55 protein-coding genes (2 of these 55 cut by a window edge) are annotated in these 56591 nt (G+C 59.3%); 38 read left to right on the forward strand and 17 right to left on the reverse strand.

Going from position 1 to position 56591, the window contains the following annotated elements; all coding sequences use genetic code 11:
• The 3 genes from ACFFT4_RS29370 to ACFFT4_RS29380 form a co-directional block, all read left to right on the forward strand.
• Positions 1-28: the final stretch of an extracellular solute-binding protein gene (locus tag ACFFT4_RS29370; protein ID WP_378052687.1), read on the forward strand. Its footprint begins 1610 nt before the window's first position; only the last 28 of its 1638 coding nucleotides appear in the window; its start codon lies off the left edge, out of view; it ends in the stop codon at positions 26-28.
• Between the two features lie 82 nt (positions 29-110).
• Positions 111-2390, forward strand: coding sequence for a helix-turn-helix domain-containing protein (locus ACFFT4_RS29375; protein ID WP_378052688.1), 2280 nt, complete (start codon positions 111-113; stop codon positions 2388-2390).
• Entirely contained in the window at positions 2387-4576 is a 2190-nt protein-coding gene (locus tag ACFFT4_RS29380; RefSeq protein ID WP_378052689.1) for a family 78 glycoside hydrolase catalytic domain, read from the forward strand. Before ACFFT4_RS29375 ends, ACFFT4_RS29380 begins: the two co-directional genes overlap by 4 nt.
• A gap of 136 nt (positions 4577-4712) precedes the next feature.
• On the opposite strand, the gene ACFFT4_RS29385 is transcribed toward ACFFT4_RS29380, so the two are convergent.
• Positions 4713-5162, reverse strand: a complete 450-nt coding sequence (locus ACFFT4_RS29385) for a hypothetical protein (RefSeq protein ID WP_378052690.1) — start codon at positions 5160-5162, stop codon at positions 4713-4715.
• Between the two features lie 71 nt (positions 5163-5233).
• Here ACFFT4_RS29385 and ACFFT4_RS29390 point away from each other — a divergent pair, with 71 nt between their 5' ends.
• The 5 genes from ACFFT4_RS29390 (at position 5234) to nrdF (ending at position 11178) form a co-directional block, all read left to right on the forward strand.
• Positions 5234-5611 carry a DUF423 domain-containing protein gene (locus ACFFT4_RS29390; RefSeq protein WP_378052691.1) on the forward strand — a complete coding sequence of 126 codons (378 nt, stop codon included), beginning with the start codon at positions 5234-5236 and terminating at the stop codon, positions 5609-5611.
• Between the two features lie 90 nt (positions 5612-5701).
• Positions 5702-7519: a putative bifunctional diguanylate cyclase/phosphodiesterase gene (locus ACFFT4_RS29395; RefSeq protein ID WP_378052692.1), complete on the forward strand. Its 1818-nt coding sequence runs from the start codon at positions 5702-5704 to the stop codon at positions 7517-7519.
• A 205-nt stretch (positions 7520-7724) separates the two neighbouring features.
• Positions 7725-8084 carry a class Ib ribonucleoside-diphosphate reductase assembly flavoprotein NrdI gene (gene nrdI / locus ACFFT4_RS29400; protein WP_378052693.1) on the forward strand — a complete coding sequence of 120 codons (360 nt, stop codon included), beginning with the start codon at positions 7725-7727 and terminating at the stop codon, positions 8082-8084.
• Entirely contained in the window at positions 8071-10155 is a 2085-nt protein-coding gene (nrdE, locus tag ACFFT4_RS29405) for a class 1b ribonucleoside-diphosphate reductase subunit alpha (RefSeq protein ID WP_378052694.1), read from the forward strand. Before nrdI ends, nrdE begins: the two co-directional genes overlap by 14 nt.
• A gap of 48 nt (positions 10156-10203) precedes the next feature.
• Positions 10204-11178, forward strand: a complete 975-nt coding sequence (gene nrdF / locus ACFFT4_RS29410) for a class 1b ribonucleoside-diphosphate reductase subunit beta (protein WP_378052695.1) — start codon at positions 10204-10206, stop codon at positions 11176-11178.
• A 129-nt stretch (positions 11179-11307) separates the two neighbouring features.
• Here the strand turns inward: nrdF and ACFFT4_RS29415 are convergent, their stop codons facing one another.
• A complete protein-coding gene (locus ACFFT4_RS29415; RefSeq protein WP_378052696.1) occupies positions 11308-11748 on the reverse strand; it encodes a hypothetical protein in 441 nt (146 codons plus the stop codon).
• 169 nt (positions 11749-11917) lie between these two features.
• On the opposite strand from ACFFT4_RS29415, the gene ACFFT4_RS29420 reads away from it, so the two are divergent.
• Complete coding sequence (locus tag ACFFT4_RS29420; RefSeq protein ID WP_378052697.1) at positions 11918-12232, forward strand: YunC family protein; 315 nt, start codon at positions 11918-11920, stop codon at positions 12230-12232.
• 2 nt (positions 12233-12234) lie between these two features.
• Here the strand turns inward: ACFFT4_RS29420 and mtnA are convergent, their stop codons facing one another.
• The 3 genes from mtnA to ACFFT4_RS29435 all read right to left on the reverse strand — a co-directional run bounded on the left by mtnA (position 12235) and on the right by ACFFT4_RS29435 (position 15706).
• Positions 12235-13305, reverse strand: coding sequence for an S-methyl-5-thioribose-1-phosphate isomerase (gene mtnA, locus ACFFT4_RS29425; RefSeq protein ID WP_378052698.1), 1071 nt, complete (start codon positions 13303-13305; stop codon positions 12235-12237).
• A 50-nt stretch (positions 13306-13355) separates the two neighbouring features.
• Positions 13356-14564 (reverse strand): S-methyl-5-thioribose kinase, encoded by a 1209-nt coding sequence (gene mtnK, locus ACFFT4_RS29430; RefSeq protein WP_378052699.1) that lies wholly within the window; start codon positions 14562-14564, stop codon positions 13356-13358.
• Positions 14565-14680: 116 nt separating this feature from the next.
• Positions 14681-15706: a LacI family DNA-binding transcriptional regulator gene (locus tag ACFFT4_RS29435; RefSeq protein ID WP_378052700.1), complete on the reverse strand. Its 1026-nt coding sequence runs from the start codon at positions 15704-15706 to the stop codon at positions 14681-14683.
• A 282-nt stretch (positions 15707-15988) separates the two neighbouring features.
• Between ACFFT4_RS29435 and ACFFT4_RS29440 the strand changes: the two genes are divergently transcribed.
• From ACFFT4_RS29440 to sufB, 7 genes are all read left to right on the forward strand, one after another.
• The gene (locus ACFFT4_RS29440) at positions 15989-17383 is read left to right on the forward strand and encodes a hypothetical protein (RefSeq protein WP_378052701.1); all 1395 of its coding nucleotides are present in this window, start codon (positions 15989-15991) and stop codon (positions 17381-17383) included.
• A gap of 117 nt (positions 17384-17500) precedes the next feature.
• A complete protein-coding gene (locus ACFFT4_RS29445; RefSeq protein WP_378052702.1) occupies positions 17501-18067 on the forward strand; it encodes a DUF1802 family protein in 567 nt (188 codons plus the stop codon).
• A 170-nt stretch (positions 18068-18237) separates the two neighbouring features.
• Positions 18238-19017, forward strand: coding sequence for a Fe-S cluster assembly ATPase SufC (gene sufC / locus ACFFT4_RS29450; RefSeq protein ID WP_378052703.1), 780 nt, complete (start codon positions 18238-18240; stop codon positions 19015-19017).
• Positions 19018-19030: 13 nt separating this feature from the next.
• Positions 19031-20335, forward strand: coding sequence for a Fe-S cluster assembly protein SufD (sufD, locus tag ACFFT4_RS29455; protein WP_378052704.1), 1305 nt, complete (start codon positions 19031-19033; stop codon positions 20333-20335).
• A 2-nt stretch (positions 20336-20337) separates the two neighbouring features.
• Positions 20338-21570, forward strand: coding sequence for a cysteine desulfurase (locus ACFFT4_RS29460; RefSeq protein WP_378052831.1), 1233 nt, complete (start codon positions 20338-20340; stop codon positions 21568-21570).
• Positions 21554-22003 (forward strand): Fe-S cluster assembly sulfur transfer protein SufU, encoded by a 450-nt coding sequence (gene sufU / locus ACFFT4_RS29465; RefSeq protein WP_094047804.1) that lies wholly within the window; start codon positions 21554-21556, stop codon positions 22001-22003. Before ACFFT4_RS29460 ends, sufU begins: the two co-directional genes overlap by 17 nt.
• 19 nt (positions 22004-22022) lie before the next feature.
• The gene (gene sufB / locus ACFFT4_RS29470) at positions 22023-23420 is read left to right on the forward strand and encodes a Fe-S cluster assembly protein SufB (RefSeq protein WP_378052705.1); all 1398 of its coding nucleotides are present in this window, start codon (positions 22023-22025) and stop codon (positions 23418-23420) included.
• 229 nt (positions 23421-23649) lie between these two features.
• On the opposite strand, the gene ACFFT4_RS29475 is transcribed toward sufB, so the two are convergent.
• The 3 genes from ACFFT4_RS29475 to ACFFT4_RS29485 form a co-directional block, all read right to left on the reverse strand.
• On the reverse strand, positions 23650-24039 hold the full coding sequence (locus tag ACFFT4_RS29475) for a type II toxin-antitoxin system HicB family antitoxin (RefSeq protein ID WP_378052706.1): 390 nt from the start codon (positions 24037-24039) through the stop codon (positions 23650-23652).
• Between the two features lie 111 nt (positions 24040-24150).
• Entirely contained in the window at positions 24151-24345 is a 195-nt protein-coding gene (locus ACFFT4_RS29480) for a type II toxin-antitoxin system HicA family toxin (RefSeq protein ID WP_378052707.1), read from the reverse strand.
• A 371-nt stretch (positions 24346-24716) separates the two neighbouring features.
• Positions 24717-25571 (reverse strand): ATP-dependent DNA ligase, encoded by an 855-nt coding sequence (locus ACFFT4_RS29485; RefSeq protein WP_378052708.1) that lies wholly within the window; start codon positions 25569-25571, stop codon positions 24717-24719.
• Positions 25572-25825: 254 nt separating this feature from the next.
• On the opposite strand from ACFFT4_RS29485, the gene ACFFT4_RS29490 reads away from it, so the two are divergent.
• Positions 25826-26056, forward strand: coding sequence for an alpha/beta-type small acid-soluble spore protein (locus tag ACFFT4_RS29490; RefSeq protein WP_378052709.1), 231 nt, complete (start codon positions 25826-25828; stop codon positions 26054-26056).
• A gap of 160 nt (positions 26057-26216) precedes the next feature.
• Positions 26217-27158, forward strand: coding sequence for a C40 family peptidase (locus tag ACFFT4_RS29495; RefSeq protein WP_378052710.1), 942 nt, complete (start codon positions 26217-26219; stop codon positions 27156-27158).
• A gap of 178 nt (positions 27159-27336) precedes the next feature.
• On the opposite strand, the gene ACFFT4_RS29500 is transcribed toward ACFFT4_RS29495, so the two are convergent.
• Positions 27337-28350: an HD-GYP domain-containing protein gene (locus ACFFT4_RS29500; RefSeq protein ID WP_378052711.1), complete on the reverse strand. Its 1014-nt coding sequence runs from the start codon at positions 28348-28350 to the stop codon at positions 27337-27339.
• 253 nt (positions 28351-28603) lie between these two features.
• Between ACFFT4_RS29500 and ACFFT4_RS29505 the strand changes: the two genes are divergently transcribed.
• From ACFFT4_RS29505 to ACFFT4_RS29525, 5 genes are read left to right on the forward strand one after another with little or no spacing between them, the layout of a single operon-like run.
• Positions 28604-29653: an SIS domain-containing protein gene (locus tag ACFFT4_RS29505; RefSeq protein ID WP_378052712.1), complete on the forward strand. Its 1050-nt coding sequence runs from the start codon at positions 28604-28606 to the stop codon at positions 29651-29653.
• A gap of 20 nt (positions 29654-29673) precedes the next feature.
• Positions 29674-30474 (forward strand): DeoR/GlpR family DNA-binding transcription regulator, encoded by an 801-nt coding sequence (locus tag ACFFT4_RS29510; RefSeq protein ID WP_378052713.1) that lies wholly within the window; start codon positions 29674-29676, stop codon positions 30472-30474.
• Between the two features lie 6 nt (positions 30475-30480).
• Positions 30481-31449, forward strand: coding sequence for an ROK family protein (locus ACFFT4_RS29515; protein WP_378052714.1), 969 nt, complete (start codon positions 30481-30483; stop codon positions 31447-31449).
• A 29-nt stretch (positions 31450-31478) separates the two neighbouring features.
• Complete coding sequence (gene fba / locus ACFFT4_RS29520; RefSeq protein ID WP_378052715.1) at positions 31479-32333, forward strand: class II fructose-1,6-bisphosphate aldolase; 855 nt, start codon at positions 31479-31481, stop codon at positions 32331-32333.
• A 19-nt stretch (positions 32334-32352) separates the two neighbouring features.
• Positions 32353-33327, forward strand: a complete 975-nt coding sequence (locus tag ACFFT4_RS29525) for a 1-phosphofructokinase family hexose kinase (protein WP_378052716.1) — start codon at positions 32353-32355, stop codon at positions 33325-33327.
• Between the two features lie 38 nt (positions 33328-33365).
• Here the strand turns inward: ACFFT4_RS29525 and ACFFT4_RS29530 are convergent, their stop codons facing one another.
• Both ACFFT4_RS29530 and ACFFT4_RS29535 read right to left on the reverse strand, forming a co-directional pair.
• Positions 33366-34412, reverse strand: coding sequence for a ThiF family adenylyltransferase (locus ACFFT4_RS29530; protein ID WP_378052717.1), 1047 nt, complete (start codon positions 34410-34412; stop codon positions 33366-33368).
• Complete coding sequence (locus ACFFT4_RS29535) at positions 34409-35176, reverse strand: molybdenum cofactor biosynthesis protein (RefSeq protein WP_378052718.1); 768 nt, start codon at positions 35174-35176, stop codon at positions 34409-34411. The genes ACFFT4_RS29530 and ACFFT4_RS29535 overlap by 4 nt, the downstream gene beginning before the upstream one ends.
• Positions 35177-35280: 104 nt before the next feature.
• On the opposite strand from ACFFT4_RS29535, the gene ACFFT4_RS29540 reads away from it, so the two are divergent.
• From ACFFT4_RS29540 to ACFFT4_RS29605, 14 genes are all read left to right on the forward strand, one after another.
• The gene (locus ACFFT4_RS29540; protein WP_378052719.1) at positions 35281-35535 is read left to right on the forward strand and encodes a hypothetical protein; all 255 of its coding nucleotides are present in this window, start codon (positions 35281-35283) and stop codon (positions 35533-35535) included.
• Between the two features lie 10 nt (positions 35536-35545).
• Positions 35546-36982 carry a bifunctional metallophosphatase/5'-nucleotidase gene (locus ACFFT4_RS29545; RefSeq protein WP_378052720.1) on the forward strand — a complete coding sequence of 479 codons (1437 nt, stop codon included), beginning with the start codon at positions 35546-35548 and terminating at the stop codon, positions 36980-36982.
• 51 nt (positions 36983-37033) lie between these two features.
• The gene (locus tag ACFFT4_RS29550; protein ID WP_378052721.1) at positions 37034-37885 is read left to right on the forward strand and encodes an undecaprenyl-diphosphate phosphatase; all 852 of its coding nucleotides are present in this window, start codon (positions 37034-37036) and stop codon (positions 37883-37885) included.
• A 213-nt stretch (positions 37886-38098) separates the two neighbouring features.
• A complete protein-coding gene (locus ACFFT4_RS29555; RefSeq protein WP_378052722.1) occupies positions 38099-39214 on the forward strand; it encodes an HD-GYP domain-containing protein in 1116 nt (371 codons plus the stop codon).
• A gap of 127 nt (positions 39215-39341) precedes the next feature.
• Positions 39342-40505: a radical SAM/CxCxxxxC motif protein YfkAB gene (gene yfkAB, locus ACFFT4_RS29560; protein WP_378052723.1), complete on the forward strand. Its 1164-nt coding sequence runs from the start codon at positions 39342-39344 to the stop codon at positions 40503-40505.
• A gap of 45 nt (positions 40506-40550) precedes the next feature.
• Positions 40551-41909, forward strand: a complete 1359-nt coding sequence (locus ACFFT4_RS29565; protein WP_378052724.1) for a hemolysin family protein — start codon at positions 40551-40553, stop codon at positions 41907-41909.
• Positions 41910-41940: 31 nt separating this feature from the next.
• Positions 41941-42975: a sporulation integral membrane protein YtvI gene (gene ytvI, locus ACFFT4_RS29570; RefSeq protein WP_378052725.1), complete on the forward strand. Its 1035-nt coding sequence runs from the start codon at positions 41941-41943 to the stop codon at positions 42973-42975.
• A gap of 247 nt (positions 42976-43222) precedes the next feature.
• Positions 43223-43456: a spore coat associated protein CotJA gene (locus tag ACFFT4_RS29575; RefSeq protein ID WP_378052726.1), complete on the forward strand. Its 234-nt coding sequence runs from the start codon at positions 43223-43225 to the stop codon at positions 43454-43456.
• Between the two features lie 145 nt (positions 43457-43601).
• On the forward strand, positions 43602-43829 hold the full coding sequence (locus tag ACFFT4_RS29580; protein ID WP_378052832.1) for a spore coat protein CotJB: 228 nt from the start codon (positions 43602-43604) through the stop codon (positions 43827-43829).
• 15 nt (positions 43830-43844) lie between these two features.
• Entirely contained in the window at positions 43845-44414 is a 570-nt protein-coding gene (locus tag ACFFT4_RS29585; RefSeq protein ID WP_378052727.1) for a manganese catalase family protein, read from the forward strand.
• Positions 44415-44786: 372 nt separating this feature from the next.
• Positions 44787-45287, forward strand: a complete 501-nt coding sequence (locus ACFFT4_RS29590) for an NfeD family membrane protein (RefSeq protein ID WP_378052728.1) — start codon at positions 44787-44789, stop codon at positions 45285-45287.
• Positions 45288-45329: 42 nt separating this feature from the next.
• Positions 45330-46757, forward strand: a complete 1428-nt coding sequence (locus tag ACFFT4_RS29595; RefSeq protein WP_378052729.1) for a flotillin family protein — start codon at positions 45330-45332, stop codon at positions 46755-46757.
• Between the two features lie 424 nt (positions 46758-47181).
• On the forward strand, positions 47182-48777 hold the full coding sequence (locus ACFFT4_RS29600) for a sensor domain-containing diguanylate cyclase (RefSeq protein ID WP_378052730.1): 1596 nt from the start codon (positions 47182-47184) through the stop codon (positions 48775-48777).
• A 91-nt stretch (positions 48778-48868) separates the two neighbouring features.
• Positions 48869-49612, forward strand: a complete 744-nt coding sequence (locus tag ACFFT4_RS29605; RefSeq protein WP_378052731.1) for a YheC/YheD family protein — start codon at positions 48869-48871, stop codon at positions 49610-49612.
• A 57-nt stretch (positions 49613-49669) separates the two neighbouring features.
• Here the strand turns inward: ACFFT4_RS29605 and ACFFT4_RS29610 are convergent, their stop codons facing one another.
• Positions 49670-50773 carry a glycosyltransferase family 4 protein gene (locus tag ACFFT4_RS29610; protein WP_378052732.1) on the reverse strand — a complete coding sequence of 368 codons (1104 nt, stop codon included), beginning with the start codon at positions 50771-50773 and terminating at the stop codon, positions 49670-49672.
• A gap of 113 nt (positions 50774-50886) precedes the next feature.
• Between ACFFT4_RS29610 and ACFFT4_RS29615 the strand changes: the two genes are divergently transcribed.
• Positions 50887-51045: a hypothetical protein gene (locus ACFFT4_RS29615; RefSeq protein WP_378052733.1), complete on the forward strand. Its 159-nt coding sequence runs from the start codon at positions 50887-50889 to the stop codon at positions 51043-51045.
• On the opposite strand, the gene ACFFT4_RS29620 is transcribed toward ACFFT4_RS29615, so the two are convergent.
• The 5 genes from ACFFT4_RS29620 to ACFFT4_RS29640 all read right to left on the reverse strand — a co-directional run.
• Entirely contained in the window at positions 51012-52208 is a 1197-nt protein-coding gene (locus tag ACFFT4_RS29620; RefSeq protein WP_378052734.1) for a YheC/YheD family endospore coat-associated protein, read from the reverse strand. The two genes, ACFFT4_RS29615 and ACFFT4_RS29620, sit on opposite strands and share 34 nt — an antisense overlap.
• An 81-nt stretch (positions 52209-52289) precedes the next feature.
• Complete coding sequence (locus tag ACFFT4_RS29625) at positions 52290-53462, reverse strand: YheC/YheD family endospore coat-associated protein (RefSeq protein WP_378052735.1); 1173 nt, start codon at positions 53460-53462, stop codon at positions 52290-52292.
• On the reverse strand, positions 53459-54835 hold the full coding sequence (locus tag ACFFT4_RS29630; protein WP_378052736.1) for a YheC/YheD family endospore coat-associated protein: 1377 nt from the start codon (positions 54833-54835) through the stop codon (positions 53459-53461). The genes ACFFT4_RS29625 and ACFFT4_RS29630 overlap by 4 nt, the downstream gene beginning before the upstream one ends.
• Positions 54816-55985, reverse strand: a complete 1170-nt coding sequence (locus ACFFT4_RS29635) for a YheC/YheD family endospore coat-associated protein (RefSeq protein ID WP_378052737.1) — start codon at positions 55983-55985, stop codon at positions 54816-54818. The genes ACFFT4_RS29630 and ACFFT4_RS29635 overlap by 20 nt, the downstream gene beginning before the upstream one ends.
• Positions 55960-56591, reverse strand: partial view of a YheC/YheD family endospore coat-associated protein gene (locus ACFFT4_RS29640; protein ID WP_378052738.1) — the 3' portion only. Its footprint extends 736 nt past the window's final position; only the last 632 of its 1368 coding nucleotides appear in the window; its start codon lies beyond the right edge, outside the window; the stop codon is at positions 55960-55962. Before ACFFT4_RS29640 ends, ACFFT4_RS29635 begins: the two co-directional genes overlap by 26 nt.

A 56591-nucleotide genomic window follows, 5' to 3' on the forward strand; every position in this document is an offset into this window, starting at 1 on the left:
GGACGACTTGTACAGCATGGTATTCTAGTAGTCGAATGGACCAGAAGTTGTCCTATCGGCGGCCGCCTACTGCCGCCGATAGGATTTTCTGTCCTTACGGGGGCGGTCTCGTGAAATCAAAATCCTGGTTTAGCCGGTTGCTGTCCGCTTATTTGCCGATCTTTTATTTGGTCATTGTTTTTTTGGGATTCGTGTTCTTCATGACGATCGGCCAGATGGCGAATTCGCAAATGGCGCAATCCAGCGAAACGTATGCCAAGCATGTCATGCAAACGATCGAATCCACATTGGAGAACATCAATCTCATCGTCATTCGGGAAATTAACGCCAACGAGGATATAGAGAGATTCCTGTACCCGGACAGTTTGCCGGGAATGAACGAGCACCTTCTCTACAGCCGGGTATCCGAGAAGCTGCGCAGCCTGCAGTTGAACTTTCCGATGATCGACTCCATCTACTATTACCGGATCGCCGATCGGAAGGTGTTAAGCACCAGCGCGCTGCTGCCCAACGAATATTTCGGGGACGATATTTTCGTCCGGCAGCTGACGGAGGGGGATATCCCGTACACCTGGACGGGCGTTCGCGACTATCGGCTGTTCGCCGAGAATCGCATCTCGGTGCCGGTCGTGTCCCTGGTCAAGAGAGTGCCGTTGCTGTCGACCGCGGACGGCTTCTTGGTGGTGAACGTCTCCACGGAGGCGCTCAGGGCGATGGTGAGCAAAATGACCACGCAAGATATCAGCTATCTCACCGTTCGCGACGGGGAGGACCAGGTGATCCTGACGACCGGGGAGAGCGGTGGAGACGAGCTGTCCGTCATCCGTTCCGATTACGCGGGCTGGGAAATTCGCAGCGGGCTGCGGAGCGCTTATCCGTACGGGTTCATCAACGAATTTTATTACGGCTGGATCGTTGTCGGTCTGTTTGCCGTCCTGCTGGGGACGATCATGATCGTCCTGTTCGCGAGAAAGTATACTTCGCCGATCGACGGCATTCTGCTGCGCATTACGCAGTATTCCCGCGCCAAGTCGCAGGAGCTTCCGGAACTCGTCGGCGACAATCCGCGGTTTATCGAGAGCATGGTCGATCATTTGATCGAGGCCGCGAACCAGTACAGCGACGCGCATAAGGAAAATCTGCTGTACCGCAGAAGGCAGCTGTTCGCCGAATGGGTCGGCGGAGAACGCGCCATGGACCGGCAGACGTGGGAGCGGGAAATGACGGAGCTGCGGCTGGAGACCGCGTTCCGCAGACGGTATGTCGCCCTGCTTGAAATTCACCAATATGCCGGCATATGCGAGAAATATAACTCCCGCGATCAATATTTGTTTCGATTCGTAATCGAAAGCGTCGTGCAGGAAATCGGCGCGGAAGCGGGCGTCGACGTCTGGTCCGAATGGCTGGAACCGGAGCGGCTCACCGTCTTGCTCCAATGCGGGGAAGAGGGGGACGATTCGGACTCGGGCATCGTCTCTCTGTGCGAGAGGATTCGGCAATGGATCGACGAGAATCTGGATTATACCGTGTCCGTCGGCATCGGGCGCGGCGCCGCGGATTGGGACGGCGTTCCCGTTTCGTTCGACGAAGCGGGAAAAGCGCTGCGGGAGAAGCCGGTGGACGGCAATGCGACGATCGCTTACTCGGAAGTGCTGCAGCGGGGACGCGGCGGCGCGGTTGACTATCTCAAATCCGTCCATCTTATCGTCGACGGCTTTAAGAGAAGAGATCGGGCATGGGAGGCCGAACTTGTCCGCTTTCTGGAAGAGGTGGCGCAGCGCCTGACCGTCAGGCAGGATGTGGATCACATTATGACGTATTTCTTATTTAACCTGTCCAATGCGTTCTCCGAGCTGCCGGCCGCCTCCAAGGAGATTTGGGACGAAGCGGAATCGCAGATGAAGAACGAGCTGCGGCAGTACGCGTCCGTGGAGGAAATCGGCGCGCTTTTCCTGCGGCATATGCGGGCCGCGGCCGAGCAAATCGAGAAGCTTCGCGCCGCGCGCAACAATCAGGAAGCGATCCGGCGCGTGAAGGCGTATATCGAGGAGCACGCGAACGTACCGGAGCTGTCGCTGGGGCTGTTAAGCGAGCAGTTCCAGATGAATCAGAGCTACATGAGCCGCATGTTCAAGGAAGCGTTCGGCGAGAACTTCGTCGATTATCTGGCGAAAATTCGCATTGCGCGCTCCATCGAGCTGCTGCGGTCGACGGACGCGCCGATCCACAAAGTGGCGCTTGAGGTCGGCTATCTCTATACCTTCTCTTTTAACCGGGTGTTCAAAAAGATCGTCGGCGTCACGCCGGGCGAATATCGCAAACAATCGCAATCGTGCGGCACGGCAGCGGCCGGGCTGTCGTACGATTCAGGAGAGCGGGGAGAACGATGACGAAACAATGGCTTGCCGAATGGTTGACGGATGAGGCTTATCTTGGATTGGAGAAGCCCTTGCTGTTTCACAAGGAGACGGCTGTGAAGGAAGCTCCGGCGCATGATCCGAAGCTGCGCCATCATCACTGGCATGCAAGAAAAACGTTCGAGGTGGAAGGCGAAGCGCTCGAGGGAGGGCCGATCCATCTCGATATTACGGCCGACGATTATTACAAGGCGTACGTGAACGGCGCGTTCGTCGGACAAGGCCCCGCCCAGAGCGACGCGGAGGAGTATTATTACAACCGGCTGGACATACGGGATGCGCTGCGCCCGGGCCGCAATGCGATTGCCGTTCATGTCTATTACCAGGGACTGTTGAACCGCGCTTACAATAGCGCCGATTACCGGCAAGGGTTGATCGCGGAAATCCGGGCGGGAGATCGGCTGCTCGTGAAGAGCGACGAAACCTGGAAAGCGATTCGCGGAACGGATAATCGGCCCGGCGAAGCGATTGGCTACGACACTCAGTTCACGGAACGGGTGGATGCCCGCTTGTCGCTTGGCAGATGGACGGCTGCCGATTATGACGACGCCTCGTGGCCGAACGCCGCGGTTCATCCGAACGCGGACTATAGGTTTACGCTGCAGCCGACGCCGATACTCTCCGTGTACAAGAAGAAGCCCGTCCAAGTCGCGCGGCTTGCGCCCGGACATTATTTGATCGATTTCGGCGAAGAGCTGACCGGTCAGTTCACGATGAAGGCGAGAGGGGAAGCCGGGGAAGAGGTCGAGATTCTGTCCGGCGAAGAGCTGCTGCCGGACGGACGGTCCGTTCGCTACGAGCTTCGCTGCAACTGCCTGTACCGCGATACTTGGGCGTTGTCCGGCGGGGAAGATACGTTCGAGACGTTCGATTACAAGGGATTCCGCTACGTCGAGGCGCGCGGACCGGAGAAGGCGCTGCAGCCCGATTCGTTCCGGGCGATCGTTCGCCATTATCCGCTGGACGAAGGGAGCTGCCGATTCGCTTCTTCGGACGAGCGGATGAACCGGATCTTCGCGATCTGCAAGAACGGGGTCAAGTACGGCGCGCAAGAGAATTACGTGGATTGCCCGACCCGGGAGAAGGGGCAGTATCTCGGGGACAATACGGTCATCGGGCATTCCCATATGTTGATTAGCGGCGACTTGCGCTTGTACCGCAAAGCGATCGAACAGTTCGCGCGCAGCAGCTCCGTATGCGAAGGCTTGATGGCCGTCGTGCCGGGCCACCTGATGCAGGAAATCGCCGATTACTCGCTGCAATGGCCGATGCAGCTGCTGGAGTATTACCGGTACAGCGGCGACTTGGCGTTCGTGGAGCGGATGTATCCGTACGCCGAGCGATTGCTGACGTATTTCGAATCGCATGAGCGGGAAGACGGGCTGCTGCGCGACGTGTTCGACAAGTGGAATCTGGTAGACTGGCCGCAAGAGCTGCGGGACGGATACGACTTCGACCTGTCCAGGCCGGTCGGGCCGGGCTGCCATAACGTCGTCAACGCCTTCTATCTCGGATGTATTCGCGCGACGAACGAAATTCGCGACGCGTTGGGAATTGCCTGCGAGGATCGGCTGCCCGAGCTGCAGAGGAGCTTTGTCCGCGCATTCTATGACGAATCCTGCGGCTTGTTCGTCGATGCGGAAGGGAGCCGCCACCATGCGCTGCATGCCAACGCGCTGCCGCTGCTGTTCGATCTGGCGCCGGAAGAAGCCGTGCCGAGCATCGTCGGCCTTATGAGGAAGAAACGTCTCGCTTGCGGCGTCTACTTCTCGTATTTCGTGCTGCGGGCGCTGGCGCGGGCGGGCGAGCATGCGCTGATCTATGACTTGATGTCCTCGGAGGACGAGCATTCGTGGGGCAATATGCTGAAGGAGGGGGCGACGGCTTGCTTCGAGGCCTGGGGCAAGGACCAGAAATGGAACACGAGCTTGTGCCACCCCTGGGCGAGCGCTCCGATCCCGCTGTTGATCGAGGAGATCATCGGCCTTCGGCCGGCGAAGCCCGGCTGGACGGAGATTGCGTTCTCGCCGCGTGTCCCCGCGTCCTGGACGCACTGCAAGCTGGAGCTGCGCGTCCGTTCGGGGGCGATCCGCCTCGAATATCGGAACGGCGAATGGGAATGCGATTTTCCTGCGGGCGTTCGCGTCGTTCGGGAATAAGGAGAAAGAGAAAAGGCATCCCCGGCTCGGGAATGCCTGTGGAAGCTGTGGAAGGGACTGCGCCCTAAGTAAGGTCGTACAAGATGATCGGTACGACTCTTTTATTTATGGGGCAGTCCCTTATTCGCGTCCGCGCTTAAGAGCCGGCAAGGGCGACCAGGAACAGCAGCGCAACGAACAGGAGAGGAAGGCCGTTAAACACCGTTCCGAGTATCGCGAACACTTTCTTGTAGCCGGGACGCGCCAGGGCGACGATGCCGAGGATGAGTCCGACCAGGATGACGAGGATCAGCAGCGGGTAGAGAACCAGGTAACCGATGTAAGGCTGGAACTTGTCCAGAATCTCCTGTTCGGTCATCAGCTGATTGCCGTTCTCGTCGATAAACTGCGTGATGTCGATAGCCTGGAACATCAGAGACATGATGACGATCGTCAAAATGACGAAGGAGACGATGCCGACAAGCGACAGCACGAAGGAGGCGATTCCCAGTCCGCTGTGCTTGAGCGGCTGATAGCTGTGCCCCTCGACCGGGGAGAAGGGCGGGCGGTTCGCAAATTGTTCATCTTTTTCGAACGGTTCGTTCATGACTTTCCACCTCATTCAGGATATGATAGATGTTGAAATGCTGTCCAAATCCAAGGAGGATTAAACCCCGCATGAATAAGTATACAAAAATAGGCGCCATCGCGGCTATGCTTTCTGTGGCGATAGGCGCTTTCGGCGCCCACATTTTGGAGGACCGGTTAACGGCGGACATGATGGACGTCTTCGATACCGGCGTGCAGTACCATATGTTTCACTCGATCGGCATACTGCTCGTCTCCTTGCTGATCGATCGGCTTCCTTCGCCTAAAATGGCCGCCTGGGCGGCCAGATTGCTGGTCGCCGGAATCGTGCTGTTTTCCGGCAGCCTGTACGTTCTCGCGCTCAGCGGGGTCAAAATTCTCGGAGCCGTTACGCCGCTCGGGGGCGTTGCGTTTATCGCGGGCTGGATCTGCCTGGCGCTGGCCGCGCGCAACGATAAAAAAAGGTAAAATATGGCCTACAAATTCGCGCCATTTGAACTATAATAGAAATGTTGTTCCAGTAATTAGTTGCCCATGGCGGAGGAAGGACGTAGCCTCGTGAACGGATGGTCCAACGACGGACTTTGGCTGGCGGGGATCGCCGGCGTTGCAGCATTGACCGCAAGCGCCGCTTCATTAGGCTGGATCTTCTCGCGCAAACGTTATCGGACCAAGCATGCGGGTCCTGCTTATCAGTGGGAATTGTTGAATTCGCTGTACAATCACAGCCCGATCGCATTCGCGGTCATCGACCGGCAGGGGCGATTTCTGGACATTAACCGCGATCCTTCCGATATGGTCGGATACGGCAAGGACGAGCTGAACGGCAAGTCGTTCGAGACGATGCTGGCCGACAGCTCCCAAGGGCGGACGCGGCTTGTGTTTCAGCGGACGCTCCAGGGGGAAGTCTGCTCCACCGAAATCAAGGTTATACATAAGCAAGGACATGCGATCGATCTGAACATTCATACTTCGCCGCTCGTCCGCAGAAACCGGACAATCGGCATTCTCGTGTTCATCGAAGATATCAGCGACCGCAAGCGCTCGCTTGAGCGCATACGCTATATGGCCTATTACGACGATATGACGGGGCTGCCGAACAGACAGTTTTTCATGAGTCTGCTGGAAGGGCGGCTGCGGGCGGCCCGCGAGAGCGGAAGGCCGCTTGCCGTCTGCTATATCGACGTGGATCACTTCAAGCTGATCAACGCGTCTTTCGGCCGCGATTTCGGGGACATGCTGCTGCTGCAGATCGCGGAGCGGCTCAGTCGCAGCTTGTCCGTTCCGGGCGATCTTGCGCGCATGGAAGGCGACGAATTCGCCGCCTGCCTGGATTCGATGCAGAGCGCGGACGAAGTGTCCGCGCGGCTTGACGAGCTGATGTCCGTCTTGAAGGAGCCGTTCGAGTTAAACGGCGTGCCGGTGCACGTGACGGTCAGCATCGGCGTCTCGGTAAGTCCGGACGGATCGGACGACGCGGCCACGATGCTCAAGCGCGCGGATACCGCCCTGCACCGGGTGAAGGTAAACGGCAAGAACGACTATATGCTGCATTCCGGCGATATGGATCATATCGCGATCGAGAAGCTGACGATTCAGCATGAAATGCACAGCGCGCTCAGAAACCAGGAATTCGTGCTGCACTATCAGCCCCAATACGACCTCGCTTCCGGCCAGATCGTCGGCATGGAGGCGCTGGTTCGATGGCAGCATCCCGAGCGCGGGCTCGTCTCCCCGGCCGAATTTATCCCCGCGGCGGAGGAAAGCGGCCTGATTCTGCCGCTCGGCGAATGGGTCATCGAGGAAGCCTGCAGGCAGAACAAAGCGTGGCAGGACCAGGGACTGCTCAGCATCCCGGTATCCGTCAATCTCTCTCTTCGACAGTTCTCGCAGCAAAATTTGACCGGCAAAATTTCCGAAATTTTGCGCCAGACCGGCCTCGACCCGCGTTATCTGGAGCTCGAGATCACGGAGAGCATGACGATGGACGTCGAACGGGCCTCGCAGTATTTGCAAGAGCTGATCGATCTCGGGGTCAACATCAGCATCGACGACTTCGGGACGGGGTACAGCTCCTTTCACTATCTGAAAAACCTGCCGATCGCCCGCCTGAAAATCGATCGTTCCTTCGTCAGGGACATCGAGCAGGACCCGAGCGACGCGGCGATCGTCGCGGCGATCATTTCGATGGCGCACAACCTGCAAATGCAGGTGATCGCCGAAGGGGTCGAGACGAAGGACCAGGTGCACTTCCTGCGTTCTCATCGCTGCGACGAGATGCAGGGGTATTTCGGCAGCCCTCCGCTGTCCAGCGCGGGCGCTCAGGGGCTGCTGTCGGAGAAGCTTAACGGTCCCGCGCTGCCCAATTATCATTAGATAGCGGCCTGTTTTTTCATATCGACAATCGGGTGCGTCCCTGCGTGCGGGACGGCCTTTTTCTTTGTTTTTTCGCATGAAATAGCCAATGATCGGCATTTGTCAATAGGTCATCTTTCACCTTGACAGACACAATATCTTGATATAAATTGGGTAATACCGCTATACATATTGTGTTCGATTCCACGAAGGGAGAATGATTGGGATGCTGATCGCCTATGATTCCAGGACGGGTAACGTACGGAGGTTTGTAGAGAAATTAAAGCTTCCATCGGTGCAAATCGAGGAGTCCATGGATCTCGATCAGCCCTTCGTTCTCATTACGTATACGACGGGTTTCGGGCAAGTGCCGGATAAAGTCGCTTCGTTCTTGAAGAAAAACCACCGGAAGCTCCGCGGAGTATCCGCAAGCGGCAACCGCAACTGGGGAACGGGCTTCGCGCTGAGCGCGGACCGCATCGCCGAGATGTACGGGGTGCCCGTTATCAGCAAGTTCGAGCTGTCCGGCACGACGAAGGACGTAGAGCGATTCGTTGAGGAGGTGGGCGCAGTTGCGTCATATTGAACTGAACAACTTGCTGATGCAAAGAGATACGGAAGGCTTCTTCCAATTGGATAAGGATCGCGAAGCCGTCGCGGAATTCATGGAGGACGTCTACCGCAAGAGCGTCCCATTCGCCAGCCATCGCGAGAAGGTTCGCTATATGCTGGAGCACAATTATTACGAGAACGTCTACGAGCGCTACACGGAAGAGGAAGTCGACCGGATCTACGACTTGACGCACAGCTATCGCTTCCAATTCAAATCGTATATGGCCGCCTCCAAGTTCTACACCGATTACGCCGTCAAGACGGACGACAAGACGAGGTATCTCGAGCATTTTCCCGACCGGGTCTCGATTGTGGCCTTGAATTTGGCGAGAGGGAACTTCAACGCGGCCCGCGCCCTGGCGGCGTCCATGATGGAGCAGCGCCTGCAGCCGGCAACGCCGACGTTCCTGAACGCGGGCAAGAGCCGAAGAGGGGAGATGGTGTCCTGCTTCCTGCTGGAGACGGACGATTCTCTCAACTCGATCAACTACGTGCTCGGAACCTGCATGCAGCTGTCCAAAATCGGCGGAGGCGTGGCGGTCAACCTGTCGAAGATCCGCGGGCGCGGCGAGACGATCAAAGGCGTGGAAGGCGCCGCCAAAGGCATTATGCCGGTGCTGAAGCTGATGGAGGACGCGTTCTCCTACGCCGATCAGATGGGGCAGCGCAAAGGCTCCGGAGCGGGCTACTACAACATTTTCGGCTGGGATGTCATCGAGTTCCTCGACAGCAAGAAGATTAACGCGGACGAGAAAACCCGCCTCAAGACGCTGTCGATCGGCCTGATCGTGCCGGATAAGTTCTACCAGCTCGCCGAGAAGAACGAGACGCTGCACGTTTTCGCTCCTTATACGGTATTTAAGCACTACGGCCGGCATCTGGACGATATGGACCTGGACGAGATGTACGAGACGCTGCTTGCCGACGATCGGGTGAAGAAAAAAGCGGTCATGAGCGCGCGCGACATGCTCGTGAAGATCGCCACGACGCAGCTCGAGTCCGGTTATCCCTATATGATGAACAAGTCCAACGCCAATCGCGCCCACGCGCTGAAGGACATCGGGGGCATCAAGATGTCGAACCTGTGCACGGAAATCTTCCAACTGCAGGAGACGTCCGAGATCGGCGATTATTTCGAGCCGGATACGATCCGCAGAGATATTAGCTGCAATCTCGCTTCCTTGAATATCGCCAACGTGATGGATACGCGCAAGATCAAAGAATCGGTGCACGAAGGCATAATCGGACTGACCGCGGTCAGCGACATGACGACGGTCGCCAACGCTCCGGGCGTCGCCAAGGCGAACGCCGAGCTGCATTCCGTAGGCCTCGGTGCGATGAACCTGCACGGCTATCTGGCCAAGAACAAGATCGCTTACGAGAGCAAGGAAGCGCGCGATTTCGTCCGCACTTTCTTCATGATGATGAATTTTCATTCCCTCGAGAAGAGCATGGAGATCGCCAGGGACACGGGCATAACGTTCAAGGGCTTCGAGCGTTCCGAATACGCCAAGGGCACTTATTTCGATCGTTATTTGACGACGGACTACCGTCCGGCGACGGAGCGGGTGAAGCAGCTGTTCGCAGGCATCGACGTTCCGTCTCCCGCGGATTGGGCGGGCCTGAAGGCCGACGTGGCCGCACACGGGCTGTACCATGCATACCGGCTGGCGATCGCGCCTACGCAGAGCATCTCGTACATCCAGAACGCGACCTCGAGCGTGATGCCGATCGTCGAGCCGATCGAGACCCGCACTTACGCGAACTCGACGACGTATTATCCGATGCCGTTCTTGAGCAAGGACAACATTTTCTTCTATAAATCGGCCTATCAAATGGATCAGTTCAAGGTGATCGACCTGATCGCCGAGATCCAGCCGCACGTGGACCAGGGCATCTCGACCGTCCTTCACGTGAACAGCGACGTAACGACGCGCCAGCTGTCCCGTTATTACGTCTACGCGGCCAAGAAAGGCTTGAAATCTCTCTATTATACGCGCACGAACCGCCTTTCCGTGGAAGAGTGCGTAACCTGCTCGGTATAAGGGGCGAATCGCGCTTTCGAGCGGCGGAAATCAGGAGGACGACAAAATATGTGCGCGTTAAAAGCGGTGAACTGGAATCGTCCCGACGACGATTTTACGATTACGTTCTGGAATCAGAACATTATGCAGTTCTGGACGGACGAGGAAATTCCGCTCTCGGACGATAAAATGGATTGGATGAACCTGAGCGATCGGGAGCGCGAGCTGTACATGAAGGTGCTTGGCGGCTTGACGCTGCTCGATACGGTACAGGGCGGCGTCGGCATGCCGAAAATTCTCGATCATGTCGACGGGCTGCAGCGCAAGGCGGTGCTCGGCTTCATGGCGATGATGGAGCAGATTCACGCCAAGTCCTACAGCAGCATCTTCACGACGCTGGCATCGACGGAAGAGATCGACGGCGTGTTCCGCTGGGTCGAAGCGAATCCGTATTTGCAGACGAAAGCCGATACGATCGTGCAGTATTACAACCATATCGATTCGCCGCGCAGCCTGTTCCTGGCAATGGGCGCGTCGGTGCTGCTGGAAAGCTACCTGTTCTACAGCGGCTTCTTCTACCCGCTCTATCTGGCCGGACAGGGGAAAATGACGAGCAGCGGCGAGGTCATCGATCTCATCCTGCGCGACGAGAGCATTCATGGACTTTACGTGGGCGTGCTGGCGCAGGAAGTATACGCCAAGCTCGACGAGAACGAGCAGAAGGAAGCTTACGAGGTGCTGTACGGACTGCTCATGCATCTGCATCAGAACGAGGAGAAGTACACCGACGAGCTGTATACGGCGATCGGACTTGCCGAAGAGGTTAAGAAATTCGTCCGCTACAACGCGAACAAAGCGTTCATGAACATGGGCTTCGATCCGGTATTCCCCGAAGAGGACGTTAATCCGATCGTGTTCAACGGCATCAGCACGCGGACGAAGCAGCACGACTTCTTCTCGAAGAAGGGGAACGGCTATGTAAGGACGATTCACGTGGAAGCGATGACCGACGACGACTTCGTGTTCGATTTCGATGAAAAATAGGCGCGATGCCAAAAAGAAACTCGCACGGGAGCGACAAGCCCCATGCGAGTTTTTTGTGGATTGAATCGTCCCCGACATTCATGTTCCGCCGATCTTCATAGACGGCTTTAACCCTTCAGCCGGCCAGGCTTATTCCACGAAATCGTCAATCTCGTTCAGGCCGAAGGTATAGACCTGTTTCTCGTCCACATGGTACACGGTAAGGAGCTGTTTGTCTGAATCGTAGTTTAACACGCGGCAAGGGATGCTCAGCTTGACGCCGCGTCCTTTGTTTATGTTGATCCGGATCAGCTTGTTGTTCTCGATGAAGAAACGAATGCGCAGCTCCAACGGATTGGGATCGGAGGCTTTGGGAGCCGTCTTCCTGACAGCCGCCGGAGAAGACCGGGGCTTCGCAGGCGTCGGGGTCGCTCCGGGCCGGGGATTCGTTACGATCCGATAATGTTCGAAATTTGCGTCGTTCAGCTGCAGCAGCAGCTGCTTCAAAGCCTCTCCCCGATTCGAGGAAGAAATATTGAATTCCACCAGAAAAGAATGGGAGTCGTCGGAATTCGGATGGGTATCACTCATGAAGAAGCCTCCGTTGCCTTGGGTAGTTCGATAAAACCATGTCCTAGTTCCCAATATACCACGAGATGGACGCCCAATATAGGGGGATGGGTCTAAATGCCCTGAAAAATATTTCGATATGCGCATATTTTAATTTAAGCATCTATGCCTGAGCGGGGAGGTGATGGGCATGGTTAAGGTGATTCCGCTGCAGGTCGGGGAATGGACGGCGATCGGCGTCGAAGTGCTGCTGCCGAAAACGACGCTGCTGGCCGTGACGGCCGGTCCCGGATACATTATGTGCGGCGCTCTGGACGTCGGCCTGCTCAATGAGCGGCTGAAGGAGCGCGGAATTATCGCGGGCCGGGCCGTTGGGGTCAGAACGATCGAGCAGCTGCTGGACGCGCCTCTCGAATCGGTCACCTTCGCCGCGCAAGCGCTTGGAATTACCGCAGGCATGAGCGGGCGGGAGGCGATCCGGATCATGGCGGAGGCCGCCTCCTGAGCTTACTCGAACAGCTTGCGCAGGTTCTCTTCGTAAGGCGCGGTCACGATTCCCTTTTCCGTAATAATCGCGGTCACCAGCTCCCCCGGAGTCACGTCGAAAGCCGGGTTGTACACCGCTACGCCTTGCGGTGCGGTGCGCTTGCCGAAGCCGGCCGTCACTTCGTCGGGGTGGCGCTCTTCAATGGGAATGCCGGCGCCCGTAGGCGTCGACAGATCGATCGTCGAGAGCGGGCTGGCGACGTAGAACGGGATGCCGTGCGCCCGGGCAAGCACGGCTACGCCGTACGTGCCGATCTTGTTGGCGACGTCTCCGTTGGCGGCGACGCGATCCGTGCCGACGATCACCGCCTGGATCCAGCCCTTGGACATGACATGCCCGGCCATATTGTCGCAGATCAGCGTAACGTCCACGCCCGCACGCTGCAGCTCGAACGCGGTCAGGCGCGCGCCCTGCAGGACGGGACGAGTCTCGTCCGCGAACACCTTCAGCTTGATGCCCTGTTCCAAAGCCAGGTAAAACGGGGCGAGCGCCGTGCCGTATTTCGCCGTCGCCAAGCCTCCGGCGTTGCAATGGGTCAGCACGCCCATTCCATCCTTGAACAGCGTCAGCGCGTGCTCGCCGATCAGCCGATTCGTCTCTTCGTCTTCCGCCTGGATTCGCTTCGCTTCATCCAGCAGCGCCTCAATCGCCTCCGCCGGCGCAATGCCGAGCGAGGCGAGCTCCTGCGCTCTCGCCTTCATCCGGTCCAGCGCCCAGAACAGGTTCACGGCGGTCGGCCGCGAAGTCGCCAGATGCTCGGCATGGCGGCTGACTTCCGCCGCCCAGTCGGCCGCGCTGCCGGACAGGCCCCGTACGCCGAGCACGACGCCGTATGCGGCGGCGATGCCGATGGCCGGCGCTCCCCTTACTTTCAGCTCGCGGATCGCTTCCCAGACGTCCTGGGGCGTCGTCAAGCGCAAATAGACGGTCTCTTCCGGAAGCAGACGCTGATCGAGCAGCGACAACGCGTCGTTCTCCCAGATTAAGGATTGCAGCACTTCGTGTGTCTCTTGTTGCGGTTCGTTGCTCATGAATCTATTGCTCCTCTCGATTCTGTTGCCCGCTGCGGCGCCGTCCCGCGTTATTCCCGGGAAGCGGAATCGGCAATCTCGATGATTTCTTCGACGGACGAGATCCGGCGATTGCGCTTGATCAGCGCCGTGCCGATCGCGAGCGCCAATCTCTGCGCCTTCGCGCGCGCGGACGCGTCCGGAATTTTGTCGATGTCGGCGACGTGCGCGAGGCCGACAATGCGGCGAACGGCTTTGGCTCCGGCGAAACCGGCCGTATCCTGCAGAAGCCGGCGCATATAATCGTCCTGGTAACCGGCCGTCTTCGCGATCCGGTCGACGCCCCGCTCGTTCCACAGCGCGCGGAATTTCCGCTCGAAGCCGTTCCAGATGTCGCGGATCGTGCCGATCAAATATTGTCTGCGCTCCTTGCGGGACGCGGCGTCCGCCGACCAGTGCTCCTGCGCCGCATAGTGGAGCAGCAGGTTCGCGATAATCGCGCCTATGTCGAAGCCCATCGGCCCGAAGTAGGCGAACTCGGGGTCGATCACCTTGGTCGATTGTTCGGTGACGAAGATGCTGCCGGTATGCAAGTCCCCATGGAGCAGCGCCTGCGCATGGGTCAGAAACTTCTCTCTCAGCAGCGCCACTTCCAAATGAAGCTCCCCGTCGGCCCACAGACGCTCCGCGTCCGGCCGAAGGTGCGAGTCGAAGCTGTTCGTATCGGCATTCGTATACGGATGGTCGAAAATGAGGTCTTCCGTAATTTTGCACAAATCCGGATTGACGAAGGAGCGGGTCAGCGTTTTCTTCTCCTGCTGGTTCATGCCCAGGTCCGAGGTGAAGAACAGCGTCCCGGCCAGGAAGTCCGAGATGTGCCCGGCGAACAGCGGGTAGACGCCGCCGTCGATCAGCCCCTGCCGCATAATGACATGGCTGCTCAAGTCCTCCATAACCGTAAGCGCGAGCTCGTTGTCGGAATGGTACACTTTCGGGACGAGTCCCGGCGCCAGCCGAGCTTCGATGCCCAGCGCTTCGCTCTCGATGCGGGCGCGGTCAAGCGACAGCGGCCAGGATTCCCCGACGACTTTGGCGTACGGCAGCGCCTGCTTCACAATCAGACCGGCGCCCGTTGAAGCTTGACTGACATGGAATACGAGATTGAGATTGCCGTCGCCGATCTCGCGGCAGCCGAGCTCGCCTTCGGGACCGAATACGCCGGCAATGCCGCGCGCAACTTCGATCGCTTCTTGTTCGGTTAAGGGATGATAATGGCTCATTAACGCTCTCCTCCACACAGTTATCCGACGGGTTCGGTTGCCTTTATCGTAAAATGGTCTGTATGTTAGTATAAATCACTTTATTCGGGGTTTAAAGTACCGAAGCGCGGGCCCGTTCAGACGGGCATTTCCGGCCGCAGGGACGATTCGCGCACGACAAGCCGATGCGGAATGATCTGCCGGGTCGTGATCTCGATCTCCTTCATGAGATTGAGCACCATCTGGGAAGCGGTATAGCCGAGCTGGTAGGTTCCGACGTCCACGGAGCTGAGCGGAGGAATCGTAAGCTCCGCCAGAGCGATGTTGTTGAAGCTGACGATCGCGACGTCCTGCGGAACGCGGCAGCCCAGCTCGCTTAAGCCCTTGAGCACGCCGAAAGCGACGACGTCGTCGATGACGACGAGGGCGGTCGGAGGCTCGGGCTGGGACATGATCGAAGCCATGGCGCGGTAGCCGCTCTCGATCAGAAATTCCCCTTCGACGATCCAACCGGGCCGGAACGGAAGAGCGGCCTCCTCCAACGCCTTCTTGTAGCCGCTCAGGCGGTCCTGGCTCATCGCCAGTCTCGCGGGACCGCTGACGAAGCCGATCCGTTTCTGGCCCTGGGCGATCAAATGCTTCGTCGCGTCGTAGGCGGCTTGCACGTTATCGTTATCCACGGACGGCACGTCCTCGTAATCGAGACTTCTGCCGATCAGCGCGAACGGTATTTTCTCCTTGCGCAGGAATTGGATGATCGGATCGGAGGAACGGGAGTAGAGCAGGATGAGCCCGTCGATGCGGCCGCCCTTGACCAATCGGGCGACGGTGTCCAGCTCCTCCTGTTCGTTGCTGCCTCCGGCCATCAGCAGATCGTAGCCGGCCCGGGTCAATTGGGCGAGAACGCCTCTGATCAGCTCGTAGAAAAAGAAGTTCAAAAGCAGCTCCTCGGCCGGCTTGGGGAAGATGACCGCGACCGTGCGGGTCGTTCTGGAGACGAGGCTTTTCGCCATCAGATTCGGATGGTAGCCGAGCTCCTCCATAATTCTTTTGACTCGGCGGCTCGTCTCCGCGCTGATCCGGGGATGCCCGGAGATGACTCTGGATACGGTGGACGGCGATACGCCGGCCTCCTTGGCTACGTCTTTGATCGTGACGGTCATGGCAATGGCCTTCCTTTGCGGCGTTTTGAAAGTTTCAGGAGATCCGACGCGGCGAAGCGCGCGCGGGATCGTCCGGCGGATTCGTGCAAATGATTTGCACACCGACGCCAAAATTGTGCCATAAATTGCACAAGGATGCAATTCGCGGCGTTTCCTTGCGCAGCAGGAAAGCCCGCGATCGGCCGTCGAGCCGGTCCTCGGGCTATTTCCGTTTGCGCGAACGCCTATCCATCCGGCCACATACAATGAAGCACTCACACGAAGGACTGGAGAGTGGTGCGGGTGGACATTCAACTATCGGCGATTCACTGGGTGTACGTGGCGTTCATCGCTTTTATTCTCGCTTTGCTCGTGAAGCGCAGAGATACGACGCTGATCTGCGTCGCTGGCATTTTCACGCTTGGCCTGATCGCGACCGGAAGTCTGGGCGGCTCGGTATCGGGCATTTTCAACAGCTTTATCTACGCCACGAAAGAATTGCTGAGCACGATCTTCATCATCTCGATCATCGTGGCGATGAGCCGCGTGCTGATCATTACCGGCGTGAACGAGACGATGATTAAACCGCTTACGGGCTTCCTGCGGACGCCGACGTTGGCGTTCTGGGGCATCGGCGTCATTATGCTGCTCACCTCGCTGTTCTTCTGGCCGTCTCCCGGCGTCGCCCTGATCGGGGCCGTGCTGCTGCCGGTGGCGCTGCGCGTCGGGCTTCCCGCGCTCGGAGCGGCCATCGCGATGAACCTGTTCGGGCACGGCATCGCGCTGTCCGGCGACTATATCATCCAGGGAGCGCCGAAGCTGACGGCGGACGCGGCGGGCCTGCCGGTGTCCGAGGTGATGGCGGCCAGCGTTCCGCTCGTCATCGTAATGGGGCTCGTAACGACCGCGACCGCGTTCTGGATGATGCGAAGGGACATGCGAAGCGGGAAGTGGAACGACGGCCTGGTCGCCGCCGGCCGGGAGGAGACGGGAGCGAAAGCGGCGGTGAATCTGCCCGCCTCGGTGAAGCGCGCGCTGGCCGCCGCGATCCCGATTCTGTTCGCGATCGACGTCGCGGCGATGTTCGCCTTTAACCTGCAGGGCGGCGACGCGACGGCTCTGGTCGGCGGCACGGCGGTCGTCATCCTGATCGTCACGACGATGCTGGCGCACCGCAACAAAGGCTTGGAAGAGACGACCTCTTATTTAATAGAAGGCTTTCAATTCGGATTCCGGGTGTTCGGGCCGGTCATTCCGATCGCGGCGTTTTTCTATCTCGGCGATTCGGCGTTCCGGGAGCTGTTCGGCGACGGCGCGCTGCTCGGCTCTCACGGCATCGTGAACGATCTCGGCGTCGCGCTCGCCAATTCGGTGCCGATGAACGGGGCGGTCGCCTCGGCGACGCTGACGGTCGCCGGCGCGATTACCGGCCTCGACGGCTCGGGCTTCTCGGGCATCTCGCTCGTCGGCTCGGTCGCGCACATGTTCTCCGTTGCCCTCGGGAGCGGAGCGGCGACGTTGACCGCCCTCGGCCAGGTGGCGGCCATCTGGGTCGGCGGCGGGACCTTGATCCCCTGGGCGCTGATCCCGGCAGCGGCGATCTGCGGCGTCAGCCCGTTCGAACTGGCCCGGCGCAACCTGAAGCCGGTGCTGATCGGACTGGCGGCTACGACGGTCGTGGCGATTTTCCTTGTGTAATCCGGTCCGACGGCTGCCGCCGCCCCCTTTTCCCCCGACAAGCTGGATCGGCCTCCTCTAAGCCCGCTATGTTATAATGAAGAAAGCGTTAGGGCACAGAGGAGAGGGAAGCAACGCATGGAAACTAAGATCGCGCTTAGAGAATGGGCCGTTGCCGTCAAGGCGCTGGAGGAAGGCAGGCAGACGATCGTGCTGCGCAAGGGCGGCATCGCCGAGGAGACGAAGGAGTTCAGGCTGGAAAGTCCGAGATTTTATCTGTTTCCGTCGTTCGAGCATCAGCGTCCGCATCTGGTCGTTTCGGAGGCCGCCGGGGGCGTGGCGCAGACGCAGGCGGAAGCGGCGGAGACTCCCGGCAGCGTCCGCGTGACGTCGTTCGCGGAGGTCGTCGAGGATTTCGAAGTGACGGACGCGGATACCTTGAAGCGGCTGGAGGGCTTGCATATTTGGACGGAGGATTACGCGGAGGAGAGGCTGCGCTGGAAAAAAACGAAGCCGCTGCACGTGCTCGTTCTGCGCGTATATCGGTTGGACGAACCGCAAACGATTCCGATGCGCGACGGCTACTCCGGCTGTAAATCCTGGATCGAATTGCAAGATGTGCGCGAATCCTCCATCTCCCCCGTGCTGGACGACGAGCAATTCCGACGGCATTTTGAGGAGATAAGAAATCGCGTACATCGTTGATATACCGGGCAAACCGTCGCTTCCTCCTGGCCGGGACGAAGAACGGTTTGCTTTTTTGACGTATCTTTCATAAAATTGTTATTGAGAATCACTGAGAATGAAATTAAAATAATTATAAAGAAGGATTTATTCCAAACGAATGAATCCTCATCGAACTTGGAGGTTAGGGAATGTCTATTCAATTCGAAATTCAAGGTCTGAAGTCGTCCATAGAGGGCAAAGAGATTTTGAAAGGAATCGATCTGAAGATCAAGGGCGGCGAAGTGCACGCGATCATGGGACCGAACGGTACGGGTAAAAGTACGCTTGCATCCGCGCTGATGGGTCATCCGAAATACGAGGTTACCGAAGGCTCCGTCTCGCTGAACGGCGAAGACGTGCTGGAGATGGGCGTGGACGAGCGCGCTCGCGCGGGCATGTTCCTCGCGATGCAGTATCCGAGCGAGATTACCGGCGTCACCAACGCCGACTTCCTGCGCAGCGCCATCAACGCCCGCCGCGAGGAAGGCAACGAGATTTCCCTGATCCGATTCGTCCGCCAGATGGAAGCGAAGATGAAAGAGTTGGAGATGAATCCGGAGTTCATGCACCGCTATCTGAACGAAGGCTTCTCCGGCGGCGAGAAGAAACGCAACGAGATTTTGCAGATGATGCTGCTCGAGCCGAAGCTGGTCATTCTTGATGAAATCGACTCCGGTCTCGACATCGACGCGCTCCGTATCGTAGCCGCAGGCGTGAACGCGATGCGGTCCGAAGACCGCAGCTTTCTGATCATTACTCACTATCAGCGTTTGCTGAACTATATCAACCCCGATTTCGTGCACGTCATGATGCAAGGACGCATCGTCAAATCCGGCGGTCCGGAGCTGGCTCAGCGTCTGGAAGCGGACGGCTACGATTGGGTAAAAGAAGAATTGGGCATCGTCGACGAGACCGTCGGCCAAGCTTAAGGAGGCTGCATCGATGAGTACACCGATTACTTCCTTCGGCCGGGAAGCGGCTGCCGCGATCGCGCGCAGCAAGAACGAGCCGGCTTGGCTTGTCGCCCTGCGCGAAGAAGCCGGACAGCTCGCGACCGAGCTCGCTCTGCCGAAGCCGGAGAAGCTTCCCCTGACGCGCTGGACGCTGGACCATTACGGCTCGAACCGTCCCGGCCAGGCGGCGGCTTCCGCAGCGGATCTGCCTGCGCCAATCGCCGCATTGCTGCCGGAAAATCGCAGCGGAGCGCTGATCGTTCAGCATAACTCCTCCGTTATCTATACGGAGCTCTCCGACGAGCTGAAAGCGAAAGGCGTCGTTCTGACGAGTCTGGAAGACGCCGCCCGCAGTCACGAGGAGTTGTTCCGCAAGCATTTTATGACGGCGTACGCCGCGGACGAGCACAAGCTTTCCGCCGTGCACGCGGCGCTCTGGAACGGCGGCGTATTCCTGTACGTTCCGCGCGACGTGACGATCGAAGAGCCGATTCAGGCGCTTCTGTTCGCGGACGACGCTGCGGCCACGTTTATGCCCCACGTTCTCGTGATCGCGGATACGCACAGCCGCGTGACGTTCGTGGAGCAAGTCGCCTCCTCGCTCGGGGAGACGACGGCCGCGCTGCTGCACAACAGCGCGGTGGAGGTCTTCGCGAAAGCCGGCTCGTTCGTGCAGTACGCGGCCGTCCACCATATGGACGCGAGCGCGGTCGATATCGCCTATCGCCGTTCGGTGCTGGACAACGACGCCCGCATCGAGTGGATCGTCGGCGACTTGCATAACGGCAATGCCGTGACGGATACGAAATCGCTGCTTAAAGGCAACGGCTCGACGTCCGATTCCAAGATCATTTCCGTCGGAAAGGGCAGCCAGCGGATGAGCCTCACGACGCAGGCCGTTCACTTCGGCCGCTCGAGCGAGAGCGACATGATTACCCGCGCCGTTATGAAGGAAGAAGCGACGGCGATCATCAACGGCATTACGAAGATCGAGCACGGCGCCACGAAGGCGAACGGCCAGCAGACGGAAAGAGTGCTTATGCTGAGCCCGAAAGCTCGCGGCGACGCCAATCCGATCCTGCTGATCGACGAGGACGACGTTCAGGCCGGACACGCGGCGAGCGTAGGCCAAGTGAACGCCGAACAAATCTACTATCTCATGTCCCGCGGAATTACCCGCACCGAGGCGGAGAGGCTGATCATTCACGGCTTCCTCGACCCGGTCGTATCCGAGATTCCGCTGGAAGGGCTGCGGGAGCAACTTCATCGCATCCTTGAAAGAAAGCTGGGCTAATGATGGACCCGATCGCATTGAAGTCGGAATTTCCGATCCTTCATCAGGATATTAACGGACATCCGCTCGTATACCTGGATAATGGGGCGACGACGCAGAAGCCCCGCTCGGTCATCGAGGCGGTCAAACGTTATTACGAATGGGATAACGCCAACGTGCACCGCGGCGTGCATACGCTCGGGTCGCGCGCGACGGACGCGTACGAGGGAGCCCGGGAGAAGGTCGCCCGGTTCCTGAACGCCCCGGCATCGCGGCAAATTATTTTTACCCGCGGCACAACGACGGCGCTGAATCTGGTCGCCTCCGGGTACGCTCGCCAGACGCTGCGCGAAGGCGACGAGATCGTCATTACGCCGATGGAGCATCACAGCAACCTGATCCCTTGGCAGCAGGCCGCCAAGGCGACGGGAGCGACGCTGAAATATATTCCGCTGCAGCCGAACGGCACGGTCGCGTTGGAAGACGTGGAAACGACGGTGACGGAACGGACGAAAATCGTCGCGATCACTTACGTGTCCAACGTGCTCGGAACGATCAACCCAATCGCCGAGATCGCGAAAATCGCGCACCGCAAGGGCGCGATTCTCGTTGTCGACGGAGCGCAGAGCACGCCGCACATGAAGGTTGACGTGCAGGCGCTCGACGTCGACTTCTATGCTTTTTCCGGGCATAAGATGTGCGCTCCGACCGGAATCGGGGCATTATACGGAAAGGCTCAGCTGCTCGAAAGAATGGAGCCGATCGAATTCGGCGGCGAGATGATCGATTTCGTCGAGCTGCACGATTCGACCTGGAAGGAGCTGCCGTGGAAGTTCGAAGGCGGCACGCCGATCATCGCGGGGGCCGTCGGGCTCGGCGCGGCGATCGACTTCCTGGAGCAGGTCGGCCTGCCGAATATCGAGGCGCACGAGCACAAGCTCGTTCGTTACGCGATGGATCGGCTGTCGTCGATCGACGGAGTGAAGATCTACGGTCCGTCGGCCGAAGAGCGGGCGGGCATCATCACCTTTAACCTTGGAGACGTGCATCCGCACGATGTCGCGACGGTGCTCGACACCGAAGGGATCGCGGTGCGCGCCGGACATCACTGCTGCCAGCCGCTGATGAGATGGCTGAACGTCAGCGCGACGGCCCGGGCCAGCTTCTACCTGTACAATACCGAACAAGATATCGACCGGCTGGCCGAGTCTCTGGTGAAGACAAAGGAGTTTTTCGGTTATGAGTCAATTGGATGATTTGTACCGCCGCGTCATTATGGATCACTATAAAACGCCGCGCAATCGGGGAGAGCTGGAGGACGGCTCCGTAACCGTCAACCTGAACAACCCGACGTGCGGCGATCGGATTTCCCTGCAGCTTCAGCTCGAAGACGGCGTCGTCCGCAACGTGAAGTTTACGGGCGAAGGCTGCTCGATCAGCATGTCGTCGGCTTCGATGATGACCGAAGCGGTCATGGGCAAGACGAGCGAAGAGGCGCTGGCGCTCGCGGATAAATTTTCCGCGCTGATGAAGGGCGAGGACGTTCAATTCGAAGACTACGAAGACGTCGAGGCGCTGTCCGGCGTTAACAAATTCCCGGCCAGAATCAAATGCGCGACGCTGGCATGGAACGCCCTGCGCAAAGGCGTGGAGCACGGCAGCGGCAAACATGAAGGCATCGAACAATAAACGAGGAGGCTGATCGGCAATGGCGAAGCAAATGCCCGAAATGGAAGAGTATAAATACGGGTTCCGCGACGAGCATAAAGCGATATTCCAATCCGGCAAAGGGCTGACCGAAGAGATCGTACGCACGATTTCGGAGATGAAGGGCGAGCCGGAATGGATGCTGAAGTTCCGTCTGAAGTCGCTGGAACAGTTCCGCAAAATGGCGATTCCGACATGGGGCGGGAACATGGAAGATCTGGACTTCGAGGACATCCAGTATTACGTCAAGCCGTCCGAGAAGCAGGGCAAGACGTGGGAGGAAGTTCCGGAAGAGATCAAGGCGACGTTCGACAAGCTGGGCATCCCGGAAGCGGAGCAGAAGTTCCTGGCCGGCGTCTCGGCGCAGTACGAATCCGAGGTCGTCTACCACAGCATGCAGGAGGATCTCGAGAAGCAGGGCGTTATCTTCATGGATACCGACACCGCGGTGCGCGAGCATCCGGAAATATTCAAAGAATACTTCGGTACGGTTATCCCGCCTGCGGACAACAAGTTCGCGGCGCTGAACAGCGCGGTATGGTCCGGAGGCAGCTTTATCTACGTGCCTAAGGGCGTGCAGTGCACCGTTCCTCTGCAAGCGTACTTCCGGATCAACTCGGAGAACATGGGCCAATTCGAACGCACGCTGATCATCGCCGACGAAGGCAGCTCCGTGCATTACGTCGAAGGCTGTACGGCTCCGGTCTACAGCACGAACTCGCTGCACAGCGCGGTCGTCGAGATTATCGCCAAGAAGGACGCCCGCGTTCGCTACACGACGATCCAGAACTGGGCGCCGAACATCTACAACCTCGTCACCAAGCGCGCGGTCGCCGAAGAGAACGCGACGATGGAATGGGTCGACGGCAACATCGGCTCCAAGCTGACGATGAAATATCCGGCGGTTATCCTGAAAGGCCGCGGCGCGAAGGGCATGGTGCTCTCGATCGCGGTGGCGGGCAAAGGCCAGCACCAGGACGCAGGCGCGAAAATGATCCACCTCGCTCCGGACACGAGCTCGACGATCGTCTCCAAGTCGATCTCCAAGCACGGCGGCAAGGTCACGTATCGCGGTCTCGCTTCCTTCGGACGCAACGCCGAAGGCGCAAAGGCGAACATCAAGTGCGATACGCTTATCCTTGACAACGAGTCGACGAGCGACACGATTCCGTACAACGAAATCATGAACGACAACATCACGCTCGAGCACGAAGCGACCGTCTCGAAGGTATCCGAGGACCAGCTCTTCTACCTGATGAGCCGCGGCCTGTCCGAAGCCGACGCGACGCAGATGATCGTCATGGGCTTCATCGAGCCGTTCACCAAAGAGCTTCCGATGGAATATGCGGTTGAGATGAATCGGTTGATCAAGTTTGAAATGGAAGGCAGTATCGGTTAAGTTTACACGAAAACAATACGTGCCCGCAGCGATCTTGACACTCCTGTGTTCAAGGCGCTCGGGCACGTATTGTTTTGCGCCAGCTTCAGTGCATGGACAGCATGGACTATGCCGCAGCGCATGAGAGGTTAGTCCCAATGACCCTCAAACGAATCACATATGATAAGCCATTCAGTTGACGCAGAATAAGCCCACGGAGGATATTTCCCTTGTGGGCTTATCGTCATGTCTATACTGGACGCTGCTCCAATTCCTCGCGTAGCGCTCGCTGCAGAATCTGCGAGAAATTAATGCCGGCTGCTTCGGCTGCCACATTCAAGTCATGAGGCAGGGTTAGCGTCTTTTTGTCGTATTTGATTTTCTCGTTTAGCGAACAGACGACAAGAATTGTACGCTGGCCATTATCTAATTCAATCCGCGGCAGTGGCGTCGGCGTGGGAATAGGCTCGTTATCGTCTATTCGGCTTTCCAGCGTCAGGCGCAGCACGTCTGAGGCGCGTTGGAAGGCTTGTTCAACCGTGTCTGCCTGTGATAGCGCTTCGTCCAGATCGGGGAACGTAATCTCGATGTGCTTACCAGTGAAATCCAATACAGCAGGGAAGCAATATTCCTTTTTCATTAATCTTCGTCCTTTCCACGCAACCGCAAAGGGATGCGACGTGTTTTATGGTTGCTGCCGGTTCGGTCCAGGCGCTCGCCTGGAGCGCGACACTTGAGGAAAGTTCGGGGGCTAGAATTTCAGCCCCGATTTCTTCTCGATGTCCTTCAAGATATGTACCGCGACATCTTTGACCGGATGAACCACTGTTACTTTTGCTTTTATGACTGGGTGCTTGAATTGCCAGTGGTCTCCGACCGTCTTGACCCAGTACCATCCGGCGTCTTTCAACATCTTGATGACTTCCCGAGAAGAATAGCTCCTCATTCCATCACCCCTTGACGATATAATAGCACGTATTGACACGTGCTTCAATGGGTTGTAATGATTGTTACCTTCCGAGATTCGAAACTAAGGCTCGATCCAAAACTTTGGCTGTGGCTTAGCTGGACAGTCCCGGGGCCTGCAAGTAACTGATTAATTTTCTTTTATAATTTTGGCAGCTTGTGACCTTGTCGGTTATGTATTGTCCGCTTATCCATATCGTGATGCAGGCAGGTTTCAATGCCTAATTCGGCATTCATGTTAAGGTCTGTATAATCCCATCTTTTTCTCTTCCGTCATAATAATGCGGAAAGACACGAATTCAGCGGCCTGTTTCGTGTTACCAGCTCATCCTTCTACAATAAACACCTACCCTATACTACAAAATCCACAAACTCAGGTTTGCGGAGCAGGCCGTCGCGGGTCCATTTGCGGTGGCGCACGCGGGCGTGAATGGCCGGATCGACGTAGACGAAATCGCGGTCCTCGTGCGTCGCAAGCTTGCGGCTTACGCCAAGGAACGCGTTTTGATGCGCGGAAGGGATACCGTGCTCGAGCACTCCGGCGATCCGATCGCGATGCTTGACGAGCCAGCCGAACCGGTGTTTGCGATAACCCGCGATCTGCACGACCGTATAATCGTAGTCGGGCACGATGAGCCAGCTCGGATCTTTGGCACCCCCGACGTACTCGCTTGTTTTTCGCTTGGCGACGACGCCTCCCAGTCCGTTGCTTCTCAGCGCTTCGAACAAGGCCACTCCCGAATACTCCACCCCTACGGCCGGGGAAATAGAGCGGTTGGCCTCCAGCACTTCGCCAAGCAGTTTTTTTCGCTCGCTTAGAGCCAGAGAACGAACGTCCCGGCCCCGATAGCGCAAAATATCGAAAACGATGTAGTGCGCCGGATTGCGCACGGAAGCTTCCCGGATGCTTAACGGTTTCGTCAGCTTGCAGCGATCCAGCGCCGCGTCGCGGTCGATTTTCCCGGTCACGGGATCGATGCAGCACGCTTCGCCGTCCAGCACGATATCGGAATTGTCGAGGACGGGCACGGGATGAAGCTCGGGGTACTGATCGGTGATGTCGCGGCCATGCCGGGTGAACAGTCTGACGACGCCCTTTTCCATCGCCAGAATCAAACGATGACCGTCGATCAGCGGTTCGAATATGTAGCGTTCGTCGTCGAACGGATGCGGGTGCTCTACCGGCAGCATGGGAGGAATAAACATAACGGCGGGACTCCTTCGTCACCAGAATTCAAAACAAAAAAAGGAGTCACTTGCAGCGACTCCAAGGAGTAAAAAAAGGTTATGAAGAAAAGCCGGAACCGGAAGAGTTGCCGCCTTATCTATATTTTATGATATACGATTCGTATAGATTTGCCACTAGGCGATTGTTGGCACGAGAAACTTAACCTTCCTTTCATGCATAATTTTTGCGCGCGCGAAGCATAATACGTGGTAAATGATGGAGGTGAGAAAAAATGGCGAACAATAACAGCAACCAGCTCGTAACTCCGCAAGCCCGCGCCGCTCTGGACCAGATGAAATACGAGGTCGCACAAGAGCTCGGCATCCAATTTTCCCGCGATGGCTATCACGGGGACATGCTGACGAAGGATACCGGCCGCATCGGCGGTAACATCACTCGTCGCTTGGTGCAAATTGCCGAACAGCAGCTTGCCGGCCAAGCCAGCCAAGCCGGACGTTTCTAAGACCGACCCTTGCGACTCCGCCCACCGGCGGGGTCGTTTCTTTTTTTGTCCTCATCCCGATCGTTTCGATTATTTGGCCTGCGCTATCGAGCATAATCGGAAGAGCGCAACGTCATCCTATGGAAGAATGAACTTCTGAATGGAAGGCGGCTCGAAAAAAATGAAGCTCGGCTACAAATCAATGGTATGGCTAGCGCTGCTGCTGACAGCCGGTTGTGCAACAAGCCCGATGAAGCTGAGAAGCGACCAGGCGCCGGTGAAAATACAGAGCGGCCAGTCCCCCGCATCGTTGGAGGAGGGACGGCATGTCGTGCCTGTGCGGCAGCTGCAGAATGCGGCATACGTCTCGCTCGGGGCGATCGGTCAAGCGACGGGTTACAAGACAAAGCGGCTGCCAGACGGAACCTATGGCATGGGCGATAACGATCCGACATGGGTGTTCCGCAAAGGAGAAAGCGCGGTATCGGAAGCAGGCCGCTCGTTAAGGATGCCTGCGCCGGCTTTGGAGGAAGGCAATGAGCTGTTCGTGCCGGTTACCGCCCTCCAAAAGCTGATCGGGGACGTAACGCTATTCCATATTCAAGACAACGAGGTGGCTTTTTTCCCGAAGCCGACTCCGCACGACACGGGCGCTGACGGACAGAGCGCCGATTTCGCGGAGCGTCCGTCTTTGCAATCGAGGATGAAAGCGGCGGCGAACGAAGGCAAGTCGTCGTCCGCTTTGCTGGCTTTTGCGAAGCAATATCTGGGGGTTCCTTACGTGTTCGGCACCGGATCTTATGCGCAAAGCAAAGCCTTCGACTGCTCCTCGTTTACGCAATATGTATTCGACCGCTTCGGAGTCGATCTGCCGAGAGAAGCCAGAGCGCAGGCCGAGCTGGGCAAGTTCGTGTCCAGGGACGAGCTGAAGGCCGGGGATTTGCTGTTTTTCTACGTGCCGGGCCGCTTCAAAAGCAACGAAACGGTGGGCCATGTGGGGATCTATATGGGGAACGGCAATATGATTCACGCAAGTCCCGCGCCCGACGACGGCGTGCAGATTACGCCGATCGACAAAGCGTATTGGAAGGATACTTATCTGTACGCCAAACGTTATATTTGACAAGAAAGGGGATGTGTCTTCCGGAGACTGCCTCATACGCTCCCGAAATCACCCGGTCACGGGTTAATCAATCCCATTTCAGGAGCGTATAGCAGCGGAAGATGACACATCCCCTTTGCACCTTGTTCGTCGATTTTCTTTTGCGGCAGCTTGAAGCGCTTAGAGAACGGCCTCTTCGTTACATATTCACGTGCAGGATAGACAAATCCCTGACGACGGACAAATCGATAAATTGTTCTCCGACGTGCACGAGCGGGCGGAAAAAATCGGTCGGATTGGACATGACGATCGTTCCGAACTCGCCGTTCGACAGCTCGACGCGTTTGCCGATAAAATTCGGAATCATATGCCGGATGAAGGTATGCGTGACGTCCGGGTCGAGCTCCTTAAAGCTGAGCTCGTAAAGCTCCCGCAGCACGAACAGCAAGTCCTTCTTCTCGCTGTACACCCGCGAAGAGATCATCGCGCTGTAGACGTCGGCGACGGCGACGATCTTGGCCATCGGATGCATCTGGTCGCCGGTCAGTCCTTGCGGATAACCGGTGCCGTCGACGCGTTCGTGGTGCTGCAGCGCGGCGAGCGCGACGCCTTTGTCGTCAAACGAGCGGCTCAGAATCTCGTATCCGTATTGGGGATGATTCTGAATTTCCTTGTATTCCTCGTCGTCCAGTCTGGCGGGCTTGTTCAAAATCACTTCGGCGATTCTGCATTTGCCGACGTCGTGCAGGAAGCCGGCCTTGCCCGCCCGCACCGTCTCTTCCTCGCTCCAGCCAAGCCAGCGCGCAATGTAGTAGCTGAGCATGCCGACCTGAACGGAATGCTGGTACGTATAGTCGTCCTGGCTGTTCAGCATGAGCAGCAGCGAGACGACGTCGCGCTCCGCCCGGAAATTCTCGACCAGCGGCTGAAAGCTCTCCTTGACGTCGTCCTCGTATATTCGGCCCTCTACAAGCGCTTTCTCGAAAAGCTGTTCGGCGCCGGCAACCGCATCGTAATAGAGGGGCCGGAGCAGCGGGTTGTAGGCGGAAAAGGGATCTCTGGACCGGGGCTCTTCCGCGGCCGTGCCGGCACGACGTTCAATGTTGATGTAATCGATCTGATGTTGGAAAATTCTTGAGATTTCCTTTTCGTTCAGCGGCGTACCTTTGGAGAGGACATGCAAGCCGTACGCATTAAAGACGTCCTCCGACAATCGATCTCCTGACCGCACATCCGTAATATGTACTCGCATCTCGCACCTCGACAGGAACCTCGAATAATCGAGAAATTTCGCAAGCTTCTTTATTTTCTATGCTATCAATTAAAGCGTTTTCTTGCAATAAGTAGTTGAGAGAAATATTGGAAATCGCACATTGAAAAAATAAATCATAATTATGATTGAAATTTTCATATTGAATGAAATATAATGGCATTGTAAAGCGAAAATTCGTGAGGAGTGGTCTAACGTGACGAGGGGTAAATTAACGCTTCCCGAGATCGGCGGTCAGGCGGAAGCTTTGAAGGCGGCCTGGGAGCAGCTGAAAAAGCAGGAGCAATGGGCGCAAGCGCACATCGGCAACGAGAAATACGACGAGGTCGTCTTTATCGGATCGGGCTCCTCCTATTATCAGGCCCAAGTGATGGCCTCCACCTACAGGCTGTGGCTCGGACGGAGCGCAACCGCGCTGCCTTCCTCCGATATCTTCCTGTTCCGCGACCAATCGGTTGCCCGCAGCCGTCAAGCGCTGCTGGTCGGCGTGTCGCGTTCGGGAGAATCGTCCGAAGTGATTTTGGCGCTGGAAGCGGTGAAGGATTTGCCGAACTGGTCGACGTGCGGAATTACGTGTTACGAGGACAGCCGTCTCGGCCGGATGACGGAGTGTCTGGTATCGCCTCTGGGCAAGGAGCAGAGCACGGTCATGACCAAATCGTTCAGCAGCATGACTTATATGATGCAGGCCGCGATCGCGCTTGTCGCGGGCGGCGCTTCGTCTGCGGAGCTGGCGGCGGTGCCTGGGCTGCAGGGAGACGTTGTCGCACGCGGGCGCGCTTTTGCGGAAAACTTGGTAGAATCCAATAATTTCAACAAATATATTTATCTGGGCATGGGGGCGTATTTCGGGCTGGCGCAGGAGGTGTGCCTGAAGCTGAAGGAGATGTCCTACGTCTGGACGGAGAGCTACGGCACGCTGGAATTCCGCCATGGGCCGAAATCGGTCGTCGAGCCGGGTACGCTCGTCTGTCTGCTGCTCTCCGAGCAAGCTCGTTCCTATGAACTGAAGGTAGCGGAAGAAATGAAAGCCTACGGCGCGTTTGTGCTTCTCGTGACGACGGCCAAAGGCGACGACACCGGCTTTGCCGACGCGGTGTTCGAGATTGGCGGCGGTTCGCTGGGCGACGAGGCGCGAGCGGTGATGTACTTGCCGGTGCTCCAATATCTCGGCTTCTATACGGCGATGAAGCGGGGCGTAGATCCCGATCATCCGAGAAATTTGACGCAAGTCGTGAAGATTTGATCCAGCAAAGGAGCCGGGCGATGGCACGCAACAAATCCGAGAGGCAGGAGCAGGTGCTGGCTTATCTCGAAAGGTACGGCAGCGTTACTTTGCAGGAGATGACCGACAAATTCGATTGCTCGGAGGCGACGGCCCGGCGCGATCTCGACGATCTCGAGAAAGCGGGCCAGGTCATTCGGACGATGGGCGGCGGGGCCAAGTATGCGGGCGGCGGCCTGATCCGCGAGGTGCCTTTCCGCGAGAAGCAGCATGAGCTGTTCCGGGAGAAGGAAGCGATCGCCGGCCTGGCCGCCTCGTTGGTCGAAGAGGGTGACGTGGTCGGTTTGACCGGGGGAACGACGACGTTCCTCATCGCCAAGGCGCTGAAAAAGAGGCGGAATATTACCGTCGTCACCAATGCCGTCAACATCGCGATGGAGCTGGCCGATTGCGAGGAGCTGCAGATCGTGCTGACCGGCGGCGTGCTGCGCAATCGCAGCTTCGAGCTGTGCGGACCGCTGGCCGAGCAGACGGTGAAGGCGCTGAACATCCACAAGATGTTCATGGGCGTCGACGGTGTCACGGAGCAGGGAGTCAGTACGTATTCCGAGCTGGAGGCGAATATCGCCAACCTGCTGATGCAGAGAGCCAAGCTGACGATTGCCGTATTCGATCATACGAAGGTCGGCAAAGCCTCGCTGTTCCATGTCGCCGGCTTAAGCGAGCTTCACGCCTGCATCACGGACAAGAGGCCGGCGGCGGATTCGGCGGACGGAGCGGCGCTGGCGGGCGTCAAAGTCTATGCGGCGGAAGATGAGACGGATTCGCGGAAAGAGGGATAGTCGGCCATGAACGTAACGATCGGCGTGGACGTAGGCGGAACGAATATCGTATGCGGAGCGACGGACGGGACCGGACGGGTTCTGCGCAAGCTCAAACGGCCGACGGAGGCGAGCGCCGGGCACGAAGCCGTGCTCGGGCGGATCGCGGATATGGTCGGGCAGATCGGCGAGGAGCTTGAGGCGGACGGCCGGGCGACAAGCGTTGGGGTCGGGATTCCCGGATTGGTCGATCCCCTGAAGGGGGTATCGAAGTTCGCCGGCAATTTGGGCTGGCGCGACATTCCGGCCGCGAAGCTGCTCTCGGAGCGGATCGGGCTGCCCGTGTTTATCGACAACGACGTTCGGATGTATATTTACGGCGAGGCGATCGCGGGGGCAGGCCGGGGCTACGGCCATGTGCTTGGCATTACGATCGGCACGGGCATCGCCGCGGCGTTGGTGAACGGCGGCGAGCTGTATTACGGACATAACGCGATGGCGGGGGAGATCGGCCACGTCCGCATGGACGGCGTCGACGAATTGTGCGCCTGCGGCCTTACCGGCTGTCTGGAGACGGTCGCTTCGGCTTCGGGCATGGTTCGGCAGGCGAAGAAGGCGCTGCGAGAAGGACGGACCGGCCTGCTGGCCGAGCGGTTTGCGGGCGAGGCGCTGGACCGTCTCTCCGCCGCGGATTTGTCCGCGGCGATGGATGACGGCGACGAGCTGGCGGCGGAAATTATCGTGCGCGCCGGCGAACTGAACGGCCGGGCGCTTGCCGCCGCGGCGATGATGCTCAGCCCGGACGTGATCGTGGTCGGCGGAGGCGGCGCCTTGGCGGGCGAGCGTCTGCTCGGGCCGCTGCGCAAGGAGCTGTACCGGCTGCTGCTGCCGGACTTCCGCGACGGGCTGAAGGTCGTGACTGCGGAGCATAACGACGACGCGGGCATTATCGGAAGCTCGCTGTACGCCGCGTATCGGAGCGGACTTATCGTTTAATAGATTTAACGAAACCGGAGGAATCCATCATGGCACTTGTATCGTCGACGCCGCTGCTGCAAGCGGCAAGGGAAGGCGGATATTGCGTCGGGGCGTTTAACGTTCACACGCTGGAAATGCTTCAGGCGGTCGTGGAGGCGGCGGAGGAGACGAGATCCCCGCTCATCATTCAATCGACCGTCGGAACGGTCAAGCATCTCGGACCGGACTACATCGCGGCGGCGGCCACGGTCGCGGCCAACCGCAGCTCCGTTCCGATCGCGCTTCATCTGGACCACTGCTCCGACTTCGGCACCATCATGCAGTGCATCCGGGCGGGTTATACGTCGGTCATGATCGACGCGTCCCACGATCCGTTCGACAAGAACGTCGAGCAAACCCGCAAGGTCGTCGAGGCGGCTTCCGCCGTAGGCGTCAACGTCGAGGCGGAGCTGGGCCGGGTCGGCGGAGTCGAGGACGACATCGTCGTCGACGAGCGCGACGCGCTGCTGGCCGATCCGGACGAATGCGTCAAGTTCGTCGAGCTGACGGGCGTAAATACGCTCGCTCCGGCGATCGGGACGGCACACGGCATCTACAAGGGAGATCCGAACATCGACTTCGATCGAATCGGGCGCATCGCCGCGAAGGTGTCCGTTCCTCTCGTCCTGCACGGCGGCTCGGGTATCCCCGAGGATCAGGTGAAGCGGGCGGTGTCCCTCGGCATGTCCAAAATGAACGTCGCCACGGAGCTGCGCATCGTATTCTCCGACGCGATCAAGGAAGTGTTCGCGAAAAATCCGGACGAGAACGATCCGCGCAAATATATGGTGCCCGCGAAGCAGGCGCTGAAGGCGGCGGCCATCGAGAAGATGCGCCTGTGCGGATCGATCGGGAAAGCGTAAGCGAAGCGGAGGCATGACGGTGACGAACCCGATAGCGCAGGCAAAGGCGAACGCGAGAACGACGATTACGACCGTGACGTTAAACGCGGCGATCGACAAGACGTATTACGTTCCGGCTTTCGACAAAGGCAAAGTGTCGCGGGTCGGCAAGGTGGTGGCGACGGCGGGAGGCAAGGGGCTGAACGTGGCCCGGGTGCTGAAGCAGCTCGGCCACGCCGAAGTGGCCGCTACCGGCTTCGCGGGCGGCTATAACGGCAGGTTCATTACGAGCCGGGTGAGGGAAGCGGGCATTCGCGCGGAGTTTATCGACATCCCGGGCGAGTCCCGGCTCTGCCTGAATTTGATCGACGGGCGCGACGGGTCGTCCACGGAGCTGCTTGAGCCGGGTCCGGACATCGGCGCGGAGGCGCTTGAACGGTTCAAGCGCCGGCTGCGGCAGCTGAGCGCGGAGTCGGCGCTGGTCGTCTTCTCCGGCAGCTTGCCCGGCGGAGTCGCCCCGGAGCTGTACGCGGAGCTGATCGCGCTGTCCCGCGCCGCCGGGGCCGACGTCTTCCTCGACTCGAGCGGAGAAGCGCTTGTCCGGGGCGTCTCGGCCTTGCCGTCGTTCATCAAGCCGAACGAGGACGAGATTGTCTCGCTGCTGCCGGAGCCGCGGCATGCCGATCTGCGCGAAGGCATCCGCAAGCTGATGCACCGGGGCATTCCGGTCGTGGCGGCGACGCTTGGCGCGGAAGGAGCCGTCGCCGGAGCGGGCGGACGCCTCTACCGCGTCCGCCTTCCGAAGCTGGAGACGGTAAACACGGTCGGCAGCGGCGACTCGTTCGTCGCCGGTTACGCCTTCGGACACGTCAGAGGCTGGCCGGTCGAGGCCTGTCTGCGGCATGCCGCGGCGGCAGGCAGCGCCAACGCGCTGTCCGCGACGACGGGAGACGTCGATCCCGCTGTGCACCGGAGGCTGCTGGGCGAAATCTCGGTCGAGGAGTGGCCCGGCTAAGCCAAAAGCGCCGGCAGAAGGCGCGGCGCTCGCAACAACTATTCGCCCAGAAGCTCGGCGTAAATACGCCGGGCGGTCTGGGCTTCTTCCGTTCCGATGACGAGGGCGCGGCCGTCCTCGAACAGCACGAACGTGATGCCGCCCGGCAGATGAAGCCGCAGGGAGTAGGCGGTCAGCTCGGCGCCGCCCGCTCTGCCGAGCCGCGGCTCCAGCGCCCGCAGGTCCAGCGCGAGCGGCCTTCCCGGCATCACCTGCACGGTGTTGCGCCCGCACAGGGAGACGGTTGCGGCCTCGTCCTCGGCGTTCCCCTCCAACGCCTCGAAGCGCCGACCGGCGCATACCGGGCAATCGGGATTGCGCGCTCCGGCGACGGCCAGCGATTGCCATTGGTTCTGCCATAGATCGATCTGCAGCAGCGAGCCGTGCAGCGCTTCGGCGCGGCCGGCCAGCAGCTTGATCGCTTCGATCGCCTGCATGGAAGCGATCGTGTCGACGATCGGCGCGAGCACCCCGGCCGTCTCGCAAGTGTCCAGCGCGCCGCCGGGGGGCATGGACGGAAACAGGCAGCGCAGGCAGGGCGTTGCGCCGGGAACGACCGTCAGCGTCATGCCGGAGGCGCCGACCGCGCCGCCGTACACCCAGGGCACATCGTGCTTGACGCAATATTCGTTAATCAAATACCGCGCGCCGAAGTTGTCGGTGCCGTCCAATACGATATCGGCCCCGGCCAGCAAGCGCTCCGCGTTAAAGGCGTTCAGATCGGCGACGCGGGGCACGATCTCGATGCCGCCGTTCACGGCGGCAAGCCGCGCGGCCGCGGCGATCGCCTTCGGCGTTCCGGCCGCCGCGTCGGCTTCGTCGAACAGCATCTGGCGCTGCAGATTGCTGCGGTCGACGATGTCGCGGTCGATCAGCGTCAGGCTGCCGACGCCGGCCCGCGCCAGATGGTTGGCGATCGCGCAGCCGAGCGCGCCGACCCCCACGATAACGGCGCGCGCCCGCAGCAGGCGCTCCTGCCCGTCCGTTCCGATCCCGGCGAAACGGGCCTGGCGGGCATAGCGGGCATCGAGCTCGGCGCCGGTCATCTTCCCGAGCCCTCCGGATTTTCCGGCGCGTCGGCCGCGGTCAGCGGGTCCCACGGTCCGAGCTGATGCCCCTTCCATTCCGTTCCGTCCTCGTAAATCTCCTTTTTCCAGATCGGCACTACCTGCTTTAACCGTTCGATCGCGTAACGGCTCGCCTCGTAGGCGTCCGCCCGGTGCGCGGAGGAGACGGCGATGACGACGCTGATCTCGCCGATGCCGACCGTGCCGATCCGATGGGAAATTGCGGTCAGCGTGCCCGGCCAGCGCTCGGCGATCTCCTCTCCGATCGAAGCCAGCGAAGCTTCGGCCATCGGCACGTAAGCTTCGTATTCCAGCGTGACGGTGCGCTTGCCCGCCGTATATTCCCGCGTCGTTCCGACGAAAGCGATAGCGGCGCCGTGATCGGGATGGTAGACGGCGCCGAGCGTTCGCTCGACGTCAAGCGGGCGGTCCGCAATCCGGTACCGCGCTTCCGCGCGATCCGAATCGGCCGCCTCCGGCTCGTCCGAAGCGCCTCCCGATACCGGGGGCAGAAGCGCCAGCTCGTCGACGCATCGTACGGTCGCGGAGTCGTGCGCGTAAGCGCGGTTGCACGCCAGGAAACAGGCGGCCAGCAGATCGGCATGCTCCGGATACCGCTCCGCCAGCCGCTCCTTGATCCGCCCGGCCGTCAGCTCCCGCTCCTCCCAATCCGCCTGCAGCGAGCGCGCGCCCACCCGTTCGGCCAGCCCCGCGAAGAGTTGAATATGCCATGCTGCGTTCATCGGTGAAATCATCTCCAGATTCGATACATTCGCTTTCGCAAGCATACCATATCTTTTATGAAAATGTTATGCTAGAGGGACCGGAATTCGGGCGTAAGATGAGGATGACAGTGACGGAATTGGCGGACGAATTCGGAAGGAAGCCTGCGTATTTGCGGCTTTCCGCGACCGCTCGGCGCAATCGGCGCCGCTTGTACGCCATGCCGCAGGAAGGCATGCCGTTCACGGCCCGGAACCGTCATCATCCTTGCGCGCAGATCGTCGAGACGGCCGCAGCGGCCGTTCGGCCGGGCGCCGCGGCCGGCAATCCGCCGAGCCGGGAGCCGACGGAGCGGCGAACGCCGCAGATGGGCGGTTAGGAGAGGTCCGATGACCAAAAAGATAACGCTGACTTTGCTGCATACGAACGATTTGCACAGCCACTTGGAAGAAACCTCGAAAATAGCCGGTTATATCGGGGAGGTGCGACGGCGCACCGACCCCGAGACGCTGATCGTCGTCGATTGCGGAGATTTTCTCGACCGGGCGCGGATGGAGACGGAGGGGACGATGGCGGCCGTCAACCGGGAGCTGTTGGAGCGCATCGGTTACGACGCGGCGCTGCCCGGCAACAACGAAGGATTAAGCTACACGCCGGAGGAGCTGGACCGGATCTTCTCCGGGACGAGCGTTCCGTTCGTCTGCGCGAACATGACGCTTATCCCCACCGGACACCCTCCGGCCTGGATGGTGCCTTCCCTGATGCTGGAGAGGGCGGGCCTGCGCGTCGCCCTGATCGGCTTGACCGTGCCGTTCCGGGAATATTACGAGCTGCTCGGCTGGGAGGCCGGCGACCCGATTGACGCGCTGAAGGCCGAGATTGCGAGATTAAAGCCGGAAGCCGACGTCATCGTCGTGCTTTCCCATCTCGGGCTGCGCACCGACAAGGAGCTCGCGGCCGCCGTTCCGGACATCGATCTGATTCTCGGCGGACATACGCATCACCTGCTGGAGGTGCCGCTGATCGTGGGGAACACCGCGATATGCGCCGCGGGCAAGTTCGGCGCGTACGTGGGTCATCTGGAGCTCGAATTCGGCGAAGACCGCAAGCTTGCGCGGATATCCGGCGGCAGCAGGCCGACCGAGGAGATGGCGGCCAGCGAGGAGATCGACCGGCTTGTCGCGGCGCATCGCGAGCGGGCCGGAAGCCGGATGGGCCGCACGATCGCGCACCTTCGCGAGCCTCTCGAGCTGCGGATCGACCGGGAGTCGACGCTGCCCACCTTGCTCTCGGCGGCGATCCGGACGATGACGGGCGCGGAGCTCGCGCTCGTGAACGCGGGCCAGCTGCTGGAGGGGCTGCCGGCAGGCCCGGTCACGGAAGAGCGAATTCACGCGATCTGTCCGTCGCCGATTAATCCGTGTCTGATCCGGCTGCCCGGCAGCCTCATCCTGAAGTCGCTCGAGGAAAGTCTGCTGCCGGAATTTCAGGAGCTGGAAATCCGCGGATTCGGCTTTCGCGGTCGCGTGCTCGGCACGTTATGCGTGGACGGCCTGGAGGTGGAGGCGGATTTGTCCCGTCCCCCTTACGAACGAATCCAGGAGGCCGTCATCGGCGGAACGAGGCTGGACGTTCACCGCGAGTATGCCGTCGGGACGCTGGACATGTTCACCTTCGGAGTCGGATATACCGCCTTGAAGGAAGGAAGGGACATTCGCTATTTCCTGCCGGAGTTTATCCGCGATGTCCTGATCCGCTCGCTTAACGACGTCCGGCTGATCGAGCGCTCCAAGGAGCCGAGATGGCGGTATTCCGGCCCTCTCTGACCGGCCGCGGCCCGGCATTGGCAAGGAACCTTAGTTTGGGGAGTGAAAAGGATGCTGCATTGGTTCGATTCCATTATTCTCGGGATTGTAGAAGGCTTGACGGAATTTCTGCCCGTATCCTCGACGGGACACATGATTTTGACGAACAAGCTGCTCGGCTATGAGGAAGCGCCGGAACAGCTCAAAACGTTCGAGATCGTCATCCAGTTCGCGGCGATCCTGGCGATCGCGATCGTCTACCGGCACAAAATTTTGCAGGTGTTCGGTCTTGGTCCGAAACAGGCGGTCCGCGGGCTGTCGGTAGACGCTTTCCCCAAGCGCAGGCTGAATCTGATTCATGTCGCGCTGGGCATCGTTCCCCCGCTCGGCGTGGCGTATCTGTTTCGGGACACGATCAAGGAGATCGGCTTTCACGCCGCTCCGGTGCTGTGGGCGCTCGTCGCGGGCGGCATTTACATGTGGGTGACCGAGGCGCTGTACGATTCGGGCAAAATCAAGAGAACGGCGGAGACGATGGACGACATTTCGTACAAGCAGGCGCTGCTGATCGGCGTGCTGCAATGCGTATCGGCCCTGTGGCCCGGCTTCTCCCGTTCCGGCTCGACGATTGCGGCGGGCATGCTCGGAGGCGTCAGCTACCGGGCTTCCGCCGACTTCAGCTTCTTCATCGCCATTCCGATTATGACGGTGGCTACCGGATACGAGCTGCTCAGCAACATCGACAATTTCCGTTCCGGCGATATCGATCTGGGCTTCCTGCTGACCGGATTCGTCGTTTCCTTCTTTGTCGCGTGGATCGTCGTGGTCGCGTTTTTGAAGGCGCTGCAGAGGTTCAAATTGAAATATTTCGCGTGGTACCGTTTTGCGCTGGCGGCTTTATTTTATCTCTTTATCATGCGCTAGGGCGTGTATGCAAACCCGCTCATCTACTATCCTCGGAGTGTGCATACACGCCCCAGGAACCGTTCGGCAAAAGTAGAAAAATGTCGAAGCATGAAGAATAAACGATTTTTCGCTCGAAAGGCTATTCAATAAACGAAGTTGAATTCCGATGAATGGATAAGGGAAACTACACCTTCTTGCTCGAATTCGACACCGGGGGAGGAAGATTACGAAATGCGCATGATGCCGATTTCTCTGTGTCGGCCGGGAATGAGACTGGCGAAGCGAATCTATTCCGATGACGGTATCGTGCTGCTGGCCGAGGGCGTCGAGCTTACTTCCAAATTGATCCGGCGCTTGGGAGAATGCGGGATCAGCTTCGTATACATTCAGGATGCGCGGACGGACGACTTGTCCGTTCCCGAATTGCTCAGCGACGAGACGCAGCGGCGAACGCTCCAGACGATCCGCTCGGTGTTTCGGGAATTCGGCCATGCAACCGGAAAAAGCAAAACCGTATCCTACCCTTACGTCGGACGCAAAATGAAAGAAGTGATGCAGCTGATCATGAGCGACCTGGACCGCAATCAGGACGCGATGATCATGCTGATGAATTTGCATACCGTCGATCATTATTTATACAGGCATTCGATGAACGTGTGCGTGTATACGACTTTGCTCGGGATGGCCAGCGGGTACAGCCACGACGAGCTCGTCACGCTGGGAATCGGCGCCCTGCTGCACGACGTCGGCAAAACCCAGATTTCCATGCAAGTGCTGCTGAAGCCCGGAGCCTTGTCGGCTTACGAGTTCGACGAGATGAAGCGGCATGCGGAGAGAGGCTTTTACCTGCTCAAGGACGAGCCGAACATTCCGATTCTGGCGGCTCATTGCGCTTACCAGCACCACGAGAGGCTGAACGGCTCCGGTTATCCGCGGGGAATCAAAGGCGACGAAATCCACGACTATGCCAAATGGATCGGAATCGTCGATTCCTACGACGCGATGACCAGTCACCGGGTATACCGCGAAGCCATGCTGCCGCATCAGGCGGTAGAGGTGCTGTACTCGGGAAGCGGCACGCTGTACGACATGTCGAAGCTGCAGCTGTTCCGCGACAAGGTGGCGATCTATCCGATCGGCCTGACCGTCAAGCTGAATACCGGACAGCTCGCGGTCGTCTGCGATATCAATTCGACCTGCGCGCACCGGCCGATCATTCGGGTGCTGACGGACGAGGAGGGCGTCGAGCTGAAGGCGCCGTTCGATATGGATCTGTCCAAGCATCTGAACGTCCTGATCTCCAAAATCGAATTGAACGCGGGGGAGATCAGCACGATGCCGGCATAGCTTTCGATACGTAGCTGCTCCGTGCGCGGGGCGGCTTGTTTTGTCCTTGTCGGAGCCGCCGCGTTTGTTTTTATCGGCGCCGACCAGTACAATGAAATTAACGCAAAGAACGACAGGAGCATGAACGATGCAGCAAGCTTTATCCCGGCCGGCGGAGGCGGCGCCCTTCGCTCCGCCTTCCGACTGGCCCGAATTATCTCCGGCTTACGATCCCTGGGACCCGATTCGCTCCCTGCAACGGTACGGCAGACACGAGCTGACGAGCGTGGAGCTGACGGTTACCCATCTGTGCAATATGCGGTGCGAGCATTGCGCCGTCGGGGACAGCCTGACGATGACCGAGGCGCCGTTCCTTCCGCTCGATATGCTGTTCCGCAGGCTGGACGAAGTGCGGCACCTGGAGACGATCAGCATGACCGGAGGAGAGCCGACGTTTCGCATGGAGACGGTCCGGAACGTCCTGCTGCCCGTATTGAAGTACGCCCGCGAACGCGGCGTTCGCACGCAGCTGAATTCCAACGTCACGCTGGATTTCGAACGCTACGAATTGATCGCGCCTTATTTGGATGTCATGCACATCTCCTTTAACTACACGGAGGCCGCGGACTTTCACCGGGTCGGATTCGCGCGAACCGGCCGGAGCGTCCGGGAGGAGACGACGGCCAAGCTCTACGAGAGAATGATCGACAACGCCCGAAGATTGTCGCAGGGCGGATTGTTCGTATCCGCGGAATCGATGATCAACTTCCGCACGCACGATCGCATCGCGGACATTCACCGGCTGATCGTCGAGATGGGCTGCCGGCGGCACGAGGTGCATCCGATGTATCCGAGCTCCTTCGCCTCCTCGCTGCCGGCCATTACCCGCCGGCAGATGCGGGATGCGGTAAGCACGCTGCTCGACATCCGCGATCCCGACGTATGGATGCTGTTCGGAACGCTGCCTTTCTTCGCTTGCAGCGAGGACGCGGAAGAGCGCCGGCTCGTCTCCAGGCTGAGGGAGGAAGCGAACGTGACCGTGCGCAACGATCCGGACGGGCGCAATCGCGTGAACGTCAATCTGTTCAGCGGCGACGTCTACGTGACCGATTTCGCTTCGGTTCCCCCGTTCGGCAACATTCGGAACGAGAAGCTGGACGACGTGTTCGCCAAATGGCAGCGCCATCCGATGCAGCAGGCGATCAACTGCCATTGCCCCGCCGCGGGCTGCTGCGGTCCGAATCTGCTCGTTCAGGACATGTACTACCGGGATGTGGACTTTACGCAAAGGCGCGCCATCCCTGAAAGATAAAACCGTCGATGCACGCTTGGAAAAGATGAGGAGGAGTACGTTCACTTGGAAATCGAATGGGGTTTGATCTTCTGGAACGTTGTTCTCGTATTGTTCTTAGTGTTCCTTAACGGATTTTTCGTGGCGTCGGAATTTGCCCTCGTCAAAGTGCGGCAAAGCCGGCTGACGCAGCTCAGCAACGAAGGCAACGTGAGAGCGAAATACGCGCTGAAGGTGAACCAGAGGCTGGACGCCTACTTGTCCGCGACCCAATTGGGCATTACCCTGGCTTCGCTCGGCCTCGGCTGGGTCGGCGAACCGGCGATCGCCGACCTGATTATCGCGCCGCTGCTTCACCAGTTCGGCGTAACCGACGAGACGGTGATCCATTCGATCGCGTTCGCCGCCGCCTTCTGCATTATCACCTTCCTGCATATCGTTCTCGGCGAGCTTGCGCCGAAGTCGCTGGCGATTCAGCGCTCCGTAGGCGTATCGCTCTGGCTGAGCTGGCCGCTGCTGATGTTCTATCGGGTGTTCCTGCCGGTCATCTGGTTTCTGAACGGCTCCGCGAACCGGCTGCTGAAGCTGGTCGGCGTCGAGCCCGCCAGCGAGCACGACGCGGCCCACACCGAGGAGGAAATCCGGATTCTGATGGACCAGAGCGCCAAGAGCGGCATCATCGACAAGGACGAGATGACGCTGTTCGACAACGTGTTCGAGTTCGCGGACCGGGTCGCCCGCGAGGTGATGCTGCCGCGAACGGACATGGACTGCCTGTTCGCGAACGTCAGCTACGCGGACAACATGAAGCTCGTATATGCGACGAAGCATACGCGTTATCCGGTCGGCGTCGAGGACAAGGACCAAATCGTCGGTTTCGTGCACATTACCGATCTGCTGACCGCCGATCCGGATGAGGAGCACAATCTGAAGGAATTTCTGCGGCCGATTCTGAGCGTGCCGGAATCGATGGAGATCAGCAAGGTGCTCAAGCTGATGCAGCGTCGGAAATCCCAGGTCGCCATCGTCATTGACGAATACGGCGGAACGGCCGGCATGCTGACGGCCGAGACGATTCTGGAGGAGCTCGTCGGCGAGCTGCAGGACGAGTTCGACGATGAGCTGCCGGCCCTCGTGGTCAAAGGGGAATTAACTTCCGTGGACGGGCGTATGCTGATAGAGGACGTCAACGACCTGCTCGGCCTCGAGATCGAAGACGACGAAGTCGATTCGATCGGGGGCTGGTTGTTCAATCATCTGGAGGGCAACGTCTCCAAAGGCCAGAAGGTCATCCACGAAGGCTACGTGTTCGAGATCGAACAGACGGAACGGCATCGCGTGCAGCGCGTGCAGATCTACAAAAACAAAATCGCGTTGGCGGACGCCCCCGACAAGGCGCCGCAGACGACCCGAGACAGCCAGTAGCGGCGGGGAAGCCCGAGAGAGGGGAAAGACCGTGCCGATTCGAATCATCGTGCTCATGGTTTCATCGCTCTTGTTTTTATATTTGCTATTTACGGTGGGGGCGCCTTTCCTGCTGGCCCTCGTCGTCGCCATATTCCTGGAGCCGCTTACGCTGCTGTTCATACATAAGGGAAGAATGAATCGGCTGGCCGCCTCGACAATCTCGAGCACGTTGTTCACCGTCATTCTTCTGGGCTTGCTCGGCCTGCTGGGCATGAAGCTGGTCAGCGAGCTCAGAGCCTTCCTGGACAAAATGCCGAGCATGCTGGAGAACGCCAACGCCTACATCCGGAGCTTGATCGAGAGGGCGCAGACGTATTCGAACAATGGAGTTGCCCCGCTGCCGGATCAGCTCGAGGACTGGGTAACGAACATCACGGCCGCGCTCAGCCAGCTGTCCACGAAGCTGTCGGGAGTGCTGTTCGGCTTCGCGTCGGGCATCCCGGACTTTTTTATTTTCTTTATCGTATTTCTGGTTGCGGTCTATTTGTTCTCGCTGAGCCTGCCAACGATGAAAAGCTCGTTCCTGGCCCTGTTCGAAGAGAAGTCGAAGCTTCAGGTGGAAGAGGTGCTGGAGAGCCTGCGCAGATCGGTGTTCGGATTCCTGCGCGCGCAGCTGCTGCTCAGCGTCATTACCTACATATTGTCGTTCGCCGGACTGCTGATCATCGGCACCGGCTATCCGCTGGCGATCGCGCTCGTGATCGTTGTCGTGGACATCCTTCCGGTGCTCGGCGTCGGCTCGGCGCTTGTCCCCTGGGCGGCGTTTCAGATCGCCACCGGAGACATGTATACCGGAATCGGCCTGATTTTGCTGTTCCTCGTCATTACGGTCGTGCGCCGAATCGTCGAGCCGAAAATTCTTGGAGACGCGGTCGGAATCGGCGCCTTGTCGGCTCTGATCAGTCTTTACGTAGGTTACGAGCTGGTCGGCATCGTCGGCGTGTTCCTCGGTCCGATTGTCGTAATCGTGTTCATGGCGATGCGCAAAGCGGGGCTGTTCGACTTTAAAATCAAGTTCCAATAACGCCGGAACGGAGGAGGTTCGAAATTCCCCTCCCCCGCTTTCCCTGCTTGTCCTCTCCCTCCTCCTCTCTCCGGCTTTCCGCCGCTTTTTTTTCCACAAACGGGTTGACCCTTGCTTCCATCAGACGACCTCTCCGAAAAAGATTAAAAAAACGTGTCAGAAATGCGGGACTTTGGGCATAGGATATTAGCGGATATTAGGCTTATCGCGCCGCGAATTGGCCAACAACGGAGGAGGTAACACCAGGATGTACGATTCCCAGTGGCGGAGTTGGAAGCCTTACGTCAGTCCGCACGACCCTTGTCCCCCTATCCGCGTAAAATGGTACGTCGTTCCGCCTAATCAATATATCCAATTTCAGCCGATGAACCTGCCGCAGTTCTCGCTGGAGGAGGCGCTGCAAAAGGGCACCCTGTGGCCGGCGTTGTACAGCAACTACCCGAGCCGGCGGTCGGCGAAAGGGGGGAAGGAACATGGCTGATCGCTTCGACCGCGACGACCGTACCGACCGCGACGAGCGTTACGAACGCAGCGGCAGATCCGAGCGTCGGGAGCGCGATTACCGCGACGGACGGGATTCCGCTCCGAAACCGAGCGAGAGAGGAGACGAGGCCTACTGCAGAGATTTGTTAGAGCTGCAGAAGACCGATTTCGCGCTGGTCGAATTAACCCTCTACCTGGACACTCACCCTGCCGATATGCAAGCCGTTCAGCAGTTTAATCAATTGTCGCAGAGACGGCGCCAAATCGCGCACGAATTCGAATTGAAGTACGGCCCGCTGCTGCAATTCGGCCTCAGCTACAGCCGGTTTCCGTGGCAATGGATCGATACGCCATGGCCTTGGCAAGTATAGGGAGGGTGGACAGGAATGTGGATTTATGAAAAAAAGCTGCAATACCCGGTCAGGGTCAGCAAATGCGATCCCCGCATGGCCCGCTACCTCGTCGAGCAGTACGGAGGGGCGGACGGAGAGCTGTCCGCGGCTTTGCGGTATTTGAACCAGCGCTACTCGATTCCGGATAAAGTAATCGGCCTGCTGACGGACATCGGGACGGAGGAATTCGCGCATTTGGAAATGATTGCCACAATGATTTACAAGCTGACGAAGGACGCGACCCCGGAGCAATTGGAGGCCGCGGGCCTCGGCGCGAACTTCGTCAACCACGACGGAGCGATGTTCTACAACAACGCCGCCGGCGTGCCGTGGACCGCCGCCTACATAGGCGCCAAGGGCGATCCGATCGCAGACCTGTTCGAGGATATTGCCGCCGAGGAGAAAGCGCGCGCGACCTATCAATGGCTGATCGATTACACGGACGATGTCGATATCCAGGATTCGCTGAAATTTCTCCGCGAGCGGGAGATCGTACATTCACTCCGGTTCAGGGAAGCGGTGGAAATTCTGAAATCCGACCGCGAGCAGAAAAAGATGTTCTGAACGGAGGGCGGCTGCCCGTAAGTGAAGACGTACAAAATTATCGATGAGGCCGAAGCGGGGCTGTCCCCTAAGTACAGAGAGTCGTACCGAACGATGATCGATGGAAGGATGCACGCCGCATCTATCTCCTTTTCCTCGATCCTCTTGTACGACTTGATTTAGGGGACAGCCTCATGAATGTTCCTTCATTTGTCGATAATTGTTCTGTACGGCTTTTTTTAGTTTGGGGTTATCCCAATTTTGTCGATTGCGCCGGCGCCACTCCAACAACATCCTTGATGAATACAAAAAAGGAGTAACTTTCCAAAGGGGATCTACGTATTACTTAATAGGACCGCCACTACGAAGGATCGGGAGGAGGTGCAAGACATCTTGGAAACGTTAATGATCGTACTGTTCGGCATAGGCGTCGGTTACGCGGTATTGTCGGCTTTTGTCGGAGATTTGTTCGGTTTGGACGTGCATACGGGCGAGCTGCCGTTTTTGTCGCCGACTATTATCGCGACCTTTCTTACCGTGTTCGGCGGAGTCGGGTACATGCTGCTGCACAATACCAATTGGTCGGCGATGCCGGTCGCCAGCTTATCGCTCTTGATCGCGCTTGGCGTCTCTTCCGTCGTGCTGTTCCTGGTCGTCATCCCGCTGCAAGCGGCGCAAAAAGGGGATGCCAAGTCCGCGAAGCAGATGATCGGACTGACGGCGGAAGTCGCAACTTCCATCCAAGCCGCAAGACTCGGAGAAATCGTCTACGAGCAAGGCGGGAGCAGACACAGCGCTCCGGCCAAAACCTATGGCGAAGCTTCGATTCCGCAAGGCGCCCAGGTCAGGATCATTGATGAGATAGCCGGCACCTTCGTTGTGGAAAAAGCTTAGGGCGCAACCGCGCCATCCATTACAGAAAGCGAGGAATTCGATATGGACGCTACTTTATACATTCCCGTAGGCATCGTGATCGTCGTCATTTTGCTGATCGTCGTCTTCGCTTCGAGGTATCGCACGGTCAAGGCGGACCAGGCGATGATCGTTACCGGGGCGCTTACCCGCGACGGGATGAAGATCGTGAAGGCGGGAGGCACGTTCGTCTGGCCGGTCGTGCAGGAGGCTTCGTTCCTGTCGCTGCAAGTGCAGACGGTCGACGTACATACCCCCGAAGTGTATACGATGCACGGGGTGCCCGTGTTGGTGGAGGGCATAGCGCAGATTAAAATCAAGGGCGATCTGGAATCGATGGCGACCGCCGCGGAGCAGTTCCTGGGCAAGCCGGAAGCCGAGCTCAAAGCGATTGCGACGCAGACGATGGAAGGCCATCTTCGCGCCATTCTCGGTACGATGACGGTAGAGGACGTATACAAGAACCGCGAGGAATTCGCGAAGAACGTTCAGGAAGTGGCGGCCAGCGATTTGAATAAAATGGGGCTGCAAATCGTCTCGTTCACGATTCGCGACGTCAGGGACAAGAACGGTTACCTGGACGCGCTGGGCCAGCCGCAGATCGCCCAGGTCAAGCGCGACGCCGAGATCGCCAAGGCGAACGCTTACCGGGACGAACAGATCGCCAAGTCGAAAGCGCTGGAGGAAGGCAAGAAGGCGGAGTTTACGGCCGAGACGAGCATCGCCGAATCGCATAAGCAGATGGAAGTGAAGAAGGCCGAGTTCAAGCGCGAGCAGGATATGAGGAAGGCCGAAGCCGACCAGTCCTACAAGCTCCAGGAAGCGAAGACGCTGCAGGCGGTCAAGGCCGAGGAGATGCAGATCCAGGTCATCGAGCGGGAGAAGCAGATCGAGCTGGAGACCAAGGAGATCGAGCGCCGCGAGCGCGAGCTGGTGGCGACGGTGAAGAAGCAGGCCGAAGCGGAGCGCTTCGCGCAGGAGCAGCGGGCCGAGGCCGATCGTTACCAGATCGAGGCGAAGGCGAGAGCCGAAGCGGAAGCGGTCCGGCTTGCCGGTAACGCGAACGCGGACAAGGAGCGCGCGGAAGGAACCGCCGAGGCCGACGTTATCCGGCTGAAGGGTCTGGCCGAAGCGGAGGCGAAGGACAAGATCGCGGACGCGCTGCGCAAGTACGGAGAAGCGGCGGTCATCGAGCTGATCGTGCAGAAGTTCCCGGAAATTGCCCGGGCAATCGCGGAGCCGCTCTCGAAGACGGAGAAGATCGTCATCGTCGACGGCGGAAGCAGTGGCCCCAACGGCGGCGCCGGCAAAGTGACGGGCTACGTGACGGACCTGCTGGCGAAGATGCCGGAGACGGTCGGAGCGCTGACCGGCGTGGACGTCAATCAATGGCTGCGCAAGCTGGCCCATGGCGAAAATTCCATCGGCAAGGATTCCGGCAACGACCAATAGAGGGACGAAGGACGGGGGCGCCTGCAGGCGCCCCTTTTGTGCAGTCCGGACAAGTATTAAACGCGCTGATCTGAAGCGTCTCCGACAAAAGAGGCTGTCCCCTAAGTCAAGTCGTACAAGAGAATCGAGGAAAAAGAAGAAGCATCTATCTCCTGAAGACTGCCTCATACGTTCCTGAAATGACCCTGCGACGGGTTTACAAGTTCAAAATTTCAGGATCGTATAGCAGCGGAAGGAGATAGATGCGACTATAGCACTCCATCGATTATCGTTCGGTACGACTCTTTGTGCTTTTGGGACAGCCCCTTTTGCATGCTGGAGAAAAAAGGAATTCGGCCGGAGGCAAGGAATTTGTAGATTCGTGTCGAATATTCTTCGTGTCGAACAATTCAGCGATGAAAAGAGAGTATAGGGGTCGGCGAACATGCGCATAAACAGGGGATTCAAACTAAGGTCTATGGTCACCGCAATCGTCGTTGCGACGGTATTCGCGACGGTCGTGATCCTGTCGTTCGTGGCTTACCAGAACGAGAAGAAATCGCTGTTCCGGCTGACGTTCCAATTAAACGAAGTGTACGCCGAGAAAATCGCGGCTACGACGAATTCGCTGTTCCAGCATATGATGCAGAGCTTGGAAATAACGGGAAAGTATCTGTCGGCGGATCTGACGCGGAGCGATCTGCACGATCAGCTGATGCTGTTCCAGGAGGGCAACTCCTTCTTCAACTCCGTATTTATCGTCGATAAGGAAGGCACGCTGCTCGACGCCACGAACCTGACGCCCGCGATGAAGGGGAACAGGCTCGTCTCCGAAGGTCCGCTTCAGGCGCTGAAGGAACGGAAGCCGATGGTCTCGGAGCCGTATGTGAGCGCGACGACGAACAAGCTGATCGTGATGGTCAGCGCTCCTCTTCACGATTCCTCCGGCCAATACATCGGATTTATCGGAGGCTCGATCCGGCTGCACGAGACGAATGTTTTCCAGACGGTATTGGGCAGCGTGCCGAATGAATCGGACGGCTCTTACGCTTACGTGGTCAGCTCCGGAGGCGCGCTTCTGTATCATCCGGATTCGAGCCGTATCGGCGAGAGGGTGAACGAGAATCTGGCGGTTTCCAAAGTGATCTCCGGGGGGAGCGGATCGGAGAGAATCGTCAACACGAAGGGTGTCGACATGCTCGCCAGCTATGCGCCGATCGGCAACGCGGGCTGGGGCATCGTCGCCCAGACGCCCGTCGCGTCCGTGCTGGTGTCGGCGAGCAAGCTGGTCATGACGATCGTGCTGTATATGCTGCCGGCGCTCCTGCTGTTCACGGCCGTCATTACGTGGCTGGTGCGCAAGCTGTCCGAGCCGCTCGTCAAGCTGGCGGATTTCGCTATCCAGCTGACTCCGACGAACGGCAATATGGACGAGCTGCCGCGGATTCACGGGCTGAACTACGAGGCGAACGAGCTTCACAAGGCGCTTGGAAGAGCGGTCCGCCATTTTCGCTACCAATTCGACAGCTTGTCGCAGGAGGCCCGGACCGATCCGCTGACGGGGCTGTACAACCGCAGGACGATGGACAAGTTCATCGGCGGCTGGATTGCCCAAGGCAGCCCGTTCTCGCTTCTCGTCATGGATCTGGATCATTTCAAAAGCGTTAACGATACTTACGGCCACGACGTCGGGGACGAGGTGCTGAAGTTTCTCGCGAACGATCTGCGTAGGCTGCTGGAGGAAGAAGACGTCATTTGCCGGTTCGGCGGGGAAGAATTCATCGTCCTGCTGCCGGGCGACCGGTTCGAGACCGCTCTGGAGGCCGCCGAGCGCATCCGCAAGCATATGGCGGAGACGGACAGTCCGACGGGCGGCAAAGTGACGCTCTCGATCGGAGCGGCGCATTATCCCGGCTTCGCGGGCAACGCCGAGCAGCTCTTCCGCGTGGCGGACGAGGCGCTGTACCGGGCGAAGCATCAGGGCCGCAATCGTGTGGAGATCGCGCGCGCGGCCGGGGAGGTTATGGCGGCCAGCCAGTAAGCGAGCAAGCGCCTGTTTTTGTCTCGGGCGGCTTCCCATGCTCATACACTGGAAGCGGGTGTTCGCATTCCGACTCCAGGGAGGTGCAGCGTTGCCTCAGCATGTGACAAGCAAATGGAAGAAAACCGCAGCGTTGAGGGGAACCGGATCGTTGAGGCGGCTCATTCCCGAGACGGTCCGCTTCGACAGCCGGGCGCTGCGGCTTAAGCTCGAGCGCTACGGAATGGTGTACGTCAAGCCGGAGTCCGGCATGCACGGCAAGGGAGTCATGAGAGCGGAGTTGATCGGAGGCGGACGCTGCCGGCTGCGGAGCGGAAGCCATCGGCGCGATTATCCTTCCGGCGGGACGATGGCGCAGGCGATTCGCCGCACGATCCGGGGCCGGAAATATTTAATTCAACGGGGTATTCATCTGCTCCGATACCGGGGACGCGTTTTCGATCTGCGGGTCATGGCGCAGCTAACGCCGAGCAAGCGGTGGCGTACGACCGGAATTATCGGCAGGGTGGCCGGGCCGCGCAAAATCGTAACCAACTACCATAACGGAGGCCGGCTTGTTCCGGTCGGCCGTCTGCTCGGCTCGAACATGGGCAAGCGCTTGGCGGAGCGGAAGATTCGCGAGCTGGAGAACATCGGGGTCGAGGCGGGGCGGGCGCTGCGGCACCGCTATCCGGGCGTCTGCGAGGTCGGCGTCGACATCGGGCTGGACCGCGCCTTCAAGCCCTGGATCATCGAGGTGAACACGCGGCCGGATCCCTACATTTTTCGCAAGCTTCCCGATCCTTCGGTATTTCGTCGAATTAGAAAGTATGCGAGAGCCTACGGGCGAAAATAAGCCGCAACGAAAATATCCCTGCTTCTATCGCGAGCGCGATAGGGCAGGGATATTCGCTTAGCGGGGCCGGCTTCCCGCGCCGTAAATCCGGTTAAGGTTGGCGGCTGTCGCCTGCCAGCTGAAGCGGCTCAAACAATCTTGTCTGGCCTTTCGCGCCATCCGCCGTCTCAAGGAGCCGTCCCCCGCGAGCTTGGCGATCGCCCCGGCGAAAGCCTCCGGCCTGCGGTAACGGCGAACCAGTATTCCGTTACGGTTATGCCGTACGATCTCCTTGATCCCTCCATTGTTCGAGGCGATGACGGGAACGCCGGAGGCCATCGCCTCGACGTTGACCAGTCCGAACGCTTCATGCTTCTGGGACGGACAGACGAATATGTCGGCCTTGCGAAACACGCGATGAATGCGGCGATGCGGCACGGTTCCGAGGAAGCTGGCGTTCACGCGGAGCTTGCTGGCCAACGAGCGCATGCTCTTCAAGTAGCCGGGGCGGGAGGAGCCGCCGGCGATGACCGCGCGGATCGGCCGCGAAGCGGACTTGCTCGCCAGCTTCACTGCCTTCAGCAGGACGGGAACGCCTTTGCGCGGGACGACCCTGCCGGCGAACAGCACGGTAAAGGCTCCTCCTCCGCGCCGTTTCCCCGCGGGTTTGAACCGACTGGTATCCACGCCCAGCCATACTTTGCGGATTTTGCCGGCCGCGGACGGAAATCGGGCGGCCAGTTGCCGCTTAAGCGACGAGCTGTTCGCGATAACGATGTCCGCTTGGGTCAAACCGGCCGCCGCCGCCGAGCGGGTCGCGTACGGGGGAGCGACGAACGTCAAGGAATGCAGGAAGAGGGAGACGGAGGCGCCCCGGAGCACGCGCTTAAGCGGTCCGACGAACCGGGGGCGATTGTCGATCTGCACGAGATCGAAGCTCTTTCCCCGGACGAAGCGGAGCACGCGGGACAAATACTTCGCGGGACTGCCCGAGGGTACGCGGTAAATATGCACGCCGTCGATGATCGAATGGCGCGGATAGCGGGAACAGGCGCGGCTGACGATCGTGACGCGGTGCTTGCGGGCAAGCTGCTTGGCCAAAGCCAAAATCGTAATTTCGACCGAGCCTCCAAGCGGAGGAGGGACGGGAATCTGCTCAGGGGCGACGATCAAAATACGCATCTTCGAACACCTGCTCCATATTATTTTTTCCGGGACTTTATCTCAAAGTATGCCGGATGGAGGAGGGCCGCATAGGACAAATACCGGATGATCTTATGCGGATTTTTCGGAGCATGCGCCGAAGGGGAGGGGAGACGGGAGAGGGACAAATCTGGCGGGAAGAGCGCGGGCGGCCGAAGACGTCGGAAGAGGCGGTCCGATTCGCGGGCGGTCCGCCTCTTGCGCAGCGAAAGCTGATCTATGTCGGCAAGCCTTGCGAGGAAGCGTCGTAGTCGGCCGGATCGGCGGAAGAGCGGTGCTCCGCGCCGGTGCCCGGGGAGGTTTTCTGGGCGCGCAGGCCGCGTTTCTCCCGATAGGCCCACAGCGCGTATTCGATCGGCCGCACGATCGCCTTGCGGTATACTTCCCGTTCTCCCGCCTGATGGAACACTTCGCGCGACGGCTTCGGATTGACTTCGATCAGCCAGATTTTCCCGTTCCGGTCGATGGCCAGATCAAGCGCGAGCTCGCACAGCGCTCCGTAGGTCGCTTCCAGATGGCGCGCCACGTCGACGCCGAACGTTTCGGCCGTCTGGCGAATTTGCCGGATGTCGCTCTCGCTGCCGACCCATTGCCGCAGCAGATCGTTCATCGAAGCGGCCTCGCCTCCGCCGTGCAGGTTGGAGGTAATGCTGCGAAGCGGACCGATCCGCCCCGCGCATCCGGTCACCTCCCAGACGCCCGAGCCGTTCTTCTGCACGAGCATCCGGTAGTCGTGCACCCTGCCGCTGGGAAGCTTGATGTTCAAGCCTTGCTGGACGATATAGCGGTCGCCGTGCTTATCCCAGCTCTGGAGAGCGGATGCCAGACGGCCCCTCGATATATGCTTGGGCTGCACGATCGTACGCGCATGATTGCGCCCCTGCAGCAGCAGGGAGCCGTCGCGCGAGCGCTCGATGCGCAGAATGCCCCGTCCCCCGGTGCCGTTGATCGGTTTCAGATAGACGGTCGGATATTTCTTCAGCAGCAGCGAGACGTCCTCCGGAGACTGGTACAGCCGGGTCGTCGGCAGATGCGCGCGGAAAGCCGGAACCTTGCCTAACGCCCGGTAGATCGTCCATTTGTTGCGAAGCGGCCGATTGAGAAAATGAAGATGGGAATACCGCTTGCGGAAGGCGAGCAGCTGCTGGAAACGATAGCTCTTCTGAATCCGGCAGCGATCGTAGATGACGCTCGGGAAGCGCACCCAGCGCCGGCTCCATTTTTTCGTCACGGGATTGTACGATTGAGCGCGGATCAGTCCCCGGGCGTCGTCCACGTCCTGCGGGGTGAAGACGAAGACGGACAACCCGATCCGTCTGCCCGCCGCGGTCATTTTCTCGTAGACCGGCCTTTCCTCCAGCGATTTCGATTCGTTCAAATATAAGGTCAGTATGCCAAGCGCAGGCTGCCGCACGGCCGGTTCACCTCCGCCCCGCCGGAGGCGCCGCGTATGGCGCCGGACCGTCAAGGCCAGGAGCGGATGCTCCGATGGACGTCATGTAGCTACGCCTCCCCTGGATTCGTGCTTCAGTCTGTGCAGGTAGAGACTGTATTGGAAAATGCGCTCCAGCGACTTGTTGCGGATATGCGGCTCGTCGAATTTCATCGGCTTGGAATTCGCTTCGAAAAACCAGACGTGGCCGGCCGTGTCTACGCCGAGATCCATGGACATTTCGCATAGCCGGCTATGCGAGGAGCGCTCGATTTGCTTGGCCAGCGTAATCGTCGTGCCTCTGACCTTGCTGAGCACCCTGCCCGCCTTATCCTGCCCGAACACCGACACGAGCAGCTTCTCCGGCTCGTCGATATAGCCGCCCCGCGGGACGTGGGTCGTAATGCTGGAATCGCCGGCGACCCGGGCGCCGATGCCGGACAACTCCCATTGTCCGGCGCCGTTTTTCTGCACGAGCGCTCTCAGGTCGAACGGTCGTTTGTTCACGCTGGCCAGCGGGATTCCCTGCTGAACGATATAAGGCTCGCCCAGTCGATCCGACTGCCGCGAGATGCGGTCCCACAGCCTTCTTAACGTTCCCGAGCGGAAGGTGCGGCTGCCCTTCTCCTCCTGGATCTGCAGCCGATAAGGAAGCCGCTTCTCCGGCTGGACGGTTACGGTCATGATGCCGACGCCGGCTTTGCCGCGAACCGGCTTCAGGTAGAGCAGGCGGTGCTTCTTGAGCAGGCTGCCGAGCACGAGCGAATCGGTCAGCTTTCTCGTCTCGGGAATGTACGGCCTCGTCGCCCTGCTCTCGTTCAGCCATTGGAACAGCGACCACTTGTTGAAGAACCGCCGGTTGAACAGCCGGATGTCGGGCTGCTTCGCCAGCGCGGACAGCTTCTTCTTCACTCTCGGCAGCCGCTCGTCTTCCCGCTGCGGAATCCGGTTGTAGACGATATGGGGGCGCGGGAACCAGGCCTGCACCCACGTTTCGTCCGATTCGCGGTATGTGAAGCCCAGCACCTTGTGCGCTTGAAGCTTCAGACTTTTAACGGTCACGACGTAAGTGAGAATGCCCATCTGCTGCCCGGTCTGGATCAAATCCGCGAAATTTCCCCGATTGCCCCGGAACAGCTGAATGTCGTCCTCGATCGTCAGGATCGCGACGACCGGCTTGTCGGTGATCCCTTCCGTCCCGTTGGCCTTCGTCGCGAGAGACTTGGGAATCGTCACGATTCATCCCTCCTGCGGAATCTGCTTAAATAGAGGCAATGCTCGAGAATATACTCCAGCGAGGCTTTGCCTTGATTCTTCAGGGCGGGATGCTTGAAGATCGATCTGCCGGGCTTGGCGTTCGCCTCGAACATCCACACCTCGCCGTCGCGATCGATGCCGATATCGAGGCCGAGCTCGCCGAGCTGGTGCGAATAGTTGCGTTCGATCGCTTCGGACAGCCGGACGGCAACCGTCTTCGCCTCCTTCAGCACCTCTTCCGACCGCGCCCCGAACGTGCGGCCGAGCGCCTGCTCGGGCGTCATGAGCGAGCCGCCGTTCTTGATATGCGTCGTGACGCTTCCGCGGCCGGCCTTCTTGGCCCCGATGCCGGCAACGACCCATTCGTTGCGTCCGTCCTTATGCATATGGAACCGGAAATCGATCGGACAGTTGTCGATCTCCACCAGTCGTATGCCCTGCTGCGCGACGTAATTGTTCAGGTTGTTTCCGTGCCGCGCTCTCAGCATTTTCATCAGGCTGCCGAAATTGCTGAAGCGAAGCAGCACGTTGCCGCCCGGTTTGCGATAGCGGATGAAGTAGCCTTTGCGAGGATGGTAGGTCAGGCGGTAGATGCCGGCCCCCAAGCTTCCCGCGCTCGGCTTGTAATAGAGAAATTGATGCTTCTCCAGCAGCTCCTTGATTCTCTCCGGCGACGGATTGTTGACGGATTCGGGCAGGTGGCGCAGCGCCTCCGGGTCGTTGTCGAGCAGCTTGTAGACGTCGGCTTTATTGAAGAAGCTCCAATTGAAGAACGGAATTTTCTTGCGGATAAACCGTTCGCGAAGCGAGGTGATCGTTACGCCCGTCTCCGCTCTGCGGCTCGGCAACCGGTTGTACACCACGTCGGGAAGCGGCACGATCCGCCGCGTCCAGCCTCCTCCTCCGTCAAGGAACCAGCCGTTGATCTTCTCCTGCTGCCAGTTGATGTCCCGCGGGGTGAAAGCGAACATATAAGCGCGCTTCTGCCCGAGGGTCAGCAGCTGCTTGACGAATCCGGTTCTTTCTCCGAACGGGGCCGAGGAGGAGCGCGTTCCGCTGTCCGTCAGCACGCCGATCAGCGGACCGAGCTGAACGGCATCCCCTTCCTCGCCCACGAGATAGACGCTGCCCGACTTCGGAATCCGGACGGAGCGGCGCAGCCCCGCGGACATGTACACGTGATTCCCTTTGCGCTTGACGGTTCGAACGGCGGCGGGCACGACGTCTTTGCCGAGCTTGACGTTAACCGATTTGCGTCCGCTGAGCTTAAGCTGCTTCGCCAGCGGGCTGGAGAACCATACGATACGTTCCGGCTGCTGTGTGAAATGGACGTTACAGATGGTCAAACTCATGAATTACCCTCCCAGGTGGTCGAAGCAAGATGGATTTGACATAGGATAGAGGCAGCACGGCGGCGGCGACGGCAGCTTCCTCGCCGACGGAGCTCATGGCGGCGCGTCCGGGCTTCGAATTGGCCTCGAGGAACCAAAGCTTGCCGCTCCGTTCTATTCCGTAGTCCAAACCGATTTCCGCGAATCTCCCAAAAGTTTGTTCCAAACGGGCGACGATCGACGACGACAGAGCGGCGATTTCCTCCAGCAGCTCGCCGCTGCGGCGTTCCCCGAACTGCGGAACGAGCGCGGCTTCGGCGGGAACGGCCTTCCCGCCGCCGTGCAGATTGGCCGTCACGGACGACGGCGAGCCGACGCGGACGGCGATTCCGGTCAGCGTCCATCTGCCGCGGCGGTTTTTCTGCATCAAGGCGCGCAGATCGTAAGGCTCGCCGGCGGGGGTTCTCATGTCCAGCAGCGGCTGCATCAGATAGGAGCGGCCGCCGATCCAGCGGTCCGCCCTCCGCAGCGCTTCGGCTTCGCTGCCGCAGCTTCGCGCCAGCGGCCGGTTGCGTTCGTCCCTGCCGGCCAGCGCGACCGAGCCGTCCTGCCGGCCCGTCAGCGCCAGCACGCGCTTGCCTTGGCTGCCGCCGACCGGCTTGAGGAAGGCGGACCGGTCATGCTTGCGCAGCCAGGAGGCCAGCGAGGAAATGCCTTCGTATTTCGCCGTGGGCGGCAAGTAGACGGACAGCGTGCGGTCCCGCGCGAGCATCTCGTAGACTTTGCCTTTGTGCGGCAGATGGGCGTTCAGGCAGACGATTCGCCTGGAGGCCTGAATCGCGCCAAGAGCGTGCCGGTAACGCCGCTTCTCCTCGTTCGAATCCGGCCAGGCGCGGTCGTAGACGACGGAGGGGAGCCTGCGCCGTTCCGCCTGCCACTGGCGGCGGGTTTCGTTCCAGCTCCATCCTTTAACGGAGTCGTCTTCCGGGCTCCAGGTCCAGGGAGAGAAGGCGAACACCCGCATGCCCATTTGCCGGCCGAGCAGCGACAGACGCTTGACGTAACGGCTTTCGGCGAACGGAGGGCAATTGCCGCGCTCGCATACGAGGATGCCGAGCTCGGACGGCGTCGGCCCGATGATCGCCCTAGAAGCCTGAAATGTAGCGGGCATATTGAATCATCATCCGTACCGAGGGACGGATTTTTCCTTCCTTAAGCGGTGTGTTGTCGTTCTTCGAAGGCTTGGAATTCACTTCGAGCAGCCATACGCGGCCGGACGTATCCAGAGCGAGATCGATGCCGAGCTCTGCGAAATGCGCGGGAATATACATATCGATGCCCCTGGCGATGTCCAGAGCGGCTCTCGACAGGCGCAAGGAAGCGTCTCCCCGAAACTGGCCGGGAAGATTGGATCTGGCGACGGATTCCCTGACGGTCGACAGCGTGCCGCCTCTGGCCAGATTGGATACGAAGTGGTGGCTTCCCGCCGTTCGGGCGACGATCGAAGTAATCGCCCATTTGCCGCTGGCATTTTTCTGCGCGAGCGCTCTGTAATCGACCGGACGCCCTCCGATTTCAATCAGATGCAGGCCTTGCTGGATCAAATAACGAACGGTTTTCATTTTGCCGGCCAGCGAGGAGAACAGCTTCGCCAGACTGACGAACGTTTGCCGTTTCGTGCCGAGCTGGGTGGCGTAGGACGCCTGCCAGCCGGCCGAGCCGAGCCGGGAGACGCGAATGATGCCTTTGCCGAGACTGCCTCTTACCGGCTTGAGGA

This window comes from Cohnella cellulosilytica (assembly GCF_042431195.1).
Lineage (GTDB): Bacteria > Bacillota > Bacilli > Paenibacillales > Paenibacillaceae > Cohnella > Cohnella cellulosilytica.

What these genes read in the sequence shown, in the direction of transcription:
- ACFFT4_RS29380 (WP_378052689.1), top strand. Translation starts at nt 2,387, where the DNA reads ATGACGAAACAATGGCTTGCCGAATGGTTGACGGATGAGGCTTATCTT.
- ACFFT4_RS29385 (WP_378052690.1), bottom strand. Translation starts at nt 5,162, where the DNA reads ATGAACGAACCGTTCGAAAAAGATGAACAATTTGCGAACCGCCCGCCC.
- ACFFT4_RS29390 (WP_378052691.1), top strand. Translation starts at nt 5,234, where the DNA reads ATGAATAAGTATACAAAAATAGGCGCCATCGCGGCTATGCTTTCTGTG.
- nrdI (WP_378052693.1), top strand. Translation starts at nt 7,725, where the DNA reads ATGCTGATCGCCTATGATTCCAGGACGGGTAACGTACGGAGGTTTGTA.
- nrdF (WP_378052695.1), top strand. Translation starts at nt 10,204, where the DNA reads ATGTGCGCGTTAAAAGCGGTGAACTGGAATCGTCCCGACGACGATTTT.
- ACFFT4_RS29415 (WP_378052696.1), bottom strand. Translation starts at nt 11,748, where the DNA reads ATGAGTGATACCCATCCGAATTCCGACGACTCCCATTCTTTTCTGGTG.
- ACFFT4_RS29420 (WP_378052697.1), top strand. Translation starts at nt 11,918, where the DNA reads ATGGTTAAGGTGATTCCGCTGCAGGTCGGGGAATGGACGGCGATCGGC.
- mtnA (WP_378052698.1), bottom strand. Translation starts at nt 13,305, where the DNA reads ATGAGCAACGAACCGCAACAAGAGACACACGAAGTGCTGCAATCCTTA.
- mtnK (WP_378052699.1), bottom strand. Translation starts at nt 14,564, where the DNA reads ATGAGCCATTATCATCCCTTAACCGAACAAGAAGCGATCGAAGTTGCG.
- ACFFT4_RS29435 (WP_378052700.1), bottom strand. Translation starts at nt 15,706, where the DNA reads ATGACCGTCACGATCAAAGACGTAGCCAAGGAGGCCGGCGTATCGCCG.
- ACFFT4_RS29445 (WP_378052702.1), top strand. Translation starts at nt 17,501, where the DNA reads ATGGAAACTAAGATCGCGCTTAGAGAATGGGCCGTTGCCGTCAAGGCG.
- sufC (WP_378052703.1), top strand. Translation starts at nt 18,238, where the DNA reads ATGTCTATTCAATTCGAAATTCAAGGTCTGAAGTCGTCCATAGAGGGC.
- sufD (WP_378052704.1), top strand. Translation starts at nt 19,031, where the DNA reads ATGAGTACACCGATTACTTCCTTCGGCCGGGAAGCGGCTGCCGCGATC.
- ACFFT4_RS29460 (WP_378052831.1), top strand. Translation starts at nt 20,338, where the DNA reads ATGGACCCGATCGCATTGAAGTCGGAATTTCCGATCCTTCATCAGGAT.
- sufU (WP_094047804.1), top strand. Translation starts at nt 21,554, where the DNA reads ATGAGTCAATTGGATGATTTGTACCGCCGCGTCATTATGGATCACTAT.
- sufB (WP_378052705.1), top strand. Translation starts at nt 22,023, where the DNA reads ATGGCGAAGCAAATGCCCGAAATGGAAGAGTATAAATACGGGTTCCGC.
- ACFFT4_RS29475 (WP_378052706.1), bottom strand. Translation starts at nt 24,039, where the DNA reads ATGAAAAAGGAATATTGCTTCCCTGCTGTATTGGATTTCACTGGTAAG.
- ACFFT4_RS29480 (WP_378052707.1), bottom strand. Translation starts at nt 24,345, where the DNA reads ATGAGGAGCTATTCTTCTCGGGAAGTCATCAAGATGTTGAAAGACGCC.
- ACFFT4_RS29485 (WP_378052708.1), bottom strand. Translation starts at nt 25,571, where the DNA reads ATGTTTATTCCTCCCATGCTGCCGGTAGAGCACCCGCATCCGTTCGAC.
- ACFFT4_RS29490 (WP_378052709.1), top strand. Translation starts at nt 25,826, where the DNA reads ATGGCGAACAATAACAGCAACCAGCTCGTAACTCCGCAAGCCCGCGCC.
- ACFFT4_RS29495 (WP_378052710.1), top strand. Translation starts at nt 26,217, where the DNA reads ATGAAGCTCGGCTACAAATCAATGGTATGGCTAGCGCTGCTGCTGACA.
- ACFFT4_RS29510 (WP_378052713.1), top strand. Translation starts at nt 29,674, where the DNA reads ATGGCACGCAACAAATCCGAGAGGCAGGAGCAGGTGCTGGCTTATCTC.
- ACFFT4_RS29515 (WP_378052714.1), top strand. Translation starts at nt 30,481, where the DNA reads ATGAACGTAACGATCGGCGTGGACGTAGGCGGAACGAATATCGTATGC.
- fba (WP_378052715.1), top strand. Translation starts at nt 31,479, where the DNA reads ATGGCACTTGTATCGTCGACGCCGCTGCTGCAAGCGGCAAGGGAAGGC.
- ACFFT4_RS29530 (WP_378052717.1), bottom strand. Translation starts at nt 34,412, where the DNA reads ATGACCGGCGCCGAGCTCGATGCCCGCTATGCCCGCCAGGCCCGTTTC.
- ACFFT4_RS29535 (WP_378052718.1), bottom strand. Translation starts at nt 35,176, where the DNA reads ATGAACGCAGCATGGCATATTCAACTCTTCGCGGGGCTGGCCGAACGG.
- ACFFT4_RS29540 (WP_378052719.1), top strand. Translation starts at nt 35,281, where the DNA reads ATGACAGTGACGGAATTGGCGGACGAATTCGGAAGGAAGCCTGCGTAT.
- ACFFT4_RS29545 (WP_378052720.1), top strand. Translation starts at nt 35,546, where the DNA reads ATGACCAAAAAGATAACGCTGACTTTGCTGCATACGAACGATTTGCAC.
- ACFFT4_RS29550 (WP_378052721.1), top strand. Translation starts at nt 37,034, where the DNA reads ATGCTGCATTGGTTCGATTCCATTATTCTCGGGATTGTAGAAGGCTTG.
- ACFFT4_RS29555 (WP_378052722.1), top strand. Translation starts at nt 38,099, where the DNA reads ATGCGCATGATGCCGATTTCTCTGTGTCGGCCGGGAATGAGACTGGCG.
- yfkAB (WP_378052723.1), top strand. Translation starts at nt 39,342, where the DNA reads ATGCAGCAAGCTTTATCCCGGCCGGCGGAGGCGGCGCCCTTCGCTCCG.
- ACFFT4_RS29575 (WP_378052726.1), top strand. Translation starts at nt 43,223, where the DNA reads ATGTACGATTCCCAGTGGCGGAGTTGGAAGCCTTACGTCAGTCCGCAC.
- ACFFT4_RS29585 (WP_378052727.1), top strand. Translation starts at nt 43,845, where the DNA reads ATGTGGATTTATGAAAAAAAGCTGCAATACCCGGTCAGGGTCAGCAAA.
- ACFFT4_RS29595 (WP_378052729.1), top strand. Translation starts at nt 45,330, where the DNA reads ATGGACGCTACTTTATACATTCCCGTAGGCATCGTGATCGTCGTCATT.
- ACFFT4_RS29600 (WP_378052730.1), top strand. Translation starts at nt 47,182, where the DNA reads ATGCGCATAAACAGGGGATTCAAACTAAGGTCTATGGTCACCGCAATC.
- ACFFT4_RS29610 (WP_378052732.1), bottom strand. Translation starts at nt 50,773, where the DNA reads ATGCGTATTTTGATCGTCGCCCCTGAGCAGATTCCCGTCCCTCCTCCG.
- ACFFT4_RS29615 (WP_378052733.1), top strand. Translation starts at nt 50,887, where the DNA reads ATGCGCCGAAGGGGAGGGGAGACGGGAGAGGGACAAATCTGGCGGGAA.
- ACFFT4_RS29630 (WP_378052736.1), bottom strand. Translation starts at nt 54,835, where the DNA reads ATGAGTTTGACCATCTGTAACGTCCATTTCACACAGCAGCCGGAACGT.
- ACFFT4_RS29635 (WP_378052737.1), bottom strand. Translation starts at nt 55,985, where the DNA reads ATGCCCGCTACATTTCAGGCTTCTAGGGCGATCATCGGGCCGACGCCG.